At 66.7% G+C, this 57,671-nt stretch carries 48 protein-coding genes (1 of these 48 running past the window's edge); 23 read left to right on the top strand and 25 right to left on the bottom strand.

The genetic code is table 11. The features are described from left to right. The first annotated feature begins 426 nt into the window (after nucleotides 1-426). Nucleotides 427-1,917 (top strand): M23 family metallopeptidase, encoded by a 1,491-nt coding sequence (locus N825_RS08190; RefSeq protein WP_245613051.1) that lies wholly within the window; start codon nucleotides 427-429, stop codon nucleotides 1,915-1,917. A 115-nt stretch (nucleotides 1,918-2,032) separates the two neighbouring features. Here N825_RS08190 and clpB read toward each other — a convergent pair whose 3' ends face one another. Beyond that, entirely contained in the window at nucleotides 2,033-4,693 is a 2,661-nt protein-coding gene (gene clpB, locus N825_RS08195) for an ATP-dependent chaperone ClpB (protein ID WP_051511726.1), read from the bottom strand. Between the two features lie 234 nt (nucleotides 4,694-4,927). On the opposite strand from clpB, the gene N825_RS39700 reads away from it, so the two are divergent. Together N825_RS39700 and N825_RS08205 are read left to right on the top strand one after the other, a co-directional pair. Next, nucleotides 4,928-5,407, top strand: coding sequence for an NUDIX domain-containing protein (locus N825_RS39700; RefSeq protein WP_198038231.1), 480 nt, complete (start codon nucleotides 4,928-4,930; stop codon nucleotides 5,405-5,407). Between the two features lie 285 nt (nucleotides 5,408-5,692). Next, nucleotides 5,693-6,454 (top strand): MOSC domain-containing protein, encoded by a 762-nt coding sequence (locus N825_RS08205; RefSeq protein ID WP_037449641.1) that lies wholly within the window; start codon nucleotides 5,693-5,695, stop codon nucleotides 6,452-6,454. 39 nt (nucleotides 6,455-6,493) lie between these two features. Here N825_RS08205 and N825_RS08210 read toward each other — a convergent pair whose 3' ends face one another. The 9 genes from N825_RS08210 to N825_RS08250 form a co-directional block, all read right to left on the bottom strand. Further along, a complete protein-coding gene (locus tag N825_RS08210) occupies nucleotides 6,494-6,940 on the bottom strand; it encodes a DUF4167 domain-containing protein (RefSeq protein WP_037449644.1) in 447 nt (148 codons plus the stop codon). Between the two features lie 218 nt (nucleotides 6,941-7,158). Continuing rightward, nucleotides 7,159-8,037, bottom strand: a complete 879-nt coding sequence (gene prmC / locus N825_RS08215) for a peptide chain release factor N(5)-glutamine methyltransferase (RefSeq protein WP_245613052.1) — start codon at nucleotides 8,035-8,037, stop codon at nucleotides 7,159-7,161. A 23-nt stretch (nucleotides 8,038-8,060) separates the two neighbouring features. Then, nucleotides 8,061-9,122 carry a peptide chain release factor 1 gene (prfA, locus tag N825_RS08220; RefSeq protein ID WP_037449647.1) on the bottom strand — a complete coding sequence of 354 codons (1,062 nt, stop codon included), beginning with the start codon at nucleotides 9,120-9,122 and terminating at the stop codon, nucleotides 8,061-8,063. Continuing rightward, the gene (gene hemA / locus N825_RS08225) at nucleotides 9,119-10,516 is read right to left on the bottom strand and encodes a glutamyl-tRNA reductase (RefSeq protein WP_084164539.1); all 1,398 of its coding nucleotides are present in this window, start codon (nucleotides 10,514-10,516) and stop codon (nucleotides 9,119-9,121) included. The genes prfA and hemA overlap by 4 nt, the downstream gene beginning before the upstream one ends. 45 nt (nucleotides 10,517-10,561) lie before the next feature. Continuing rightward, the gene (gene ispG / locus N825_RS08230) at nucleotides 10,562-11,725 is read right to left on the bottom strand and encodes a flavodoxin-dependent (E)-4-hydroxy-3-methylbut-2-enyl-diphosphate synthase (RefSeq protein WP_037449649.1); all 1,164 of its coding nucleotides are present in this window, start codon (nucleotides 11,723-11,725) and stop codon (nucleotides 10,562-10,564) included. Between the two features lie 165 nt (nucleotides 11,726-11,890). Beyond that, the gene (locus tag N825_RS08235) at nucleotides 11,891-13,162 is read right to left on the bottom strand and encodes a helix-turn-helix domain-containing protein (RefSeq protein WP_051511727.1); all 1,272 of its coding nucleotides are present in this window, start codon (nucleotides 13,160-13,162) and stop codon (nucleotides 11,891-11,893) included. Nucleotides 13,163-13,309: 147 nt separating this feature from the next. Then, nucleotides 13,310-15,562: a phosphoenolpyruvate--protein phosphotransferase gene (gene ptsP, locus N825_RS08240; protein ID WP_037449652.1), complete on the bottom strand. Its 2,253-nt coding sequence runs from the start codon at nucleotides 15,560-15,562 to the stop codon at nucleotides 13,310-13,312. Between the two features lie 99 nt (nucleotides 15,563-15,661). Continuing rightward, nucleotides 15,662-16,813: an NAD(P)H-dependent flavin oxidoreductase gene (locus N825_RS08245; protein ID WP_084164541.1), complete on the bottom strand. Its 1,152-nt coding sequence runs from the start codon at nucleotides 16,811-16,813 to the stop codon at nucleotides 15,662-15,664. Nucleotides 16,814-16,833: 20 nt separating this feature from the next. Continuing rightward, nucleotides 16,834-18,069, bottom strand: a complete 1,236-nt coding sequence (locus N825_RS08250; protein ID WP_037449655.1) for an aspartate kinase — start codon at nucleotides 18,067-18,069, stop codon at nucleotides 16,834-16,836. A gap of 209 nt (nucleotides 18,070-18,278) precedes the next feature. Between N825_RS08250 and ubiG the strand changes: the two genes are divergently transcribed. Continuing rightward, nucleotides 18,279-19,091 carry a bifunctional 2-polyprenyl-6-hydroxyphenol methylase/3-demethylubiquinol 3-O-methyltransferase UbiG gene (gene ubiG, locus N825_RS08255; RefSeq protein ID WP_084164543.1) on the top strand — a complete coding sequence of 271 codons (813 nt, stop codon included), beginning with the start codon at nucleotides 18,279-18,281 and terminating at the stop codon, nucleotides 19,089-19,091. A 221-nt stretch (nucleotides 19,092-19,312) separates the two neighbouring features. Here ubiG and N825_RS36300 read toward each other — a convergent pair whose 3' ends face one another. Then, on the bottom strand, nucleotides 19,313-20,389 hold the full coding sequence (locus N825_RS36300) for a sensor histidine kinase (RefSeq protein ID WP_084164545.1): 1,077 nt from the start codon (nucleotides 20,387-20,389) through the stop codon (nucleotides 19,313-19,315). A gap of 102 nt (nucleotides 20,390-20,491) precedes the next feature. Continuing rightward, nucleotides 20,492-21,508: a chemotaxis protein CheB gene (locus tag N825_RS08265; RefSeq protein WP_037449658.1), complete on the bottom strand. Its 1,017-nt coding sequence runs from the start codon at nucleotides 21,506-21,508 to the stop codon at nucleotides 20,492-20,494. A gap of 132 nt (nucleotides 21,509-21,640) precedes the next feature. Between N825_RS08265 and N825_RS08270 the strand changes: the two genes are divergently transcribed. After that, a complete protein-coding gene (locus tag N825_RS08270) occupies nucleotides 21,641-22,672 on the top strand; it encodes a chemotaxis protein CheB (protein ID WP_037449661.1) in 1,032 nt (343 codons plus the stop codon). A gap of 29 nt (nucleotides 22,673-22,701) precedes the next feature. Here N825_RS08270 and N825_RS08275 read toward each other — a convergent pair whose 3' ends face one another. Then, nucleotides 22,702-24,951: a CheR family methyltransferase gene (locus tag N825_RS08275; RefSeq protein ID WP_037449664.1), complete on the bottom strand. Its 2,250-nt coding sequence runs from the start codon at nucleotides 24,949-24,951 to the stop codon at nucleotides 22,702-22,704. A 149-nt stretch (nucleotides 24,952-25,100) separates the two neighbouring features. Between N825_RS08275 and glpK the strand changes: the two genes are divergently transcribed. The 5 genes from glpK to N825_RS08300 all read left to right on the top strand — a co-directional run bounded on the left by glpK (nucleotide 25,101) and on the right by N825_RS08300 (nucleotide 30,967). After that, nucleotides 25,101-26,615 carry a glycerol kinase GlpK gene (gene glpK, locus N825_RS08280; protein ID WP_425423721.1) on the top strand — a complete coding sequence of 505 codons (1,515 nt, stop codon included), beginning with the start codon at nucleotides 25,101-25,103 and terminating at the stop codon, nucleotides 26,613-26,615. A 126-nt stretch (nucleotides 26,616-26,741) separates the two neighbouring features. Next, on the top strand, nucleotides 26,742-28,067 hold the full coding sequence (ugpB, locus tag N825_RS08285; protein ID WP_037449670.1) for a sn-glycerol-3-phosphate ABC transporter substrate-binding protein UgpB: 1,326 nt from the start codon (nucleotides 26,742-26,744) through the stop codon (nucleotides 28,065-28,067). Between the two features lie 90 nt (nucleotides 28,068-28,157). Further along, nucleotides 28,158-29,042, top strand: coding sequence for a sn-glycerol-3-phosphate ABC transporter permease UgpA (gene ugpA / locus N825_RS08290; RefSeq protein WP_037449673.1), 885 nt, complete (start codon nucleotides 28,158-28,160; stop codon nucleotides 29,040-29,042). After that, nucleotides 29,039-29,884, top strand: a complete 846-nt coding sequence (gene ugpE / locus N825_RS08295) for a sn-glycerol-3-phosphate ABC transporter permease UgpE (RefSeq protein ID WP_037449675.1) — start codon at nucleotides 29,039-29,041, stop codon at nucleotides 29,882-29,884. The genes ugpA and ugpE overlap by 4 nt, the downstream gene beginning before the upstream one ends. Before the next feature lie 6 nt (nucleotides 29,885-29,890). Further along, the gene (locus N825_RS08300) at nucleotides 29,891-30,967 is read left to right on the top strand and encodes a sn-glycerol-3-phosphate import ATP-binding protein UgpC (protein ID WP_037449677.1); all 1,077 of its coding nucleotides are present in this window, start codon (nucleotides 29,891-29,893) and stop codon (nucleotides 30,965-30,967) included. Between the two features lie 53 nt (nucleotides 30,968-31,020). Here the strand turns inward: N825_RS08300 and N825_RS08305 are convergent, their stop codons facing one another. The 6 genes from N825_RS08305 to N825_RS40755 form a co-directional block, all read right to left on the bottom strand. Further along, entirely contained in the window at nucleotides 31,021-32,286 is a 1,266-nt protein-coding gene (locus tag N825_RS08305; RefSeq protein WP_037449679.1) for a polyhydroxyalkanoate depolymerase, read from the bottom strand. 375 nt (nucleotides 32,287-32,661) lie between these two features. Then, a complete protein-coding gene (locus N825_RS08310; RefSeq protein ID WP_037449681.1) occupies nucleotides 32,662-33,441 on the bottom strand; it encodes a sulfite exporter TauE/SafE family protein in 780 nt (259 codons plus the stop codon). Nucleotides 33,442-33,481: 40 nt separating this feature from the next. Continuing rightward, nucleotides 33,482-34,159, bottom strand: a complete 678-nt coding sequence (locus N825_RS08315; protein WP_037449683.1) for a rhomboid family intramembrane serine protease — start codon at nucleotides 34,157-34,159, stop codon at nucleotides 33,482-33,484. Continuing rightward, on the bottom strand, nucleotides 34,156-34,413 hold the full coding sequence (locus tag N825_RS08320; RefSeq protein ID WP_037449686.1) for a hypothetical protein: 258 nt from the start codon (nucleotides 34,411-34,413) through the stop codon (nucleotides 34,156-34,158). The genes N825_RS08315 and N825_RS08320 overlap by 4 nt, the downstream gene beginning before the upstream one ends. A gap of 16 nt (nucleotides 34,414-34,429) precedes the next feature. Further along, a complete protein-coding gene (locus tag N825_RS08325; RefSeq protein WP_245613053.1) occupies nucleotides 34,430-35,140 on the bottom strand; it encodes a peroxiredoxin in 711 nt (236 codons plus the stop codon). Nucleotides 35,141-35,280: 140 nt separating this feature from the next. After that, complete coding sequence (locus N825_RS40755) at nucleotides 35,281-35,406, bottom strand: hypothetical protein (RefSeq protein WP_281174356.1); 126 nt, start codon at nucleotides 35,404-35,406, stop codon at nucleotides 35,281-35,283. Nucleotides 35,407-35,555: 149 nt separating this feature from the next. On the opposite strand from N825_RS40755, the gene N825_RS08335 reads away from it, so the two are divergent. Then, nucleotides 35,556-37,187, top strand: coding sequence for a sulfatase-like hydrolase/transferase (locus tag N825_RS08335; protein WP_051511729.1), 1,632 nt, complete (start codon nucleotides 35,556-35,558; stop codon nucleotides 37,185-37,187). Between the two features lie 56 nt (nucleotides 37,188-37,243). Continuing rightward, nucleotides 37,244-38,419, top strand: a complete 1,176-nt coding sequence (locus tag N825_RS08340) for a GNAT family N-acetyltransferase (protein WP_051511730.1) — start codon at nucleotides 37,244-37,246, stop codon at nucleotides 38,417-38,419. Nucleotides 38,420-38,443: 24 nt separating this feature from the next. Here N825_RS08340 and N825_RS08345 read toward each other — a convergent pair whose 3' ends face one another. Together N825_RS08345 and N825_RS08350 are read right to left on the bottom strand one after the other, a co-directional pair. Continuing rightward, nucleotides 38,444-39,505: an ArsO family NAD(P)H-dependent flavin-containing monooxygenase gene (locus N825_RS08345; RefSeq protein WP_037449692.1), complete on the bottom strand. Its 1,062-nt coding sequence runs from the start codon at nucleotides 39,503-39,505 to the stop codon at nucleotides 38,444-38,446. A 13-nt stretch (nucleotides 39,506-39,518) separates the two neighbouring features. After that, nucleotides 39,519-40,262, bottom strand: a complete 744-nt coding sequence (locus N825_RS08350) for an IclR family transcriptional regulator (protein WP_037449695.1) — start codon at nucleotides 40,260-40,262, stop codon at nucleotides 39,519-39,521. Between the two features lie 226 nt (nucleotides 40,263-40,488). Here N825_RS08350 and N825_RS08355 point away from each other — a divergent pair, with 226 nt between their 5' ends. From N825_RS08355 to N825_RS08390, 8 genes are all read left to right on the top strand, one after another. Beyond that, a complete protein-coding gene (locus N825_RS08355; protein ID WP_051511731.1) occupies nucleotides 40,489-41,454 on the top strand; it encodes a LysR family transcriptional regulator in 966 nt (321 codons plus the stop codon). 47 nt (nucleotides 41,455-41,501) lie between these two features. Then, the gene (locus N825_RS08360) at nucleotides 41,502-42,674 is read left to right on the top strand and encodes an NAD(P)/FAD-dependent oxidoreductase (protein ID WP_037449698.1); all 1,173 of its coding nucleotides are present in this window, start codon (nucleotides 41,502-41,504) and stop codon (nucleotides 42,672-42,674) included. Between the two features lie 107 nt (nucleotides 42,675-42,781). After that, nucleotides 42,782-44,341 (top strand): ABC transporter substrate-binding protein, encoded by a 1,560-nt coding sequence (locus tag N825_RS08365; protein WP_198038232.1) that lies wholly within the window; start codon nucleotides 42,782-42,784, stop codon nucleotides 44,339-44,341. 22 nt (nucleotides 44,342-44,363) lie between these two features. Further along, nucleotides 44,364-45,305 (top strand): ABC transporter permease, encoded by a 942-nt coding sequence (locus N825_RS08370; RefSeq protein ID WP_037449701.1) that lies wholly within the window; start codon nucleotides 44,364-44,366, stop codon nucleotides 45,303-45,305. Next, nucleotides 45,302-46,216: an ABC transporter permease gene (locus N825_RS08375; protein ID WP_245613054.1), complete on the top strand. Its 915-nt coding sequence runs from the start codon at nucleotides 45,302-45,304 to the stop codon at nucleotides 46,214-46,216. Before N825_RS08370 ends, N825_RS08375 begins: the two co-directional genes overlap by 4 nt. Next, on the top strand, nucleotides 46,213-48,000 hold the full coding sequence (locus N825_RS08380) for an ABC transporter ATP-binding protein (RefSeq protein ID WP_037449704.1): 1,788 nt from the start codon (nucleotides 46,213-46,215) through the stop codon (nucleotides 47,998-48,000). The genes N825_RS08375 and N825_RS08380 overlap by 4 nt, the downstream gene beginning before the upstream one ends. Nucleotides 48,001-48,047: 47 nt before the next feature. Next, entirely contained in the window at nucleotides 48,048-49,055 is a 1,008-nt protein-coding gene (locus N825_RS08385; protein WP_037449707.1) for a Gfo/Idh/MocA family protein, read from the top strand. After that, nucleotides 49,055-49,762, top strand: coding sequence for an SDR family NAD(P)-dependent oxidoreductase (locus tag N825_RS08390; RefSeq protein ID WP_037449711.1), 708 nt, complete (start codon nucleotides 49,055-49,057; stop codon nucleotides 49,760-49,762). Before N825_RS08385 ends, N825_RS08390 begins: the two co-directional genes overlap by 1 nt. A gap of 216 nt (nucleotides 49,763-49,978) precedes the next feature. Here N825_RS08390 and N825_RS08395 read toward each other — a convergent pair whose 3' ends face one another. After that, entirely contained in the window at nucleotides 49,979-50,722 is a 744-nt protein-coding gene (locus N825_RS08395) for an SDR family NAD(P)-dependent oxidoreductase (RefSeq protein ID WP_037449714.1), read from the bottom strand. Between the two features lie 85 nt (nucleotides 50,723-50,807). On the opposite strand from N825_RS08395, the gene N825_RS08400 reads away from it, so the two are divergent. The 3 genes from N825_RS08400 (at nucleotide 50,808) to N825_RS08410 (ending at nucleotide 54,429) form a co-directional block, all read left to right on the top strand. Continuing rightward, nucleotides 50,808-51,371: a TetR/AcrR family transcriptional regulator gene (locus N825_RS08400; protein ID WP_084164596.1), complete on the top strand. Its 564-nt coding sequence runs from the start codon at nucleotides 50,808-50,810 to the stop codon at nucleotides 51,369-51,371. A 193-nt stretch (nucleotides 51,372-51,564) separates the two neighbouring features. Continuing rightward, nucleotides 51,565-53,313, top strand: coding sequence for a cation:proton antiporter domain-containing protein (locus tag N825_RS08405; protein ID WP_037449720.1), 1,749 nt, complete (start codon nucleotides 51,565-51,567; stop codon nucleotides 53,311-53,313). A 195-nt stretch (nucleotides 53,314-53,508) separates the two neighbouring features. Continuing rightward, nucleotides 53,509-54,429, top strand: a complete 921-nt coding sequence (locus N825_RS08410; RefSeq protein ID WP_063833698.1) for an SDR family NAD(P)-dependent oxidoreductase — start codon at nucleotides 53,509-53,511, stop codon at nucleotides 54,427-54,429. 338 nt (nucleotides 54,430-54,767) lie between these two features. Here the strand turns inward: N825_RS08410 and N825_RS08415 are convergent, their stop codons facing one another. The 3 genes from N825_RS08415 to N825_RS08425 all read right to left on the bottom strand — a co-directional run. Further along, on the bottom strand, nucleotides 54,768-56,090 hold the full coding sequence (locus N825_RS08415) for an NAD(P)/FAD-dependent oxidoreductase (protein ID WP_037449723.1): 1,323 nt from the start codon (nucleotides 56,088-56,090) through the stop codon (nucleotides 54,768-54,770). Nucleotides 56,091-56,162: 72 nt separating this feature from the next. Then, nucleotides 56,163-57,134 (bottom strand): ABC transporter ATP-binding protein, encoded by a 972-nt coding sequence (locus tag N825_RS08420; RefSeq protein ID WP_037449726.1) that lies wholly within the window; start codon nucleotides 57,132-57,134, stop codon nucleotides 56,163-56,165. Beyond that, a protein-coding gene (locus tag N825_RS08425; RefSeq protein WP_037449729.1) for a dipeptide/oligopeptide/nickel ABC transporter permease/ATP-binding protein crosses the window boundary here: on the bottom strand, nucleotides 57,131-57,671 show its 3' end. It continues 1,289 nt past the right edge of the window; 541 of the gene's 1,830 nt are visible here — the last part of the coding sequence; the start codon falls outside the window, past its right edge; its stop codon occupies nucleotides 57,131-57,133. Before N825_RS08425 ends, N825_RS08420 begins: the two co-directional genes overlap by 4 nt.

The following is a 57,671-nucleotide window of genomic DNA, read 5'->3' on the forward strand; positions in this document are numbered from 1 at the left end:
GCGTGTCGGCGGCGTCAGCCACCAGCGCTTCGGTGAGGCGGTATATAGACCGGCGAATTTTGCCTCGCAACAGAAAAGTTCATCGCCCTGAAACTTTTCTGACGTGATGGTCAAGATTGGGTGCGATGCCCGACTCGTCCCATTGGAGGGTCGGGCAAGCCGCCACACCTACCCTGCGGCAAGCTTTCCCGGTCGCGAGAAAGGCGTACCAGATCAGCCGCTTGGATGCCGATCTTCAGAGACCACGGTAGCGTTTTTCACTTGACGAAAAAGAAATGGCGATCTTGCGCGATTCCGTATCCATACGGCGTTGACAGCCAATACCCCCCTCGCGCATGGTCCGGCCACCAGCTTCGTGGATCCTGACGATCTCCCCACTACCGAAACCGGGCGTCGGACGCCCGGTCGCAGCAAGGAGGACACCCGGTGCGTCTAAGGGTTGCCGCCATACCCGCCCTCGCCGTCTGTCTCGCAGGCGTTCCCACCTTCGCCCTGGCGGATTGGGAATATCCTTATAACGCTCCCATCGACACCTCCAGGCTGTCCAGCCCCACGCCGCAGCCACCGGTCGACCTCGACCAGGAGGCGGCCCGTTTGAACCTGACCGCGGCCACCTCGACCGCGGAAGAGGCGGAGACGCCGCTCGTGGCGGACGCCGACAGCGATGATGGCGGGCAATCGGTCGCCAAGGCGTTGAACGAGCCCCTGCCCGACGAGGGTCAAACGGAACTGCTGGCGGACATCGACCGCAAGGTGGTGGAGGTCGGACGCGGCGACACGCTGCTGGGTCTTCTGGTCAACGCCTCGGTTCCCCGGCTGGACGCACATGACGCCATCGAAGCGCTGAGAAGTGTTTTCGATCCCCGCCGTCTTCAGGTCGGACAGGAGATAGCCCTGCTGTTCCAGCAGGAATCCGGAACCGACCGCCGCTTCGTCGGCATGGAGCTGCAGCCGGATGTCGATCGCGCCGTATCGGTCGCCCGCCTGGAGGGCGATGCCTACGAGGCCGTGTCGGTCGACAAGGAGTTGCGGCGCCACCAGGCGGCCGCCTCGGCCGTGATCGACAGCAGCCTGTTCGAGGCGGGCGCCAGCGTCGGCGTTCCGATCCCAGTGATGGCGGCGATGATCCGGGCCTATTCCTACGACGTCGACTTCCAGCGCGATGTCCAGCCCGGCGACGAATTCCAGGTGATGTACGAGCGCTACCTCACCGACAAGGGTGCTTCGGCCCGCGACGGCGACATCCTCTACGCGGCGCTGACGCTTGGTGGCAGGCGGATGGACCTGTACCGCTACAAGACGCGTGACGGCATCGTCGATTATTTCAACCGTCGGGGTGAAAGCATCCGGAAGGCGCTGCTGCGCACGCCGATCGACGGCGCGCGGGTATCATCCAAGTTCGGCATGCGCCGGCACCCCGTCCTGGGCTTCAGCAAAATGCACGCGGGCATGGACTTCGCGGCCCCCAGCGGCACTCCGATCTACGCGGCCGGCAACGGCGTGATCGAGGAGATCGGCGGCAAGGGTTCCTACGGCAATTACATCCGGATCAAGCATAACCAGCAGATGGCTACCGCCTACGCCCACCTGTCCAAGTTCGGCTCCGGCCTACGGCGCGGCGGACGGGTCCAGCAGGGTGATATCATAGGTTATGTCGGCACCACCGGCCGCTCGACCGGCCCGCACCTTCACTATGAGGTCCTGCGCGGCGGTCGTCAGGTCAACCCGATGAGCGTCGACCTGCCGACCGGCGTCGCCTTGCAGGGGCGTGAACTGGTCGCCTTCCAGCGTCACGTCGAGGACACCGACCGCCAATTCGCGGAGAACCTGCAAAGTGCCGCGCAAGTGGCCCAGACCGCCGCCGCTTCCGGCGATGAACCCCACCCCGAGGCGTGCCGCGGCGAACGTAGCTGCTGAGTTAGCCCGATCGCGGTCTCCCCCGTCACTCCACCTTCCCCATTGAAAAAGGCCCTCCCCACCGCACGGTGGGGAGGGCCTTTCATTTCCAAGCAAAGCTTGTGATTGACCGTGGTTAGTGGACCGTGGTCCTGCTCCCCCAGCCCGACGCTCCCCCAGCGGCGGCGGCCGCCGCCGCACCGGGGATCTGGCTCGACGCCGGGATGCCGTCGATCGTCAACCCATGCTCGCCGGCACTGACCTGGACCTTCTGCCCATCGGCGATGCGGCCTTCCAGCAGCATCGTGGCGAGCGGGTTCTGCAGCGCCCGCTGGATCACCCTCTTCAACGGCCGGGCGCCATAGACCGGGTCGTAGCCGGCATCGGCCAACCACGCCAACGCCTTGTCGTCGATCTCCAGCGTGATGTCGCGATCCTGCAGCATCCGCCGCAGGCGGCCGAGTTGGATCTTGACGATACCGCCCATGTGGCCGCGGCTGAGGCGGTGGAACAGCAGGATCTCGTCCAGCCGGTTCAGGAACTCCGGCCGGAACGACGCTCGGACGATCTCCATCACCTCATCCCGCACGGCGGCGCTGTCCTGCCCCTCCGGCTGGTTCGCCAGGATCTCCGACCCGAGATTGGATGTCATGACGATCAGCGTGTTGCGGAAATCGACCGTCCTGCCCTGCCCGTCCGTCAGCCTGCCGTCGTCGAGCACTTGGAGCAGCACGTTGAAGACATCGGGGTGGGCCTTCTCGACCTCGTCGAACAGGATCACCTGATAAGGCCGCCGCCTGACCGCCTCGGTCAGGGCGCCGCCCTCCTCGTACCCGACATAGCCGGGAGGAGCGCCGATCATGCGGGCGACCGCGTGCTTCTCCATGTATTCCGACATGTCGAGCCGGATCATGGCGGTCTCGTCGTCGAACAGGAACTCGGCCAAGGCCTTGGTCAGCTCTGTCTTGCCGACGCCGGTCGGACCCAGGAACAGGAAGGAGCCGATCGGCCGGTTCGGGTCCTGCAATCCGGCGCGGGCGCGCCGCACGGCGTTTGATACCGCGACGATCGCCTCGTCCTGGCCGATCACCCGGCCGCCGATCTTCGCCTCCATCGCCAGCAGCTTCTCGCGCTCGCCGGTCAGCATCTTGTCGACCGGAATGCCGGTCCAGCGGCTGACGATGCCGGCGATGTCGCTCTCGCGCACCTCCTCGTTCAGCATCCGGTTGCCCGCGACCTCCTCGGCCGCCTTCAGCTTCCGTTCCAACTCCGGAATGATGCCGTAGGACAGCTCGGCGGTCTTGGCCCAATCGCCGTTGCGCTGGGCCTGCTCCTGCTCGACGCGGGCGTGGTCCAACTGCTCCTTCAGCTTCTGGGCACCCGTCAGCTGCTCCTTCTCGGCCATCCAGCGCGACGTCATGTCAGCCGACTTGCCTTCGAGTTCATCCAACTCGCCCGCCAGCTTCTCCAACCGGTCACGCGACGCCTGATCGCTCTCGCGCTTCAGGGCCTCGCGCTCGATCTTCAGCTGGATGATGCGTCGGTCCAGCTCATCGATCGCTTCCGGCTTCGAATCGACCTCCATCCGCAGCCGGGAAGCGGCCTCGTCGATCAGGTCGATCGCCTTGTCCGGCAGGAAGCGGTCGGTGATGTAGCGGTTGGACAGTGTGGCCGCCGAAACGATCGCGCTGTCGGTGATCCGCACACCATGGTGCAGCTCGTACTTCTCCTTCAGGCCGCGCAGGATCGAGACGGTGTCCTCGACCGTCGGCTCGGACACGAAGACCGGCTGGAACCGCCGCGCCAGCGCTGGGTCCTTCTCGACGTGCTTGCGGTATTCGTCCAGGGTCGTGGCGCCGACGCAATGCAGCTCGCCGCGCGCCAGCGCCGGCTTCAGCATGTTGGACGCGTCCATCGCGCCATCGGCTTTGCCGGCACCGACCAGGGTGTGCATCTCGTCGATGAAGACGATGATCTCGCCCGCCGCCGAGGTGATCTCCTGCAGGACGGCCTTCAGCCGCTCCTCGAACTCGCCGCGGTACTTGGCGCCCGCCACCATGGCGCCCAGGTCCAGCGCCATCAGGCGCTTGTCACGCAGGCCCTCCGGCACGTCGCCCTTGATGATGCGCTGCGCCAAACCCTCGACGATCGCGGTCTTGCCGACACCGGGCTCGCCGATCAGCACCGGATTGTTCTTGGTCCGCCGCGCCAGCACCTGGATGGTGCGCCGGATCTCCTCGTCGCGGCCGATCACCGGGTCGAGCTTGCCCTCGCGCGCCGCTTCCGTCAGGTCGCGGGCGTACTTCTTCAAGGCGTCGTAGCCCTGCTCGGCCGAGGCGCTGTCGGCGGTGCGTCCCTTGCGGACCTGATTGATCGCCTGGTTGAGCGACTGCGCGGTCACGCCCGCCGTCTTAAGGATGCGCGACGAGGGGCTGCCCTCGGCCAGGGTCAACGCCAGCAGCAGGCGCTCCGCCGTGACGAAGCTGTCGCCGGCCTTGGTCGCCAATTCCTCGGCGGTCTGGAACAGGCGCGCAAGCTCGGGCGCCATGTAGATCTGACCGGCCCCGGAGCCCTCGACCTTGGGCTGCTTGTTCAGCTCGGCCTCGACCGCCGACAGCGCCAGGGCGGGATCACCGCCGGAGGCGCGGATCAGGTTGGCCGCCAAGCCTTCCTTGTCCTCGAGCAGCGTGCAGAGCAGATGTTCGGTCGTCAGCCGCTGGTGCCCGCGCCTCAGCGCCAAGCCCTGCGCGGCCTGTACGAAACCGCGGGACCGTTCGGTGTATTTCTCGAAGTCCATGAGGACGCTCCTTATCTTTTCCGGTCGCCCGCCAGGCAGCACGACCGATTTCCGACCCACGTGATGTGCGATCCAGAAGGATGCCGAACCCTATATGGCGAGGGGTTATTCGGGGAACAAGCAGGCACCCGTAGGCATTTCGCGATGACCTCCCCATGTTGCCAGGGCGTCCCTCCGACGAGGCGGAGCCGCCCCATCTCCACCCCACCCTATCCCCACTTGGAGTTTTCCCGATTGAAGAAGCTGCTGGCCAAGTCGAGGCTGCTGCGCACCGCCCATCTGGCGCGGGTTGGCTGGTTGACAGTGGCCAGGCCGCTGACGATGGGAGTGCGCGCCATCATCCGCGATCAGGACGGCGCCGTCCTGCTGATCCGCCACAGCTATGTCGCCGGCTGGCACTTCCCCGGCGGAGGGGTCGACCGGGGTGAGACGGTTCATCAGGCGATGGCGCGCGAGGTCCGCGAGGAGGTCGGCGTCGAGGTGACCGGCACCGCCCGCATGCTGGGCCTCTATGGCCGGTTCCGCCACCGCTCCAGCGATCATGTCAGCGTCTTCGTGGTGGAGACGTGGCGTGGCACCCCCAAGGTCGATGGCTTGGAGATCGTGGAATGCCGCTTCTTCCCCTTGGAGGCCCTGCCCGACGACATCACTCCCGCCACCCGCCGCCGCCTGACGGAACTGACGGGTGGCGCCCCGGTCACCGAGCTTTGGTGAGGCCCGATCGGCGACGCTCGGCACGAAAAAATGCCCCCGCCGGAATGGGCGGGGGCGGCCGGACAGTCTGCGAGGTTTCGGATCACGGAACAGGAGAGAGTGTGTTTGTGACCGGCTGAGATCGGTTATAACCGAACATCGGCCCGTTGCAAATGCAAATCGTTCTCATTCGCAGGAAAAAATGGGGGAGCGACTCCGCCTTACGGATCGTCAGCCCTCGGAACATTGCGGCCTTGAACCAACGTGGGATTGACGCGCCGCAAAGCCCCCTGCATAACATCAGGCATGAATACCGCAGTTGCGAAGATATATCGTTATCCGGTCAAGGGCCTGAGCGCCCAATCCCTGGGCGGCGTCACGCTCGCCCCTGGGGAGGGACTGCCCGAGGACCGGCGGTTCGCCATCATCCATGGCGCGTCGGGTTTCGACACGTCGGCGCCGGAGTGGCGTCCCAGAAAGGACTTCCTGATGCTGGCCAAGAACGAGCGATTGGCCGCGCTGGAAACCGATTACGACGCCGGTACCGGCATCCTGACCGTCAAGCGCAACGGCAGGCAGGTCGCGAGGGGCCAGATCACCAGCGCCACCGGGCGGTTGCTGATCAACCAGTTCATCGCCGCCTATATGAAGGGGGAGATTCCGGGGACGCCAAGCCTCGTCGAAGCGCCGGGCGTCATGTTCACCGACACTCCGGAGAAATACGTCTCGATCGTCAATCTCGGCAGCGTGTTGGACATCGAGCGGGTCGTGCAAGCCCCCGTCGACCCCATCCGGTTCCGGGCGAACCTGTTGCTGGACGGTCTGGAGCCCTGGTCGGAGGCCAAATGGATCGGCCAGTCGATCGCCATCGGCGATGTCGTCCTGAAGGTGGTCGAGCCGATCGAGCGATGCGCCGCGACCGAGGTCAACCCTGTCACGGCCACGCGGGACATCAACATCCCGCTCCACCTTCAACGCGGATATTCCCATCGGAACTGCGGTGTCTATGCCAAGGTGATCCGGGGCGGCGCAGTCGCGGTCGGGGATCCGGTCCAGCTGATCGGCTGAGACCGCGGAAAAGCCGCGGCTTAACCGCGATCCGGAAAATCACGCGTTCATCTGGGCGCGTTCCTCCTCCGTGTCGGCATCCTCGTCGTCATCCTGATCGTCGCCGTACTGGTCTTGGCCATCGCCATTGACCCCGCCATTGATCCCATCATGGCCATTGGAGTGACCGTTGGGCGCGCCGTTGCCGTTCCGGCCATCGCGACCACGCTGGTTCTCGCCACTCTGCTCGTTGATCAGACCGATAATGCGGAAGTAATGCTCGGCGTGTTGAAAGTAACTTTCCGCCGCGATACGATCCCCAGCGGTCTGAGCATCCCGTGCCAAAGTGACGTACTTCTCGTACACTTGGAACGCGTTGCCTCGGATGCGGACATCCGGACCATTGCTGTCGAAGGTTTGGTGGCGCAAAGGGACGTTGTTCTGACGGCGGTTACCATTATTGCTGCCCCGGCCGCGAGAACGCCTGGTGTTTGGTCCTTGTCTCATTCGGCTATTACGAGCCCCACTTTGAGATTTTGCGCGCCCCGATCCACTTGGCGGCTAGTCAAAGGGCCACCAAGCATCCGCGGAGCGATGCTGCGCGGTGGAATGTCGGGGGTTCGTATCACGCAGGCCGCGCCAATCATGCAGCGGTCCTTCGTCCTGTAAGACCCTAGCGGGGAAACGACTGTATTCCAACCCTTTTCTTGTGTGCAAACGCGGAATCACGCGCCCAAATGGCCAAAAACAACGCGTTCGATACCGGCGAGATCCTTCCGGAAGCCGATTTGGCTTAATCCGGCCGCCTCAAGCAGTGCCGCCACATCGTGGGATTGCCCGAATCCGACCTCGAAGATGATTCGCCCACCCGGTTTTAACACGCCGCCCAGCCCCGCCGTGATGGCGCGATAGGCGTCCAACCCGTCGGCTCCTCCCGCCAGCGCCGCGCGCGGATCGAAGCCGGTGACCTCCGGCGACAGCGTGGTGATCTCGGCATCGGGGATGTAGGGCGGATTGGACATCACGATGTCGAAACGATCCTCAAGCCCAGTCATCCAATCGCCGACGGCGAAGCGGGCGCGCGGCCCCAGTCCCAGCCGGCGGGCGTTGGCGGTGGCCGTGGCGACCGCCTCGGTCGATTGGTCGACCCCAAGCCCCATGGCGGCCGGCAATTCGCTGAGCACCGCCAGCAGCAGGCAGCCGGTGCCGGTCCCCAGGTCCAGCACCGACAGGGGAGCCCGTTTGTCGGCGACGCCGGCCAGCGCCTCCTCGACCACCGTCTCGCTATCCGGCCTAGGATCGAGCGTGGCGGCGGACAGGGTGAAGTCGAGGCTCCAGAACTCGCGCCGGCCCAGGATGCGGGATACCGGCTCGCGCGCGACCCGCCGCGCGATGAAACCCAGCACCCGCGCCACCTGCGGCTGGTTGAGCCGGGCGGTGGCGTGGATCAGCATGTGCTGCCGCGTCATGCCCAGGGCGGCCCCCGTCAGCAGGCGCGCGTCCAGATCCGGCGTGTCGACGCCGGCGTCGCGCAGCAACCGCTCGCCGTGGCGGGTCACCTCGCGAAGCGTCGGCGTGCCTCCAAGTTCCGGAGGAATTTCCACGGTTCCTTCCGGGGGCGCGCCGGTCATCGCAGTTCGGAAAGGCGTTCCGCCTCGTCCGCCGCGATCAGTGGATCGATCACCTCGTCCAGCGCCTCGCCATTCATCACCTTGTCGATCTTGTAGAGCGTCAGGTTGATCCGGTGGTCGGTCACCCGCCCCTGCGGGAAATTATAGGTCCGGATGCGTTCCGATCGATCGCCGCTGCCAACCTGGCTCTTGCGGTTGGCGGCACGCTCTGCGTCGATGGCGCTCCGCTGGGCGTCGTACAGGCGGGAGCGGAGCACCCGCATCGCCTTGGCCTTGTTCTTGTGCTGCGACTTCTCGTCCTGCTGCGACACGACGATGCCGGTCGGAAGGTGGGTGATCCGCACCGCGCTGTCGGTCGTGTTGACCGACTGGCCGCCCGGCCCGCTCGATCGGAACACGTCGATGCGCAAATCCTTCTCGTCGATCTGGATATCGACCTCCTCCGCCTCGGGCAGCACGGCGACGGTCGCGGCGGAGGTGTGGATGCGGCCCCCCGCCTCGGTCGCAGGCACCCGCTGGACACGGTGGACGCCGCTCTCGTATTTAAGCCGGGCGAACACGCTGCGTCCGATGATCGAGGCGGTCGCCTCCTTGTAGCCGCCCAGCCCCGTCTCGGACACGTCCATCGTCTCGAACCGCCAGCCGCGCAGGGCGGCGTAGCGCTGGTACATCTGGAACAGTTCGGCCGCGAACAGAGCCGCCTCCTCGCCGCCGGTGCCGGCCCTGACCTCCAGGATCGCGTTCTTCTCGTCGGCCTCGTCCTTGGGCAGCAGCAGGATCTGGATGCCGCGCTCCAGATCGGGCAGACGCCGGTCCAGCGACTCCAGTTCGGCCTCGGCCAAGTCCCTCATCTCCGGGTCGTCCATCATGGCCGCCAAATCCTGGCGCTCGGCGCGCGCCTTCCGCAGCCCGGCGATCGCCTCCGCGATGGGGGTCAGTTCGGCGTATTCCTTCGACATCCGGGCGAAGGCCTGCGGCTCCACCTGACCGCCGGACAAAGCGTCGCGCAACTCGTCATGGCGCGCGGCGACGCGGTTGAACATATCCTCGAAACTCACCGTACCTCACCCTCACCCAGCCCCGGAACGGAGCCCGCGGTCAAATTTCCATCCAACTTACCGGCCGAGGCTCCACCGCCCTCGCACTGGGCCTCGTCCAGCCGGAACAGCCGCCGCAGCAGCCGCTCCGCCTCCACCTGTTCCATGTCGTGCGACGCCGCCATCGCCCGCAACGTCCGCGACGGTTCGTGCAGCAGCCGGTTGACCAGCAGGCGGGTCGCCTCCGCCGGGTCGGCGCCGGGATGCTCGGCCAGAAGCCGGCTCCTCACCGCCTCGAAATGGCCACGCAGCGCCGCCACGGCTGGAACGGCGGCCCGCTCCGCCCGGCCCCGCGCGAAGGTGGCCACCGCCTGATCGACGATCGCCCAGGCCGCCGCCGCCGCCGCCTCCCGCGTGGCGCGGCCTTCCAGCGCCACCCGCTCCAGATCGGCCAGATCGTAGACGAAGGCGCCTTCCAGCCCGCCGACCGCCGGATCGACGTCGCCGGGTATCGCCGTGTCGATCACGAAGACAGGACGCCGCCTGCGCTTCCGCAGCACCGCCGTCATCCGCTCGGTGGAGAGGATATAGCGCCCCAACCCCGCCGCCGTCACCACGATATCGGCGGAGGCCAGCGCCGTGTCGAGGTCGGCGATCGGAACATGATGGCACCCTAGCCGGCGGGCCGCCGCCTCCGCCCGCCGGTCGACCAGCGCCGCGACGGTCAGCCGCGGCAACCCGGCCTCGCGTAGCGCGTCGACCATCAGCTCGCCCATGTCGCCCAGCCCGATCAGCAGGGCGGCGGAGCGGTCCAGATCGCCGTGGATGTCGCGCGCGGTCTGGACCGCCGCCGCCGCGATCGACACCGGCCGCTCCGCGATGGCGGTCTCGGTCCGGACCCGCTTGGCGGCGGCGTAGGCCGCCTGGAGCACAGCCTCCAGTTCCGGCCCGCTGGCATGGGCCGCGACCGAGGCGCGGTGGGCCGTCTTGACCTGCCCCAGGACGTGCGGCTCGCCGACCACCTGGCTGTCGAGCGAGCAGGCGACCGCGAACAGGTGGCGCACCGCGTCACCGCCGGTCAGGGTGTAGAGTTCGGGAGCCAGCGCCTCATGCGTCATGCCGGCGCGCTCGGCCAGGGCGGCGGCGGCGGCCTCGGCGGCGGCGGCGGGATCGGGAGACGCCGTCAGCACCTCGACCCGGTCGCAGGTCGACAGCCACAGCATCTCCGACAATCCCGCGTCCTTGAGGCGGGCGAGGACGCCCGGAACCTCGGACTCCTCGGTGCAGATCAGGTCGCGCAAGGCGCCGGAACTGGAGCGGTGGTTCGCACCGACCAGAACCAGTTCGGCGGAGGCGTGGCCCCCTGGGTGATCCCCCGACGGGGGCCCACAGGTCGCGGGCGTGCTTGGGGGCATGGTTCGGGCGCTAGGAGAGCGCGGGGCGGCGTCGGAAGGCCGCGATCACTCCGCCGCTTCCACCGCGGCGCCGGTCTCGGCCTTGGCAGCCTCGATCCGGGCCTCCTCGGCCTTGGCGGCCTCGATCAGGGCGGCCTTGCGCTCGACCAGACCGACGAGGTGGCCGACGATGTCCTCGTCCTTCAGGCGGTGGTCGGGTTGGCCCGCGATGTAGACCTGATGGGTGTTGCCGCCGCCGCCGGTGAAGCCGATGTCGGTCTCGCGCGCCTCGCCCGGACCGTTGACGACGCAGCCGATCACCGAGACGGTCATCGGGGTCGTGATATGGGCCAGCCGCTCCTCCAGGACCTCGACGGTCTTGATCACGTTGAACTGCTGGCGGGCGCAGCTGGGGCACGAGATCACGGTGACGCCGCGCCGGCGCAGGTTCAGCGACTTCAGCATCTCGTACGCGACCCTGACCTCCTCGACCGGATCGGCCGACAGGGAGACCCGGATGGTGTCGCCGATCCCCGACCACAGCAGCATGCCGAGGCCGATCGACGACTTGACCGTGCCGGACCGCAGGCCGCCGGCCTCGGTGACGCCGATATGGAGCGGATAGTCGCAGGCTTCCGCCAAACCCTGGTAGGCCGCGACCGCGAGGAAGACGTCCGACGCCTTGACGCTGATCTTGAAGTCGAAGAAGTCGTGGTCTTCCAGGATGCGGGCGTGATCCAGGGCGCTTTCGACCATCGCCTCCGGGCAGGGCTCGCCGTATTTCTCCAGCAGGTCCTTTTCCAGGGACCCGGCGTTGACGCCGATCCGGATCGAGCAGCCGTGGTCCTTGGCCGCTTGGACCACCTCGCGGACGCGGTCGGCCGAACCGATGTTGCCGGGATTGATGCGCAGGCAAGCGGCGCCGTTCTGGGCCGCCTCGATCGCGCGCTTGTAGTGGAAATGGATGTCGGCGACGACCGGGATGGTGATCTCGCGGGTGATCGCCTTCAGCGCCAGCGCCGATTCCTGGTCGGGGCACGAGACCCGCACGATGTCGGCGCCGGCCTCCTCGATCCGCCGGATCTGCTCCACCGTCGCCTTGACGTCGGTCGTCGGCGTGTTGGTCATCGTCTGCACCGAGATCGGCGCGTCCCCGCCCACCGGGACCTTGCCGACATGGATCAGGCGGCTCTTGCGGCGCTCGATGTGGCGGTAGGGGCGGACGGTCATGAACTGGCTTTCGGAGTGGTGTGTGGGTGCGGCGGCGCGCTGACGCGCTCGATCGACGAGGTGCCGCCTGACGCTAAAGTGCGGACGCGGGCCGGACAGGTCAAGTGCCGAGGAGGAGGATCCCCGGCTGAGCCCGCGCCCGGCCATCGGAATCGGTGTCCGGAATCAGCGCGGAGCGCCGCCCAATCTTTGCGGATCGAGCTGGACGTCGCGCATCACTTGACCCTGCGCGCCCAACGGCCTGTCATGCCCGCCATCGATCGACACCATCAACCCGCCGGCGTTGCCGGTGACCATCCGCAGGCCCGGCTGGTCGGGCGCCCGATAGACGTCGCCCGGCCGCAGCACCCGGGTGGTCAGCAGATCGCCCGAGCCGTCGCGCACCTGGATCCAGCTGTCCTGGGTGGCGCGGATCTGGATGCGGGACTGCCCCGTCGTGGCGCCGAAGACCCGGCTGTCGCCCTGCCCAGCTTCAGGCACCGCGGGGGGAGCGGGCGGTGCCGGCAGGCCAGCGACTTGCCCAGGCACCGGCGGCGGCGCGGCACCGGGTTGGACCGGCTGCTGGAAGGCTTGGGCCGCGCGCGGATCGTTGAGCGGCGTCGATTCGACGATCGGGCTCTCCTCCTCCTCGCTCTCCTCGGCGGCGGTCGCGGCTGGCGCCGGGGCTGGATTGACGACGGGCGCGCGGGCCGCGGCAGACGGCGGCGGCGTGGGGCTTGGCGCCGGATTGGCTGGCACGACCGGCACCGGGGTGACCGCCTGCGGCACCTGGGTGACCGCCTGCGGCGCCGGGGCTGGCGCCTGCGGTGCGGTCGCGACGGAAGGCGGCGCCGGTTCCGCAGGCGTCACCGGCACGACCAAGCCGGGCGACGGCGCCGCTGGCGTGATGTTCAGCGCGGCGGCGATCCGGTCCGGCAGTTCCGGGACGAAATCGACCAAGTCGCGTCCGGTGGAGTTGGCATAGTACCAGCCGCCATAGGCGGCGCCCGCCAGCAGCACGGCGACCAGGAGCAGCGCCCCGCCGGGAATGCGGCTCTCGGGTACCGGCTTCGGCAGGTAAAGCTCCGGTTTGCTGTTCGGCGCCCCGGAGGTTTCCTCCTTGAAGCGGCGCAGCACCACCTGCGGATCGAGTCCCAGATGCTCGGCGTAGGTGCGGAGGAAACCGGAAACATAGGTGGCGCCAGGAAGATCGTTGAACCGCCCCTCCTCGATCGCCTCGAGATAGGCGTAGCGGATGCGCAGGGCGACCGCGATGTTCTGGAGATCATAGCCGAGTGCCAGGCGCCGGCCGCGCAGCAGGTCGCTGACACCGGGATCGTTGGAGCCGGAACCGGTGAGCCGAGGATCGCCTGGGCCCGTGAACGAGCGTCCGGAAGCTCCCGCCCCGCTCCGGCCCTCATCGACGATGTGGAGTTTCCTAGGTCTGGTGTCGCCCATACCGTCAACGTCTTCCCACACAGAGGAGATGACGGGAAGCTCCCTCGATCAGAGCTTTCCCATGATCAAACGGCGAGCCACGTCAGACTAAATCGCCCGCCACTGTCGCCGAAGTTGTAACAAACTTTGTGAACGGAATGCAACGAATTAGATCACGACGCCATGATCTATCGCATAGGACCTTAGCTTTTCGCGCAGGCTGTGATCACGTCCCGGATACAACGTTTCAATATACGCGCGTAATTGAGACACATTGAGACTGCGCAGCATCGTCTTGACCGGACCCACCGCCGGTGGCGACATGGACAAGCTGCGGAACCCGACGCCGAGCAGGGTCATGGCGTCCAACGGGCGGCCGGCCATTTCGCCGCAGACACTGATCGGGACCCCGGCCGCCTCGCACAGTTCCACCAGATGCCGGAACATCGTCAGCATCGGCGGCGACAGCGCGTCGTAGCGGGTGTTGATCCGGGGGTTGCCGCGGTCGGCGGCGAACATGTACTGCATCAGGTCGTTGGACCCGACGGAGATGAAGTCCAGCCGCGGCAGCAGCGCCGGCAGATGCCAGATCAAGGCCGGGACCTCCAGCATCGCTCCAACCAGCACCCGCTTGGGCGCCACCCCGCCCCGGCGGACCAGCCGCGCGATTTCCAGGTCCAGCACGGCGCGGGCGTCGTCGAACTCGGCGCACTCGCTGATCATGGGGAACATGACGCGCAGATCGTGTCCCGCCGAAGCGGACAGCAGCGCCCGCAACTGCTTTCGCAGCATGGCGGGACGGTCCAATCCGATCCTGATCGCGCGCCAGCCCAGCGCCGGGTTCTCCTGTTCCTGATCGGCGAAATACGGCAGGCTCTTGTCACCGCCGACATCCAAGGTCCGGAAGATGATGGGTCGGTCGCCGGTCAGTTCCAGCACTCGGCCATACAGTTCTGTCTGCGCCTCGACATCGGGATATTCCGACCGGATCATGAACGGGATCTCGGTCCGGTAGAGCCCGACACCATGGGCGCCGGTGTCGTCCAAGTGCTGCAGGTCGATCAGCAGTCCGCAGTTCAGGTTGACCGACACGTCGACCCCGTCCAGCGTGATGGCCGGCTGGTTGATGGTCTCGGCGTAGAGGCGCTTCCGCTGCTCCCGCACGGTCATGCTGTTGTGGAAGGCGTCCTGGATATCCTCGGCCGGGCGGACCAGCACCTGGGCGTTGTCGCCATCCACGATCAACTGATCCAGCGGCTCTATCCGGGTCAGCACGTCGATGCACTGGCCGACCACGGGAATATCCAAGGCGCGGGCCACGATCGCCACATGGCTCGACGCCGACCCCTCCTCCAGCACCAACCCGCGCAGCCGGCGCCGGTCGTAGTCCAGCAGTTCGGCCGGTCCCAGCGAACGGGCCACCAGGATGACGTCGTCGGGCAGCGAGGACGAGGCCTGCGACTCCTTGCCGGCCAAGTGCTGCAGGATCCGGTTGGTCAGGTCGTCGAGATCCAGCAGCCGTTCCCGGAAATACGGATCGTGCATCTGGCTCATGCGGGCGCGGGTGTCGTTCTGGACGCGCTGGACCGCCGCCTCGGCGGTCAGGCCGTTGCGGATCGCCTCGCGAATGCGCGACAGCCAGCCGCGGTCCTCGGCGAACATCCGGTAGGTCTCCAGGATGTCGTGATGCTCGCCACCCTCGACGCCGGACACGCGCAACAAGTCATCCAGCGCCGTGTGCATGCCCTCCAGCGCCTTGCGGAACCGCTCGATCTCGACGTCGGGGTCCTCGGCGACCATCTGCCGGATGGTCAGCTGGGGACGGTGCAGCACCGCCAGCCCCATGGCGAGTCCACGATTGAGGCTGACGCCGTCCAGCCGCGTCGGCAGCAGGGCGGCATCGGCGACCGCCGAGATCTCCTGCTGGCTGACCAGTTCGCCGCCGGCGGTCAGTTCCGCCACCACCATGCCGATGGTCTGGAGGGTTTCGACCTCCTCCTCGAAATAGACCCGCTTGTCCTTGTGCTGGATCACCAGCACGCCGCGCACCCGGCCACCCCGCAGGATCGGCACGCCCATCAGCGACAGGAAGGCCTCCTCGCCCGTCTCGGGGCGGTAGGCGAAGTTGGGATGCGACGGGGCGTTGGCCAGCGCCACCGGGCGGGCATGGGCCGCGATGTCGCCGACCAACCCCTCGCCCACCCGCAGGCGCGTCTTGTGGACCGCCGACTGGTTCAACCCGACGGTCGCGAACAGTTCCAGGATGTCGCCGGCGCGCATGACATAGCAGGAGCAGACATCCGCCCCCATCTCCGCGCCGATCAGCGTCACGATCTTGTCCAGCCGGTGCTGCGCCGACCCCGAACCGGCCATCACATCGCGCAGGCGCGCCAACAGACGCCGGGACGTTATGCCAGGCATGGTCCCTCCCTGTTCGGCCCCGTGGTACTTCTGATCCATCGCCTGACCCGACCCTGGTGCGTCCCGCGCCGGGGTGACGGGCCCCGGAGCGTCAGCCATCTACTCCGCCGCCCCCATCATGCCGGATTGGCCCCTGCCCAAATCACTCCGACCCAAGTCGCCCGGGCCGGAGTCGCGCCACTCCGGTTTTTCCGGGCCACCCAACCGGACCATCAGCGAGCGGATCGCCTGATCGACCAACTCGCCCAGGATCTCGGCGGCGGGTTGCTCGCGCGTCACCATGCCGACGCTCTGCCCGGCCATCAGGGAACCGTTCTCCACATCGCCCTCGATCACGGCCCGCCTCAGCGCGCCGGCCCAGAAATGCTCGATCTCCAGCTGGGCGTCCTTTTGGCTGACCTCGCCCCGGTTGAAGCGGTCGATCACCTCGCGCTGGAAGACCTGGAAGCGCCGGGTGCCCTCGTTGTTGAGCGCCCGGACGGGGATCACGGGAAAGCGCGGGTCGATCTGCACCGACGGCACCGCGTCGCGCGCCGCCGCGTTGATGAAGGCCTGCTTGTAGCGTGGATGCGCCACCGATTCGGTGGCGCAGACGAATCGGGTTCCCAGTTGGACGCCAGCCGCCCCCATCTCCAGATACGAGAGGATCGCCTCGCCCCGGCCGATGCCGCCAGCGACGAAGACGGGGACGTCGTTGACGACCGGCAGGATCTCCTGCGCCAGGACCGATGTCGCGACCGGTCCGATATGACCGCCGGCCTCCATGCCCTCGATCAGGATCGCGTCGGCGCCATTCTTGACCAGCTTACGCGCGATCGAGGCGGCGGGCGCGAAGCCCACGACCTTGGCGCCGCGATCCTTGGCCCGCCGGATCGACGCGGAGGACGGCAAGCCGCCCGCCAGCACGATGTGGCTGACCCGGTGCTCGGCGCAAACGTCGATCAGGTCGTCCAGCCGCGGATGCAGGGTGATCAGGTTGACGCCGAACGGGCGGCTGGTCAAAGCCCGGGTCCCCAGGATCTCCGCCTGGAGCTGGTCCGGCGTCATCGATCCCGACGCGATGACGCCGAAGGCGCCGCCGTTCGAGATCGCCGCGACCAGGTTGCGTTCCGAAACCCATGTCATGGCACCGCCCATGATCGCCAGCTCGGTGCCGAGAAAGGCGCGTCCGCGGCTCCACAGCCGGTCCAGACGCGCGCGGGCGGCGCGCGTCCTGTCGTCTTCCGGCGTCGGAGCGGTGGCTTGTGTCATGACATGGCCTTCATCGGGGCTCAGGCCGCGTCCAGACCATAGGCGGTGTGGAGCGCGCGCAGGGCCAACTCGGTGTACTCTTCCGCGATCAGGACGCTGACCTTGATCTCCGAGGTGGAGATCACCTGGATGTTGATGCCCTTCTCGGCCAGCGAGCGGAACATCCGCTGGGCCACGCCGGCGTGGCTGCGCATGCCGACGCCGATCACCGACACCTTGACGACGTTGCTGTCCGCCAACAGGCGTCCGTATTGCAGGTCGGCCCTGGCGGTCTCCAGGACGTTGCGGGCCCGTTCCAGATCACCCTTGGGCACCGTGAAGGTGATGTCGGTGCTGGCGCCGTCCTCGGACACGTTCTGCACGATCATATCGACGTTGACCGACGCGTCGGCCAGCGGACCGAACACGCCGGCCGCGACTCCCGGCCGGTCGGCGACGCCGATCAGGGTGATCTTCGCTTCGTCACGGCTATAGGCGATGCCGCTGACCAGTTCCTGTTCCACGATTTCGTCCTCGTCAACAACCAGAGTACCGGGCAGGTCGCTACCCGCCGCCTTTTCGAAGCTGGAAAGCACCTGCACCCGCACGCCGTGCTTCATGGCCATCTCGACCGACCGGGTCTGCAGGACCTTGGCGCCCAGCGACGCCATTTCCAACATTTCCTCGTAGGTTATCTTGGACAGTTTGCGCGCTTTCGACACGATGCGCGGATCGGTCGTGTAGACGCCGTCCACATCGGTGTAGATGTCGCAGCGATCCGCCTTCAACGCGGCGGCCAGCGCCACCGCCGAGGTGTCCGAGCCGCCGCGGCCCAGCGTGGTGATCCGGCCGTTCGGCGAGACGCCCTGGAAGCCCGCCACCACGGCGACCTCGCCGGTCGACAGTCGGCGTTCCAGCTCCTCCGTCTCGATCGAGCCGATCCGCGCCTTGGCGTGGACGTCGTCGGTGCGGATCGCGATCTGCCAACCCTGCCAGCTCCGCGCCGGAATGCCAAGCTCCTGCAACGCCAGCGCCGTGAGGCCGCTGGTCACCTGCTCGCCCGACGCGACCACCGCGTCGTATTCCCGCGCGTCGTGCAGCGGGCTGATGCTGGTGCAATACTCCACCAGCTTGTTGGTCACGCCGGACATGGCCGAGACGACCACCGCGACCTGATGGCCGGCGTCCACCTCCGCCTTCACCTTGCGCGCCACATTCTTGATGCGGTCGATGTCGCCGACCGATGTGCCGCCGAATTTCAAAACGATCCGCGCCATTGCCTTGAAGCCCCACCACCTGACCAGTATGCCTTCCGCCGGGCGGCCCTGCCCCAGTTCAAGACGGATCTGATCGGGGACCGGAGAACAGGCGGTTCCATTGCCGCGGCAAGGCGGGGTATCCATACTATCTCGGGGGGAGCGAAGCAAGCTTGCCCCGACTGACTTCCAGTCGCATTCGGCGGCAGACGGCACCCAGGAACATACCCATGTCCACCACCAGCACCGCTTCCACAATCTCCCGTTCAACAGCCCCTTCGGCCGCCAGCCCCTCCGGTGGAACGGTCGACGCGGGGGAGATCGCCCGCTTCAGCGCCATCGCGGCCGAGTGGTGGGACCCGCGCGGCAAGTTCAAGCCGTTGCATAAATACAACCCCATCCGCATCGCCTACATCCGGGACGCCGTCTGCGCCAGGTTCGGCCGCGACCCCAACGGGCCGCTGCCGCTCAAGGGTCTGCGCTTCGTGGATATCGGCTGCGGCGGCGGATTGCTGGCGGAACCCCTCGCCCGCCTGGGCGCCGAGATGGTCGGGATCGACGCCGCCGGCCGCAACGTGGCGGTGGCGGCCCTCCACGCCGAGCAGTCCGGTGTGGACGTCGATTACCGCCACACCACGGCGGAGGATCTGGCGGCCAGCGGCGAGCGCTTCGACGTGGTGCTGGCGCTGGAGGTGGTCGAGCACGTGGCGCATGTGCCGTTGTTCCTCCAGTCCCTGACCACCCTGATGAACCCGGGGTCCGAACCGGGCGCCATGCTGTTCCTTGCGACCATCAACCGCACGCCCAAGGCTTTCGCCTTGGCGATCGTCGGCGCCGAATACGTGCTCCGATGGCTGCCCCGCGGCACCCACGACTGGCGGAAATTCCTCAAGCCGTCCGAACTGGCCGCCGGCTTCCGCCCCCACGGCGTCACGGTCCGCGACATCACCGGCGTGGTCTACAACCCGCTCCGAGACGAGTTCTCCCTCAACCGCCGCGACCTGGACACCAACTACATGCTCTGGGCCGCCGGAACAGAGTGACTGGAGGCGGGCCCAACCCGAAAGAGCGAGGGCGTCGGAGGGTTCTCTCGTAGGTCGGATAAAGCGAAGCGGCATCCGACAAGCAGACGCGTCTATGTCGGATGCCGCTTCGCTTTATCCGACCTACAGCGGGACTTTGGGGGGGATTGGCCGATTGCTGATAACTCGTGGAACGGATCCCCGAATCCATTCCGCCAAACTCGTCGGGAACTCGCGGCCCCTCACATCCCCTCCCCGGCCGCCGGCAGCGTCAGGGCGAAGCAGGCGCCGTCGTTTCGGGAGATGTCCAGCTTGCCGCCGACTTGGTTGACCATCGCCATCACCACCTGAAGCCCGAGCCCGTCGGCTTGGGACGGGTCGAAGTCGGGGGCGAGGCCACGGCCATCGTCGGCGACGACGAGTTCCAAGCCGCCGTCCCTGCGGTGGAAGCGCACCCACACCGTTCCCGCCGTCCCATCGAACGCGTGGCGAAAGGCGTTGGTCACCAGTTCCGTGGTGATCAAAGCCAAAGGAATGGCTAGATCGGGGAGCAGTTCGACTGTTTCCGCCTCCACAAGCAGCTTCCTTCCCCTGACATTCGCGCCCAGCGTGGCGCCGAGGAAGGAGCAGATCTCGTCCAGGTATCGGTCGAAGGCGACCGCCTCGACATCGCTCCGCGCGTAGAGCATGGTGTGAACCTGCGCGATGGCCTGGATTCGCACCATGGCGGTCTGGAGCGCCCGGCGCGTCTTGGGGTCGCCGACCTTGGCGCTTTGGATCCGCAACAGGCTCATGACCATCTGAAGGCTGTTCTTGACCCTGTGGTCGACTTCCCGGATCAGCAGGTCCTTGCGGCCCAGCGCCGCGTCCCGCTGGGCGAGCGCCGCAGCGAGGCTGGCGGTCCGCTCGGCGATCTGACGCTCAAGCGTTTCGTTGAACTCTCGCAACATGGTGTTCGCCGTTTCCAACTCCTCGGCGGTGACCTGAAGCTCCTCCAGCGAGACCCGCAATTCCTCGTTCAGGACATTCAACTGCCCCTCAAGATCGACCGGCCGATCCATCGTGTCTGGCCTTGCCGCGACCTGCGCTTCCAGCAAGCGGGCCTGAGACTGGGCCAGCAGATGGCGCAACCGCCCATTCTCCGCCGCGAGGCCGGTTTGCCGTGCCTGGAGAGTCCCGATCTCGTCCGCGAATAGTTGGAGCCGCTGCTCCGTATCCTCGAAGGACGCCTGAAGCTGTTCGCGTTCCTGCTCGCTGATTGTCAGCCGACGTCGAAGTTCCTCCTCCACGCCGACAAGCCGTCGCTGACACGTGCTCATCACAGAACAACCCTTTTAACTATTTCCGTGAGTCAAAGTCCTTGAACGCCAACCCCACTCTTGGCCGACAGTCTCAACCGGGAATCGGACCAAGTCCACCCCTCACCCTTCGATCTCAATGGTTTCTGCCGCCCGCGTGGGGCTGGTCCAGTTCTGCTCCAGGAAGCGCCGCAGCACCGTCGCCCTCTCCCGCGCCTCGTCACCAGCGGCTTCCCAGCGGTTCAGGGAGTACGTCTGGCCGTTTCCCCGCGCCATCTCGGCCATGCGCCGGCAAAGCTCGGCACGCTCGTTCAAGGTGCGCATCGCCACTGAAAACGCCTCCTCGATTTTGTCGAGCTGCCCGGCGTCCATATCCGCGACCGCGAAACGGTGGCCGATATGGCACGTGTAGTAAGGAGACGTGTCCAAGGTCGTTTGGCGCAGGGCACCGCCGCAACTTGGACAGGTCAAGGCATCCGGTCGGTTCAGCTGATAATGGCCAGTCACGTCTCGGTGCTCCTGTCGCGGCGATGGATCCCAATGGCTCCCGGCATCCGGCGGGAAGATCTCGGACGGACCCGTCCCCGATAGTTGGACGAGCAGGTCGGACATGGCCTTGGTCGGGAGGCGGTGGTCCGCTCCGGCGTGGAGCAACGCGTTCTGGGGCATGCCGGGATACTTCGCGTCCGACGGTTCCTGTACGACGGCCACGCCACCCTGTTTCCGTATGGCGGCCAAACCGGCGGTCCCATCACCGAGCGTACCGGAAAGGATGATCCCCACGACGCGTGAACCGTGGTTTTCGGCGGCGGTACGGAATAGGGGGTCCACCGACGGACGCGTGCCATTCTCACGTGGTCCGCGCGTCAACCGCATGCAAGCCTTTTCGAGCACGAGGTGATGGTCGGGTGGCGCCACATGAACATGCCCGGTGCGGATCGGCGCGCCGTCGGCCGCCTCGACGACCGGCATGCGGCTGAAGCCGTCCAGGATACGCGCCGCCTCGCTGCGGCGGGCGCCAATGTGCAGGACGAGGAACACGGCGGCGGCGAGATCGGGGGATAGTCCCGTCAGCAGGGTTTTGATCGCGCCAAGCCCACCGGCCGAGGCTCCGACGACGACGATGTTTCGATGGGTCATGACAGACGGTGCCGGTTGTTCATACCCGGCGGAAACAGGCTCAACCGCTATTTGTGACGACAGGGCCGTTGAATTCTGTGAAGATCACCATCGTGAACGTTTCACCCCGCGTGATGGTCGAGGTAAATCTTCATGAACGACGTCGAAAAGCGCGACATCGTCGTGATCGCCGCGTCGGCGGGTGGTGTCAGCGCCCTACAAACCTTGTGCGGCGGGATGTCACCTGATTTCGCTGGCGCCATCTTCGTGGTCCAGCACGTCAGCCCCGGCGCCAAGAGCATGTTGCCGGCCATCCTGGGCCGGGCGGCGGCGCTGCCCGTGGTCCATCCGGCGGAGGGCGACCCGATCCTGCGCGGCCACATCTACGTGGCCCCACCCGACCGTCACCTTCTGGTCAAGCGCGGCCACATGCTGGTCCGGAAAGGGCCCAAGGAGAACAGGACGCGGCCCGCCGCCGATCCGCTGTTCCGCTCGGCCGCCGTCTCGTATGGCCCCCGCGTCGTCGGCCTCGTGCTGACCGGCACCCTGGACGATGGCACCGCTGGGCTGCTCGCGGTGAAGCGGTGTGGCGGAATGGCCGTCGTGCAGGATCCGGACGACGCCGAGTGGTCGGACATGCCACGCCACGCCATGGCGAAGGTGGCGGTGGACCACTGTCTTCCGTTGACGAGCCTCGCGGACCTGCTCACCCGCTTGGCGCTGGAACCCGCCGGTCCCGGCATCCCCGTGCCGTCGGACATCGAATTGGAGGCTCGGATCGCCGAGCAGGAGATGATCGCGATGATCGAAGAGAACCGCCAGAATTCCATGGTCGCCAGTCCCGCCCTGGTCACCTGCCCGGATTGCGGCGGAGCCATGATGGAGGTGGAGGACGGTCCGCTGCTGCGCTTCCGCTGCCACATCGGTCACGCCTTCAGTCCCGCGACCCTCGCCGAGGCCCAGGGCCAGGCGTTCGAACAAGCGCTCGCCATGGCGCTCCGCACCCATAACGAGAGGATCAGATTGTTCGAACGCATGGCCGACAACGCCGCCACCCAAGGCCATCCGAACATCGCCGCCAAATGGACCGCCGCCGCGATCGAGGCGAAAACCCATGTCGACCTGCTGCGCGCCATCCTGACAACCCAATCACCCGCCATGGGCGACATCCCCGCCGCGGATTGAGCCGACCCACCTCACCCCAAGCCATCCCGCTAGGGCCCGCTTGCCTCGGCGACGAGTTGCTGGCGCTCGGTCGTGTCGTGAACCATGACGATCAGGATGGTCGGTTCCTGATCCTTCAGGTGCTGCACGCAGATCTCCGCCGGATAGGGGCCGCGATCCCTGCTTTCCAAGCGTGTTTCAAACACGATCTCATCCTTCTCGCCGCCGATCAGCGGCGAAAGCAGATCGCGGAAGCGCCGCTCCGAAACATCTGGCATCAGATCCGGCAACGTCGTCCGCCTCAACTGGTCCAGCGTGTAGCCAAGCTTCAGCTCCGCCCCCCTGTTGACCATTTCGAACATCAGGCTGTCAGGCGAGAGGATGTAAATCTCGTTGAGGGATTGGCCAACGATGCGACCCAGATAGGAGTTGAAGTCCTCCGCGCGGCGCAGTTCGCTCAAGTCGTCGAACAACAACAGCAATCCGCGCGGATCCTGGTTGCCATAAAGCAGCGGCAGCACCTGGACCCGGCAGGTGATCGACCTGCCGCGGCGGTCGACCGCCTTGAACTCGATCGTCGAGGACGGCGCCTCCAACTTCATGACGCGCCGCATCTCGCCGTTGAGCCGGAACAACGGCAACTCGATGTCGAGATCCGATAGATGCCGGCCGATGGTTTCCTCGCTCCGCAAGCCCCAGACGTTCTCATTCCAACGGTTCCAGGACTGGATCCTCATTTCGTGGTCCAGCACGACGATGCCGTTATCCATGCTGCGGAGGATCGATTCGGCATGGAGCCTGAATTCGGCGGACTCCTCCGACTGACGGCGCATGTCCTCGTTGGTCGTCTCCAACTCCTCGTTGATCGAGCGCAGCTCCTCGTTGGTCGTCTCCAACTCCTCGTTGGTCGACTCAAGCTCCTCGTTGGTCGTCTCCAACTCCTCATTGGTCGACTGAAGCTCCTCGTTGGTCGTCTCCAGCTCCTCGTTGGTCGACTGAAGCTCCTCCACCGTGGTTTCCAACGCTTCCTGGGTCGACTCCAATTCCCGTTGCAGCAAGTGGGCCCGTGTCGTGTCGTTGAATCCCAGCAGCACCGCGAGGAGTTGGCCACCCTCGCCATGGATCGGCAAGACGTCGATCGATAGCCAGACCGGCTCGGCCGGCGGACGATGATAGTTCTGGTTGTCCAAGCGCAGCGGCCGATTGGTCGCCTTGACCTGATCGATTCGGCTGCGCAATTCGGTCGGCCGGTACGACACGGCGAGATCCTGGAACGGCTTGTCGATGTCGGCCGGTCCAATCTCCAGCAGACGCCGCGCCATGGTGTTCGCGAGCATCAGATGACCATCGGGGCTGATCGCGACATAGGCCGTGGCGCTGCCCTCGACGATCGCCTCGAGCAGCCGGTTCTGTCCGAGCGTTCGGACCGGATGGTTCTCCGTCGCCACGCTCAGGCTCCCTCCACGGCTGCGTTGCCACTCCTGGCCGATCTTGCGGAAGATCCGGCTCTTGAGGTTGACCGCGTCGAACAGCTTGGACCTGGCGAGCTGGGTCTCGGCCTTGCCCAGGAACAGGTAGCCGCCGGTGTTCAGCGCGTAGTGCAGTCGCGGCAGGACGATGCCCTGCGTCCGCCCATCCAGGTAGATCAGCAGGTTGCGGCAGATCAGCAGGTCGGCGCGGGAGATCGGCGCGTCATGGACGATGTTGTGCCGTCCAAAGATGATGCACTTGCGAAGTTCGCGATGGAAGACGTAATGGCTGTTGATCCGATCGAAATATTTCTCCAGCAGGGGCGGCGGCACGCTCTCGACATCGCGGGCCGTATATGTCGCCAGCCGCGCGACGCGTAGCGCGTCCTCGTCAAGATCGTTGGCGTAGATCTTGACCGAACGGCAGAAATTCTCGATCCCCAGCACCTCCGCGAACACCATCGCGACGGAATACGGCTCCTGGCCGGACGCGCAGCCGACGCTCCAGACCCGGATCGGGCCACTGTCCTTCTTCTGCTCGACGATCCGGGGCACCACCTCCTCCCGCAGAACGGTCCATGCCTCCGGATCGCGGAAGAAGGAGGTGACGTTGATCAGCACCGTGTTGAGCAGGTTGGCGACCTCCTTGGGATCGCTGTCGACCAGGGCCCGGTAGGTGGTGTAATCCGCGCAGCCGGCCTCCTCCATGCGTTGCCGGATGCGGCGCTGCAGGCTTGTCCGCTTGTATCCGCGGAAATCGAGTTGCCGGATCTCCTGGAGATGGCGGATCAAATCCTCGAGTTCGGGATCGGCGGCCTTGTCGTCAACCATGATTGCCCCAGAGGTATCCAAGAACGGCGATCATAGCCCATGGCTCCCGGACGACCAAACCCACATTGTATCAAGCCATTGACTTGACCAAGCGGGCTCCGTCACAGTCGATCCAGCGAAGACGAAGCCAACGAAAACGAAGAATAAAGATGACAGGGGGGATCATGGCGCGTCAGGCATCGCATGTGCTCGCCATCGACCAGGGCACGACATCGACCCGCGCGATCGTGTTCGACAGCGGCGGCGTGCCGGTCGCCACCGCCCAGCGGGAATTGCGGCAGTTCTATCCCCATGATGGCTGGGTCGAGCACGACCTGGAGGACATCTGGCGCGACACCACCGTGGTCTGCCGGGCGGCGCTGGAACAGGCGGGCCTGGGCGCCGCCGACATCTCGGCGATCGGCATCACCAACCAGCGCGAGACCACGGCGCTGTGGGACCGGGCCACCGGCGAAGGGCTGCACAACGCCATCGTCTGGCAGGACCGGCGCACGGCGGAAACCTGCCGTAAGCTCCACGCCGATGGCGCCGAGCCGCTGGTGGCCGACCGGACCGGCCTGATCATCGACCCCTATTTCTCCGCCACCAAGCTGGGCTGGCTGCTCGACCACGTGCCCCACGCCCGCGAACGGGCCGAGCGGGGCGAGCTTTGCTTCGGCACCATCGACAGCTTCCTTCTGTTCCGGCTGACCGGCGGCGCGGTCCACGCGACGGACTCCAGCAACGCGTCACGCACGCTGCTGTTCGACATCAACACCCAGGATTGGGACGAGGAGTTGCTCCGGCTGTTTGGCATCCCGCGCGCCCTGCTGCCCCGCGTGCTCGACAACAGCGCCGATTTCGGCGTGGCGCAGGCGGAGTTCCTGGGGGCACCCGTGCCGATCACCGGCATGGCGGGCGACCAGCAGGCGGCCACCGTCGGACAGGCCTGCTTCGAGCCGGGCATGATCAAGAGCACCTACGGGACCGGCTGCTTCGCCCTGCTCAACGTCGGCGACAAGCCCGTCCGCTCGACCAACCGGCTGCTGACGACCACGGCCTATCGGCTGGACGGCAAGCCGACCTACGCGGTGGAGGGATCCATCTTCGTGGCGGGCGCCGCGGTGCAATGGCTGCGCGACGGGTTGCGGGTGATCGCGGACGCGGCGGCGTCGGAACGGCACGCCAACGACCTGCCCGACACCCAGGGCGTCTACATGGTCCCGGCCTTCACCGGCCTTGGCGCCCCCCATTGGGACCCGGACGCGCGCGGTGCCCTGATCGGGCTGACGCGCGACACCGGCGTCAGCCATATCGTCCGGGCCGCCCTGGAGGCGGTCTGCTACCAGACCCGCGACCTGATGGAATGCATGGCCGCCGACGGTGGGACCCCACCGAGCGCGCTCCGCGTCGATGGCGGCATGGTCCGCAACGACTGGCTGATGCAGTTCCTGGCCGACATCCTGGGCATCCCGGTCGAGCGGCCGGTCGTGACCGAGACGACCGCGCTGGGTGCCGCCTACCTCGCCGGGCTGCGCACGGGGGTGTACGCCTCCCTCGACAGCGTGTCGCGCGCGTGGCGCCGGGAGAGGCTATTCGAACCCGCCATGGACGAGGCCGACCGCGCCCGCTTGTATGAGGGCTGGCGCCGCGCCGTGCGGCGGGTGAGAAGCGATCTGGCGTAAGGCCTTGATGAAGATTAGAGTGCGTACTAACCGGCGGACGGTAATACAACGTTAACCAAACCGTCACGGCGGAGACATAGCCGGGGGCTAAGCATGGGCCCACCGTACAGTAGGGAGACGAGACAAATGCAGCGCATCCACGCGACGATCGCCGTTTCGGCGTTCGCCCTCCTAGCCATGACGCTGACCACCGCCACGCCCGCGCGGGCGCAGACCGAGATCCAGTGGTGGCATGCCATGTCGGGCGCCAACAACGAGACGGTCGAAAACCTCGCGAAGGAATTCAACGCCACCCAGACCGAGTTCAAGGTCGTCCCGGTTTACAAGGGCACCTATCCCGAGACCCTGAACGCCGGCATCGCCGCCTTCCGCGCCAGACAGCCACCCCACATCATCCAGGTGTTCGACGTCGGCACCGGCGTGATGATGGGTGCCCGCAGCGCCATCAAGCCGGTCGCCGACGTGCTGAAGGAAGCCGGGCAGAACTTCGACAAGTCCAACTATCTCTCCGGCATCGTCTCGTATTACAGCGCCGCCGACGGCACCATGCTGTCGTTCCCGTTCAACAGCTCGTCCCCGATCCTGTACTACAACAAGGCCAGCTTCCGGAAAGCCGGCCTCGACCCCGAGGCGCCGCCCAAGACGTGGCCGGAAACCTTCGAGGCCGCCAAGAAGATCAAGGCGTCGGGCCAATCCTGCGGCATGACCACCACGTGGCCGACCTGGATCCACCTGGAGAACTTCTCCGCCTGGAACAACCTGCCCTACGCGACCGGCGAGAACGGGCTGACCACCCTGACGCCCGAGCTGAAGATCAACAGCCCGCTCAACATCCGCCACTTCCAGACCTTGGCGGAACTGCAGAAGGACGGCACCTTCCAGTACGGCGGCCGTACCTCCGAGGCCAAGTCCAAGTTCCTCAGCGGCGAATGCGCCATGATGCCGGAATCGTCCGGCGGCATCGGTGACATGGTCAAGGCCGGCATGGATTTCGGCACCGGCAACCTGCCCTATTACCCGGAGGCGACCGGCGCGCCGCAGAACACCATCCCCGGCGGAGCGTCGCTGTGGGTCTTCGCCGGCAAGCCCGCCGCCGACTACAAGGGCGTCGCCCAGTTCTTCACCTTCCTGTCGACGACCGAGGTGCAGTCGCGCCTGCATCAGGTTTCCGGCTACCTGCCGGCGACCATGGCCGCCTATGAGGCGACCAAGAAGTCCGGCTTCTACGAGAAGAACCCCGGCCGCGAGATCCCGATCCAGCAGATGATGGGCAAGGCACCGACCGAGAACTCCAAGGGCGTCCGCCTCGTCAACATGCCCCAGGTGCGCGACATCCAGAACGAGGAGATCGAGGCCCTGCTGAATGGCAAGCAGGACGCCAAGACCGCCCTGGACAACGCCGTCCGCCGCTCCAACGCGGCGATCCTGGAAGCCGCCAAAGCCTACCAGTAACAAAAGCCAAGCCACCGGCACACACCGGCCCCTCCCCACCCGCGGGAGGGGCCGCGTTCCCCTTTTGACGGACCCCCCCACCGGACCCCCATGTCAAGACGCGTCGTCTTTCCCAACCGGGTGCTGCCGTACCTGCTGCTGGCTCCGCAGGTCGCCATCACCCTGGTCTTCTTCTTCTGGCCCGCCTTCCAGGCGGTGCGCCAGTCGCTCTACCGCGACGACCCGTTCGGCTTCAGCAGCCGCTTCGTGGGGCTGGCCAATTTCGAGCTGGTGCTGTCCGACCCCAACTACATCAACTCGCTGAAGGTCACCGTCATCTTCAGCCTGTCGGTCGCCGTCCTGGCCCTGGTCGCGGCCCTGCTGCTGGCGGTGATGGCCGACCGCGTGGTGCGGGGGAAGCGCATCTACCAGACGCTGCTGATCTGGCCCTACGCCGTGGCGCCGGCCATCGCCGGCATGCTCTGGCTGTTCCTGTTCAGCCCGGCGATGGGCACGCTGGCGGTGATGCTGCGCGATACCGGCTATGACTGGAACCCGCTGCTGAACGGCGATCAGGCCATGGCGATGGTCGTTGGCGCCGCCGCCTGGAAGCAGATCAGCTACAACTTCCTGTTCTTCCTGGCCGGCTTGCAGGCGATCCCGAAGTCGCTGATCGAGGCCGCCGCGATCGACGGCGCTGGCCCCGCCAAGCGATTCTGGACCATCGTGTTCCCGCTGCTGTCGCCGACCTCGTTCTTCCTGCTGGTGGTCAACACCGTCTACGCCTTCTTCGACACCTTCGGCATCATCCACGCCGTCACCGGCGGCGGGCCGGCGCGGGCGACCGAGACGCTGGTCTACAAGGTCTACAACGACGGCTTCGTCAACCTGAACCTGGGCGCCTCCTCGGCCCAGTCGGTGATCCTGATGGCGATCGTCATCACCCTGACCGTCATCCAGTTCAAATATGTCGAGCGCAGGGTCCACTACGCATGATCGAAAAGCGTCCCATCGGCGCCCTGCTCGCCCATTTCATCCTGATCATCGGCATCCTGATCGTCGCCTTCCCGATCTACTACACCTTCGTCGCCTCCACCCTGACCAGCCCCGAGATCATGGCGCCGCCCATGCCGCTGCTGCCGGGCGGGCACTTCCTGGAGAACTACGGCGGGGCGTTTGGCGGGATCGGCACGATCGGCGGCGTCGGCGTCGGCCGGCTGCTGCTCAACACCACCATCGTCGCGCTTACCATCGCGATCGGCAAGATCATCATCTCGATCCTGTCGGCCTACGCGATCGTGTTCTTCAGCTTTCCCGGCCGGATGCTGTTCTTCTGGATGATCTTCATCACCCTGATGCTGCCGGTCGAGGTCCGCATCCTGCCGACATACCAGGTGATCGTCGACCTGGGGCTGATCGACACCTATACCGGGCTGACGCTGCCGCTGATCGCGTCGGCGACCGCCACGTTCCTGTTCCGGCAGTTCTTCATGACCATACCGGACGAGCTGATCGAGGCGGCGCGGATCGACGGCGCCGGACCGGTCCGGTTCTTCAAGGATATCCTGCTGCCGCTGTCCTACACCAACATCGCGGCGCTGTTCGTCATCCTGTTCATCTATGGCTGGACCCAATACCTGTGGCCCCTGCTGATCACCAACGACAACAACATGAACACGATCATCATCGGCCTCCGGAAGATGATCTCGTTCGTGGACGCGGACACGCAATGGAACCTGGTCATGGCGATCACGATCCTCGCGATGGTTCCGCCGATCGCCGTCGTGGTGCTGATGCAGCGCTGGTTCGTCAAGGGTCTGGTCGATTCGGAGAAGTGAGTTTCCATGGCTGAAGTCGGTATCCGCGGCGTGCGGAAGACCTACGCGGGCGGTTTCGAGGCGATCAAGGGGATCGACTGCGCCGTCGGCGACGGCGAGTTCCTGGTCATGCTGGGGCCGTCCGGGTGCGGCAAGTCCACCCTGCTGCGCATGGTCGCCGGGCTGGAGACGATCAGCGCCGGCGAGGTCTCGATCGGCGGGCGGGTCGTCAACGATCTGGAGCCCAAGGACCGCGATATCGCGATGGTGTTCCAGAACTACGCGCTCTACCCGCACATGACCGTCTACGACAACATGGCCTATGGGTTGAAGATCCGGGGCATGTCCAAGGCCGACATCGAGAGCCGCGTCCACAAGGCGTCGGATATCCTGGAACTCCGCCCCTTCCTGGACCGCAGGCCGCGCCAGCTGTCGGGCGGCCAGCGTCAGCGCGTCGCGATGGGCCGCGCCATCGTGCGGGAGCCCAAGGTCTTCCTGTTCGACGAGCCGCTGTCGAACCTGGACGCCAAGCTGCGCACCCAGATGCGGGTGGAGATCAACAGGCTCCAGGACCGCCTGGGCATCACCAGCCTCTATGTCACCCACGACCAAGTGGAGGCGATGACCCTGGCCGACCGCATGATGGTGATGAACGGTGGCGTCGCCGAGCAGATCGGGACGCCGATGGAGGTCTACCATCGCCCGGCCAGCACCTTCGTCGCGGGCTTCATCGGGTCGCCCGCGATGAACTTCCTGCCCGCCCGCCTGACGGCGTCGGGCGTCGAGCTGAACGGCGGCCACGCCGTTCCCCTGCCCGCCGGCAGCGGCGGCGCGTCGGCCGCCCGCGAGATCACGCTGGGCATTCGACCGGAGCACCTGACGCTGGAGAGCGGCCAGGGCATCGGGGATATCGCCGTCAAGGTGGAGTTGATCGAGGCGCTGGGGGCGGACACCGTTGTCCACGCCCGCCTGACGTCAAGCGGCGATCCGCTGCTAGCCCGTCTTCCCGGCAGTGCCCGCGTCAGCAACGGCGACACGCTGCACTTCGCCATCACGCCGGGGGAGGTTCACCTGTTCGACCGCCAGACCGGCCGGAGGCTGTGAGCCTCCGGCCGATGCGTCGGTAGTTCGTTGGCTAGCTCCGCCGAGGCGGAGACTCACTCCGCCGCGGCGGTCCGCTGGACCGGCTGGGGGAAGCGCCCCGAGGTGTCGTGGGTCAGCATGAAGTCGCGGACCTTCGGCAGGATCTGCTCGCGCCACCGGCGTCCGTTGAAGATGCCATAGTGTCCGACGCCGTTCTGAAGATGGTCGGCGCGCTTCTCGGCCGGCAGGCTGGACACGATCTGGTGCGCGGCGCGGGTCTGGCCGGGTGCCGAGATGTCGTCCAGCTCACCTTCCACCGTCATCATGGCGGTGTGGGTGATCGCGGACGGAACGACCCGCTGGCCCTTCCACTCCATGGTGCCGCGCGGCAGCGCGTGCTTCTGGAACACGTTCTCCACCGTCTGGAGGTAGAATTCCGCCGGCAGGTCCATGACGGAGAGGTATTCGTCGTAGAACTTGCGGTGCTGGACCGCGCTGTCGCCGTCGCCCTTGACCAGATGCGAGAACAGCTTGACGTGCTCGCCGACGTGGCGGTCCAGGTTCATCGACATGAAGCCGGTCAGCTGGATGAACCCCGGATAGACCTGACGCAGGCCGCCCGGATGATAGACCGGCACGGTCTGGATCACGTTCCGCTCGAACCAGCTGAGCGGCTTGTCCTCGGCCAGCTTGGTCACGACGGTCGGAGCGGCCGTGGTGTCGATCGGGCCGCCCATCAGGATCATGCTGGCGGGCTGGTTGGGATCGTCGTTCTGCGCCATCAGCGAGACCGCGCACAGGACCGGGACCGTCGGCTGACAGACCGCCATCACGTGGGTGTGCGGACCCAGATGGGTCATGAACTCGATCAGGTAGCTGATGTAGTCGTCCACGTCGAACTTGCCGCGCGACAGCGGGATCTTGCGCGCGTCCAGCCAGTCCGTGATGTAGACGTCGTGCTCGGGCAGCAGCGCCTGGACCGTACCGCGCAACAGCGTGGCGTGGTGGCCGGACATGGGCGCCACGACCAGGACGGTCGGATGGACCTTGTCTGTGTCGCGCTCGAAATGGATCAAGTCGCAGAACGGCTTCCGGATAACCGGAACCTCGCGGACAGCCACCTCGGCTCCATCCACCTTGGTCGTGGGAAGGCCGAATTCCGGCTTGCCGAAACGGCGCGTCGTTCGCTCGAACAGCTCGGCACCGGCCGCGATGGATCGGCCCATGCGGGTGTACGAGGCGGGCATGAACGGGTTCTGGAATGCGGTCTGCGTGGCTTCCGCCATCAGTCGCACAGGATACCAGGCCGCGTGCTGGAGATCATAGAGCTGGTAGAGCAAGATTCCCCTCACATTCACCGTTTTTGGACGACGCCGCGGCGCTTTTTCAGCTGCGCTGCGAAACTGCGGCTTAGTGCCGCTTACACTTGCGAACAGCTTGATGTAGCAATTGTTTCACGTTGGTAAATAGTGGACTAAGGAACTATCCGTGTCGGCACCGCACACCCAACAGGCGGCGGGGAAGGAAAGTTGCGCGTCAGGATAACGCGGCGCAACAAAAAAGTTTGGCATTTGATCGGTCTTAATGCCGCATGGTCACATCGTTGCCACATACCTTATCACCAAAGGGTATGTGGTACTGTCAAGCGGTTCACGGAATCGCCGATCCTTGTCGCGCGCGGGGGATAATCCAGTCGGGATCGACGGGTTTGGAAATCAGGCGACCATGCGCCAAGCCATGTAGCCAAGCACGCCCGCGTTGGCGGCCATGATCACGGGAGCCACGCGGGCCACCACGTCCCGGAAGCCGCGTCCCGCGACATGCCCGGCCAAGCCAACGGCCAGCAGGCTGGGCATGGTTCCCGCCGCGAACGCCGCCATGCCGAAGGCGCCGGAGGCCGCGGACCCGCTGGCCGCCGCGACCGCGACCGCGCCATAGAGAAGCCCGCACGGGATGAACCCCAGCGCCACCCCCAGGCCATAGCCACGCCAGCCGACCGGCCGTCCGAACAGCGGACGGGCCAGCCGGCTGACACCGTCGGCCCACCAATGGCTGAACCCACCCCGCTCCCCGCCGACGGACGTTGGCGCGCGTCCCATGAGCCCGTTGACCGCCTGCCCCAGGAAGAACAGCGCCGCGAAGATCAGCAGGGCCACCCCGACCCAGCGCAATCCAGGCAGCGAGCCAACGCCGCCGGTCAGCATGGCTGCCATCCCGCCGATGGCGGCATAGGTGGTGGCGCGTCCGACATGGTATGGCAGCACCGCGGCGCCGCTCAGGCGGTGGAGCTCGGTCATGCGGCTGGCGGGAACGCCTTCCAACCGCGTCGCGACTTGGGCCAGCACGAACGGACCGCACATGCCGGCGCAATGCGACCAGCCCCCCACCAGCCCCGCCATGAACAGCGAGACGAACAACCCGCCATCGCGGGCGAAATCCACCCCGCATTGGCGCAGGCCGGCGTCGATCAGGGTGACTACGGTATGCTGGTCCATGGCCGCATGATGCGGTGCCGCCCTCACGGGCGACAATGACCTAAGTCAAAGGCGTCTTCATCGGGAGGAGCCGGCGGAAGATCGCCACCAGGACCGCTCCGGTCAGGAACCCCCCGAGATGGGCCCACCAAGCCACGGTGTTGTCGGGTCCTCCCGTCACCGCCTCCATGATCTGGATGCCGAGCCAGCCGCCGAGCGCCACGTACACCGGCACCGGCAGGCGGAAGCGTACGCCGCCCGGCAACGGTATGCTGAGCGGCGAGCGCGGATGCAGCACCACGGCGGCGGCCAGGACGCCCGAGATGGCGCCGCTCGCCCCCACCACCGGCTCCAGCGATCCGGGATCGGACAGGATCTGGCCGGCGGCTCCCCCCAGCCCGCACAGCAGGTAGAACAGGGTGAAGCGGAGATGCCCGATCGCCGTCTCGACGCTGTCGCCGAACAGCCACAGGAACAGCATGTTGCCGATCAGATGCCACGAGTCGGCGTGCAGGAACATGGCGGAGAACAGGCTGAAGACACCGCCGAAGGTGGGAATGCCGGCCGGTAGCGGCCGGTCCCCCATGACCACGCCCGGGATCATCGCGAACCCCAGCACGAAGTTCCAGGCCGCCGGTTCGGACAAGGCTCCCTGCGCCGCGAACAGGACGACACACAAGGTGACGATCGCGACCGTCGCGTAGGGAGCGGGCGCCGCGGGCGGTGGAACGCTGGTCACGCCAACTCCCCATCATCCTCATCCAGATCGAGCGCCTCGCGGCCCAGCGCGGTCAGCCGCCATCCCGCGCCATCGTCCTCTATCAGCTTGGCGCGGCCGGTCTCACGCACGGTCGCGCGGACGCGGTGCAGCGGCACTCCGGTCTCGCCAGCCAAGTCCTCCGGCACGGCGAAGGCCGCCCCCCTGCGCGCCATGGCTCCCAGCACACGGCGCGCGACCTCGGTCAGGGTGCCGTCCGGATTGATGCAGGCCATCGGCGCGGACGCCCGGTCAACCCTTCCGCTCCGCGGCCGATACAGCATTCGGTACGGTGGTCTCGCAATACCACCAGTCGACGCAGTCATAGCCCAGCGACTTCCGCGCCTCCGCGTCCTCGACCGTGCGTGGCGGCGGCACGATCACCTTGTCGCCGGGGTTCCAATTGGCGGGGGTCGCGACCTTGTGCCGGTCCGTCGTCTGGAGCGCGTCGACCAGCCGGACCACCTCGTCGGTGTTGCGCCCCGTCGTCAGCGGGTAATAGATCATGGCGCGCAGGATGCCCTTGTCGTCGATGACGAACAGGCAGCGGCTGGTCTCGGTCGAGCTTTCGTCCGGATTGATCATGCCATAGAGGGACGCCACCTCCCGGTTGCCATCGGCGATCACCGGAAACGGGATTTCGACGCCGAACTTGTCGCGGATCGCGTTGACCCAGGCCAGATGGCTGTAAATGCTGTCGATCGACAGCCCCAGCAGTTCGGTGTTCCGCTGTTTCAGCACCGGCGCCAGCTTGGCGAACGCCACGAACTCGGTCGTGCAGACGGGCGTGAAGTCGGCCGGATGCGAGAACAGCACGACCCAGGTCCCGCGATAATCCTCCAGCGCCAGCCGTCCATGGGTGGTCTCGGCCTCGAAGGCCGGCGCCAAGGCGTTCAGCCGGGGCAGGATGCTCTGGATGCGCGCCGGCTGGATGGGATGGTCGCTGGGTGAGTTGTATTCCACGATGTTCCTCCGCGAGGCTCTGGTCGGACGGGAGAATGGGGGCGCCCGTTCCTATCGGAGCCCACTCTTACCGGAGATGGGCGCAGGAAGGTATGACGATATGGAACAGCCCGGACGGGATTGGTTCCCCGGACCTCCAGTCAGGTCGGGAACTTGGGAGCCGGCCACAGATAATAGACGGCGGCGGCGATGATCGCGATCTTGACGATCAGCGCCACGGTCACCTTGAGCACCACCGCGCGCAAAGGAAGCGAGGGATTCGACATGGCGGCATCATCGCGGCGGGTTGGGTCACCCGCTTTGATCCTCGTCAATCCGACGTCGAAAACCACAGGCCAATCGGTGACCGCGCCGTGGATTTGACTAAATCGGGCATTCATCTACCCTTCCTCGCGACCGTCCGACGAAAGCAGAGATGCCCAGCGCCTCAAGAACGATCCTCCTCGCCATCGGGTTCCTGCTCTCCTGGGCCTATCTCGGCCTCGCGCTGAACCTGCCCAACTGGGCCGGCGGCCTGTTCGGACCGAACCATCTGCGCCCGTCGCTGGAGGTGGCGTTCCTGTTCGGCCTCATGGCGCTGGCCGCCGCGGCGGGCTGGCGGGTCGGAACGGCGGCGCGGCTGGCGCTTTCCTTGTCCGTCCTGTTCCTGATCATCCTTCGGCTGGCGGATTTCGCCTGCAACACGCTGATCGGGCGTCCGGTCAACCTGTCGCTCGACCTGATGCTGCTGCCGGCGATCCTGGAGGTGCTCAACGGATCGGCCACCCTGGCGCAAACCGCCGCGGCCTGCGTCGCGGTGCCGGTGGCGCTGGTGGCCCTCCTCCTCCTCAACCTGCTGGCTTTCCGGACGGCCGCCCGCTTCCTGGACCGGCGTCCAAACCGCCGGCTGTTCGGCGCGGCGCTGGCGGGCCTGGGGGCCCTGACCCTGATCGGCGTCCGCCCCTTCGCGCCGGTGGACGAAGGGGCGGCGTCCCTTCTTGCCGGGCAAGCCTCGGTGATGGCGCGCGCGTCCACCCTGCGGGCGACCCATGCCGAGCGGTTCGGGAACGACCCGTTCGCCAGCCTGTCCGACGAAGACGTGCTGGCCCATCTCGGCCGCCGCGACGTACACCTCATGTTCTTCGAATCCTATGGCGAGACGGTGCTGGCCAATCCCCGCTACCGCTCGGTGGTCGAACCGACGCTCCAGGACTTCGACAGGGCGCTGGCGGCGGAGGGGTTCGGCGTCCGCTCCGGCCTGATCGAGTCCCCCATCCGAGGCGGTCAATCCTGGCTCGCCCATGGCACCTTCCTCAGTGGCGAGCGGCTGGGCGACCAGGGTCTCTACGACCTGATGCTGACCAGCGGCAGGCAGTCGCTCGCCCGCTATTTCAGCCGCGCCGGCTATCGCACCCTGGCGGTGATGCCGGCGCTGACGCGGCCTTGGCCGGAGGGCGAGTATTGGGGGTTCGACCGGATCTGGCGAAGCGAGGACATGGAATACGCCGGCCCCGCGTTCGGCTGGGCCGCCATCCCCGACCAGTACACCCTGGACTTCATCCACCGCCGCGAACTGCGCCAGCGCGACCAGCCGCTGTTCATCGAATACGCGCTGATCAGCAGCCATGGGCCGTGGGAACCGCTGCCCCCGCTGCTCGACGATTGGGACAGCCTCGGCGACGGCAGCGTGTATCGCGGCCTCAAGAACCCATCCGCCGCTCCGCCCTCCGGTCCGGCCTGGAACGACATCACGCGCAAATACGCCGATTCGGTCGACTACACGCTGAAAACCTTGCGCGACTATATCACCCACCACATCCACGATGACTCCCTGATCATCATCCTGGGCGATCACCAGCCAGCCCCGCTGATCACCGGCGAAGGCGCGTCGCGCTCGGTGCCGATCCACATCATCAGCCGCGATCCGGAACTGCTGGCCCCGTTCGAGGAATGGGGCTTCACCTCCGGCATGGTTCCGGTGACGGAACAACCGACCACGCCCCCTTTACCGATGGAGAGTTTCCGCGACCGCTTCCTGGCGGCGTTCAGCGCCCATCCCGCCGGCTGACGACATCGCCCCGCCCCCTTGCCGACCGGAATGATGGCGGGGTAAACCATGCCATCATGGCCAGCTCACTCGAATACGCCCCGCTCCAATCATCCGATCTCGACCGGATGCCGCACCTGTTCCGCCACGCCTTCGCCTCCACGGCCGACGGTGTCCGGCACTACATGTCAATCATCGGTCAAGCCAACTTCCGGGTGATGCGACGCTCCGACGTCGCGGTGGGCACGGTCGCCCTGCTGGACATGGGGCAGTATTTCGGCGGACGCGCCGTTCCCTGCCGGGGCATCGCGGCGGTCACGATAGATCCCGCCGAACGAGGCCAAGGAACGGCCACCCGCATGATGACCGCCATGCTGGAGGAGGCCCGCGCCGACGGCCTGCCGATCTCGACCCTCTACGCCGCCACCCAGCCGCTCTACGCCAAGGTTGGCTACGCCAACGCCGGCACCAGGATGGTCTACCGCGTGCCGCTCGCCATGCTGCGCGGTCAGCGTCCCGACCCGATCCCCCAACTGGCCTCGGCAACGGACGCGCCCCTGATCGCCGCGCTGCAATCGGAACAGGCACGCAGGACCAATGGCCTGCTGGAACGCGGCCCCCTGATGTGGCAGCGGGCGCGGGGAACCTCCGACCGGCCGTTCGACACCTATCTGATACCCGGCGACAAAGGTCCCGAAGGCTATCTGACCCTGGGACCCAAATCGCCCGACCGCTCCCTGCACGTCGAGGACTGGGCCGCCCTGACCCTGCGGGCGGCCCGCGCGATCCTGGCCTTCCTGGCCGGCTGGCACTCGCAGGTCAACACGGTCTCCTGGACCGGCAGCCCGGAAGACCTCCTGCTCCACCATCTCCCCGAGGTCGGCGTCACCATCGCCTCATGGGAGCAATGGATGCTCCGCGTCACCGACGTCGCCGGCGCCCTCCTGGCGCGTGGCTGGCCGCTTGGCGTCAGCACCGCCCTGACGCTGAACGTCACCGACACCCTGCTCCCCGACAACGCCGGCCTGTACCGATTGGAAGTCGAGGATGGCCGCGCCTCCGTCGAACGCCTCGGCTCCTCCGGCGACGCCGATCTGGAACTCGGCGTCGACGCGCTCGCGACCCTCTACACCAGCCACGTCACGCCCCGCGTGCTGGCCGACCTGGGCCGCATCAAAGCCACTCCCCAAGCCCTCGCCGCGGCGACCACCCTCTTCGCGGGTCCAAGGCCTTGGCTGGCCGACATGTTCTGACGGTGGCCGGGATATGAGGCGCGTTCAGCGGAGTGCCGCCTCGATTTCCCGTACGGTGTCACGGGCGCCGCGCATGACGCCGATCAGCGTCGCCGACGCGAAACCCGTCCACTCGCCATAGCCGACAAGCCACAGGCGGGGTTCCGCCACGGAGCGGGTCCCCTCGACCCGCACCCGGCCTCCGGGCTCGACCAGCCCCAGCCGGCTCAGGGGAGCGAACGCCGGTTGGAACCCCGTGCACCAGATCACCGCGTCGATCCTCGTCCCGGTACCGTCGCGCCAAACCACGCCGGTTCCGGTGAAGCGTTCGAACGGCCGCACGGAGCCGAGCACGCCGCGTTCGCGGGCGTCGATGACGGACGGCACCATGACGATATCGCCCAATCCGCCCTTGGGTGTTCCGGGTTTCCGTCCCTCGAGGTTCGCGTGCAACCGATCGGTGGCGCGCTCGAACAGCACGTGCCCATCGACGTCGTCAGGCAGGAAAGTCGGGGCCTCCAGCGTCACCCAGAGGGTGTTGGCGACCTTCGAGACCTCCGCCAGGATCTGCGCGCCCGAATTGCCGCCTCCGACGACCAGTACAGTCTGGCCCGCGAAGCCGTCCGGCCCTCGGTAATCGGCGGAATGGATCTGGGCGCCCTCGAAATCCGCGGCGCCTGGGTAATCGGGAACGAAAGGCTGGCTCCATGTTCCGGTGGCGCTGACGACCGCCCGCGCCCGCCAATCGCCGCCCTCCGTCCGCACCACGAGTTCATCGCCATCACGGTCAACCGTCTCGACCCGGACCGGGCGGACGATGGGAAAATCATAGCGGGCCTCGTACCGGACCAGATAGTCGATCACGTGGTCGCGGCCTGGAAACTCGCCTTCCGACGGTGGCATTGGCCAACCGGGAAGCGAATTCCATTTCGCGGGCGAGAACAAGGTCAACGTATCCCACCCATGCCGCCAAGCGCCGCCCGAGCCAGCCTCCTGGTCCAGGATGACGTATGAGAGTCCCGTCCGGCGCAGGAAGTAGCCGACGGCGAGGCCGGATTGTCCGCCACCGATCACCACGACATCGTGTTTCCGCCCCTGTTCCGACATCACGCCGCTCTCCTCACCCCGCCGCGATCACCGCCCTGATCTCCCGCAGCACCAAATCGATGTTTGGCTGGCTTAGGAATGACAGCGGCATCGCGGTGGAGATCGCCGTCGTCGTGCCTCCACCGCGTTCGCGGATCGGGATCGCGATGCCGCCGCAGCCGGGGATGATCTCGCCCAGGTCGATGCCAAAGCCCTGCTCGGCCGCCCGCTCGACCATCCGCCGCACGATATCCTGACCAATGGCGCGCTGGGCGAAACGGTCGGCGTTGGCGGTCAGGATGAAGTCGCGGGTGCCGCCGTCCTGCATGGCGAGGATGCTGGCGCTGCCCGGCCCCAAACCCATCGGCAGCCGGCCGCCGACCCCATTGGTCAGCGCCTGGATCGGGGCGGTTCCCATGTGCATGTCCAGGACGACCGCGTCCATGCCGGCGCGCTCCATCAGGTAGACCCCGTGGCCCAGCCGTTCGGCCAGCGCCATCAGGGCCGGACGCCACTTCCGCACCTTCTCCGCCGCCGTGTTCTGGCGGCAGGCCAACGCGTAGATCGACGGCCCCAGCCGATAGCCGCCGCGGTTGCGCGCCTGCTCGACGAAGCCGTGCTTGGCCAGCGCCACCAGCGTGCGGTGGACGGCCGGTTTCGCCTCGCCCATGCGGGCCGCGATGTCCTTCAGCGCCAACCCGTCTGAACCAGCCTCTCCCAGGACCAGCAGCACGGCGGCGGCGCGTTCGGCGTTGGATGATGAGCTTAGTCCCGTCATGGCCCCGTCACCCCAGCGTCATGTTCCGATTATTCGAACAGCAATCTTTATATACTCTGATAATAAGAATTGTGTTGACCATCAAGAAAAAACACGTTGAGCTTGGCCCAGCATCGGAACGGGCAGAGACAGTCAATGCTCATCAGGTCTCCCGCCGGATATCTCCCGATACTCAAATACGAGGTAGACCCGACGCAGGTTTGCCCCCTAACGAACGTGAGGGGTCATGAATCAGAGAGACATCGAGTACTTCGTCAAAGTCGTTGAAGCCGGGAGTTTCTCTCAGGCGGCCATTCTCCTGGGCAAGACGCAACCTGTTTTGAGCCGCCATGTCCGCGATCTGGAAACCGATCTGCGCGTTCCATTACTCTACCGCAACGGGCGTGGCGTCGTCCTGACCGAGGCGGGCGAACGGCTCTACGCCCGGGCGACCTCCATCCTGGAGCAGTTGGCCGAAGCCCGGACCGAGATGCTGAACCTGTGCAAGGGCGGCATCGACAGCGCCAACATCGGCATGCCACCGACCGTCGCCCGCATCCTGACCGTGCCGCTCGCCCGAACCCTCTACGCCGCCTATCCAGACATCAAGCTGCGCTTCACCGAGGCGTTCAACGGCCATCTGCTGGAATGGCTGACCAATGGCCGCATCGACCTGGCGGTGCTCTACGCCAACGAGGCCACGCAACGCCTCAACGCCGAACCGCTGCTGACCGAGCGGATGCACCTGGTGGCGTCGGCCGAGCGCGGGCCGCTGCCGCCGCGCACGCCGTCGCGCGAACTGCCCGACCTTCCCCTGGTGCTGCCAAGCCGCAACCATGGCCTGCGCCAGCAGGTCGAGACCTGGGCGACGCGCCAGGGCATGACCCTGAACGTGCACGCCGAATGCGATTCCATCTCGTCCATGCTGCGGCTGGTCGAGGGCGACATGGGCTGCGCCATCCTGCCCGAAGCCGCCATCCAGGGCGAGATCGAGGCCGGCAAGCTGGTCAGCTCGCTGATCGTCGAGCCCTTCCTGGAACGCTCCCTGGTGCTGGCGACGCCAACCAACCGTTGCGTCAGTTCCGGCATGGGCGAGTTGGTCCGCCTGATCAAGCGCCAGATGCGCGCGCTGGAGACGCCGGCGGAGCCCGCCTTCGCGCCTCCCGGCCCGCCATCCAGGATCACCCCCGCCGAAATCCTGATGACCGCCTGACGCTTGGGAACCCCCTATTCACATGTTTACAGGGCCTGTGATCGATCATGACTGATGTTATCGTCGTCGGAGCCGGGATCAGCGGCGCCGCGAGCGCCTACGAGCTGTCCCGGCGCGGCTTCAAGGTCACCTTGCTGGACCGCTACTCGCCGGCCGCGATGGCGTCGGGATGGACGCTGGCGGGTGTCCGCCAATCCGGCCGCCACCCCGCCGAACTGCCGCTCGCCACAGCCGCCGTCGAGCGCTGGATCGGACTGGCCGGGGAGTTGGACGGCGAGACCAGCTACCGCCGCAACGGCAACCTGCGCCTCGCCCGCACCGTCGACGAGGTGCCGGTCATCCAGAAACTGGTGGCCGAGCAATCCGCCGCCGGGCTGGAATTGACGCTGCTGACCGACACCGCCGACATCGCGTCCGTGGCGCCCGCCGTGTCCGACCGGGTCATGGCCGCGTCGTGGTGCCCGACCGACGGCTCCGCCGATCCCAAGGCGACGGTGCTCTCCTACGTCCAGGCCGCCCAAAGATTAGGCACGGTGACGCGGTTCGGCGAACGGGCGCTGCGGATCGAGACGGCCTCCGGCCGCGTCACCGGCGTCGCCACCGACAAGGGCTTCATCCCCGCCGACCATGTCGTCGTCAGCGCCGGCATCTTCGGCAACGACCTGCTCGACCCATTGGGGCTGGCGGTTCCCCTCCAGGTGCCGATGGTGACCGTGCTGCGCTCGGCGGCCCAGGCGCCGACACTCGGCCCGGTGATCGGCGTGGCCAACGCCGATTGCGCCGGTAGGCAGGAGGTCAACGGCCGTTTCCGCGTCACCAGCGGGCTGGAAACATGGCACGGCGACATGGAGAGCGGCCCCAGGGATAATGGTGAGATTCGTCCAGCGGTGCGCCCCAGCATGAATAGCGTCGCCGAGGTCGTACGCCTGTTCGGAACCGTCGTGCCGGCCTTCAAGGACGCCCGCATCGACGAGGTCTGGGCCGGACTGATCGACCTGACCCCGGACGGCCTCCCCGTGATCGAGGCCTCGGCGGACTTCGAGGGATTGACCATCGCGATGGGCTTCTCCGGGCATGGCTTTTGCTTGGGGCCCGTCACCGGAACCATCGTCGCGGATTTGGTCGAAACCAAGCGGACGGCGATGCCGATCACTCCCTTCACCCTGTCGCGCTTCAGGAGACAAGGGGCGGCGTTCGAGCCCCTGGCCCTGCATGGTTGATGAGGCATAGGGCCAACCACTCCACCAAAGAGACCCAACAATCCCCGGACAAGCGGACGAAACCCAAACAAGCCGCGCCGGTACGACTTCTACAGGGAAGGCTATCCGTGAAGAAACTTAGGCACACCCATCTCCGCACCGCCCTGCTGGCGGGCCTCGTCCTCGCCGCCGGCGTCTCCGGCGCCCACGCCCAGGGCACGTCGCTGCGCATCGCGGCCGCCGGAAACGACCTCGGCACCATGGACCCGTTCCGCGCGACCTCGACGCCGGACATCGGCGTCGTGTCGATGATGTTCAACGGCTTGGTCCGCATCACGCCGGGCAAGGCGACGCCCGAGGCGATCGAGCCCGATCTGGCGACCAGCTGGACCAGCACCGACGACAAGCTGTCCTGGACCTTCTCGCTGCGGGACGACGTCCAGTGCCACGACGGCGCCAAGCTGACGGCCGACGATGTCGTGTTCTCGCTGAAGCGCGCGGCGTCCAAGGCGTCGTCCAGCTTCTTCGCGGAATACGCCGCCTTCCAGACGATCGAGGCCGCCGACCCCAAGACCGTCAAGATCGTGCTGTCCAAGCCGGTGCCCGGTTTCCTGGGCCTGCTGGCGCCGTATCATGGCGGCAACATCATCTGCAAGGCGGCGGCGGAGAAGGCCGGCGACGATTTCGCGCGGCATCCGGTCGGCACCGGCCCGTTCCAGTTCGTCGAGTACCAGCCGCAGCAGTTCGTCAAGCTGAAGGCCAACGAGGCCTATTTCCGGGGCGCGCCGCACATCAAGGAGGTCACCTACCGCTACATCCTGTCGGACAGCAGCCGCGACCTGGCCTATCAGTCGGGCGAGATCGACCTGTCCTATGGCAGGCAGGATCCCAACTGGATCAACCGGATGAAGCAGCTGCCCAACACCAAGGTGGTCGTCCTCGGGCCGGGCGAGCTGTTCAACGTCCACCTGAACATGACCCAGAAGCCGCTGGACGACATCCGCGTCCGCCAAGCCATCGCGGACGCCATCCAGCGTCCCGCCCTGGTCAAGTTCAAGGGTGCCGAGATCGCCCGCGAGGCGACCTCGATCGTTCCGGCGGGCTATCTCGGCCACGCCGATGTCGGCCTCGCTCCCTATGATCCGGCCAAGGCCAAGAAGCTGCTGGCCGAGGCGGGATACCCCGACGGCATCACGATCAATTCGATCCAGACCACCCTGCCGTCGATGATGAACACGATGCAGGCGGTCCAGGCGCTGCTGAAGCAGGCGGGCATCACGCTCAACCTGGCGCCGGTCGACCACCCGACCTTCCATGCCCAGATCCGGCAGGACCTGTCGCAGGTCGTGCTCTATGGCGCGGCGCGCTTCCCGGTCGCCGACACCTACCTGACGCAGTTCTTCGAATCCGACGCCATCGTCGGCAAGCCTAGCGCCGTCACCAACTTCTCCCACTGCGACATCGCCGACGCCGAGATCAAGGCCGCCCGCGTCGAGCCCGATCCCGAGAAGCAGAAGGCGCTGTGGGCCGAGGCCCAGAAGAAGATCGTCGAGCAGGTCTGCGCGGTGCCGATGTTCGAACTGCTCCAGCTTTGGGCCTGGAAGGACACGCTGGACTTCGGCTATCCGGTCGAGGCCTCGCTCAGCCTGATCCCGCCGGTGACCGAGAAGACCCGCTTCACCAACTGATCCCCGCAACCCGGAGCTGGCCATGACAGCCTTCGTCCTGAAAAGGATCGGCTTCGCCGTCATCACGCTGTTCGCGGTGCTCACGCTGGTCTTCTTCATCGTCCGGGTGCTCCCCGGCGACCCGGCCTCGGTCGTGCTGGGCGATCAGGCGAGCGCCGCCACCATCGAGGCGCTGCGCCACAAGCTGGGGCTCGACCAGCCGCTGATCGTCCAGTACCTCGACTTCCTGGGCGGCGTGGTCCGGGGCGACTGGGGCGTCTCCATGGCGACGGGCCGTCCCGTCGTCCAGGAGGTGCTGAACGTCCTGCCCTACACGATCGAGCTGACACTGGCGGCCCTGGTGCTCGGGCTCGCTTTCGGGGTGCCCCTGGGCATCTGGGCCGCGGTCAACCGCAACCGCATCCCCGACTACCTCACCCGCATCGTGTCGCTGCTGGGCTTGTCGGCCCCGGCCTTCGTCTCGGCTGTCATCCTGCTGCTGCTGTTCGCCATCCAGCTGCGCTGGTTCCCGGTGATCAGTTCGGGCCAGGACACCAGCCTCGCCGGCAAGCTGCGCGACCTCACCCTGCCCGCCGTCAACCTCGGCCTGATCATGGCCGCCTACATCACCCGCGTGACCCGCTCGGCGATGCTGGAGGTGATGAGCCAGGACTATGTCAGGACGGCCAGGGCCAAGGGGGTGCCGCGCAACGTCGTGATCTGGCGCCACGCCTTCCGCAACTCGCTGATCCCGGTGGTCACGGTCGTCGGCCTCTATCTCGGCATCCTGATCGGCAACTCGGTGCTGACCGAGATCGTCTTCAACCGGCCGGGGCTGGGCAAGCTGATCGTCGGGGCGCTGGGCCAGCGCGACTACACGATGCTCCAGGGCATGATGGTGATCTACACCTTCATCGTCGTGGTCATCAATCTTCTCACCGACCTGGTCTATGGACTGGTCGACCCCAGGGTACAGTATCGATGACCGACGGCTCGGAGAAACGCATGGCCCCCGGCGGCTTCGCCCAATCGGAGTTCGGCGCCGTCGCCACCATGGCGTGGCGCGCGGTCGCCCGCGCGTTCCGGATGAACGCCACGACCTGGGTGGGCGGATTGGCCCTCCTGATCATCATCGCCGCCGCCGTGCTGGCGCCGTGGCTGGCGCCGCACGATCCGCTGGAACAGAACATCCTGGAGACGCTCCAGTCGCCTTCGGCGTTGCACTGGCTGGGCACCGACTCCTATGGCCGCGACACCTTCTCGCGCATCATGTACGGGGCGCGGCTGTCGCTGCTGATCGGGCTGTGCTCGATCCTGGTGGCGGTCGTGGTCGGGACCCTGATCGGCCTCGTCTCGGGCTATTTCGGCGCCAAGCTGGACATCGTCATCATGCAGGTGATGGACGTCATCCTGGCCTTCCCGTCGCTGATCCTGGGCCTGATCCTGGTGGCCATGCTGGGCGCCAGCGTCACCAACCTGATCCTCGCCATCGCCTTCACGGCGGTGCCGGCCTTCGCCCGCATCGCCCGGGCGCCGACCATAGCGCTCCGCGAGCGGGAATTCGTCCAGGCCGGACGGGCGCTGGGCTATTCCGACAGCAGGATCATGTTCCGCCACCTGCTGCCCAACATCATCCCCGACGTGCTGGTGATGGCGTCGCTCTGGATGGCGACCGCCGTCAGGGTCGAGGCGTCGCTGGCCTTCATCGGGCTCAGCGTGGCGCCGCCGACGCCGACCTGGGGCGGCATGGTCCGCGAGGGTTTCGAGAACATCCTGGACAGCTACTCGCTGGCCCTGTTCCCCAGCCTCGCCGTCCTGATCCTGGTGCTGGCGCTCAACCTGATCGGCGACGGCCTGCGCGACGCGATCGATCCCAACCTGAGGACCGAGTCATGACCGGTGCGCCTCCCTCCCAAGCGACCCCCGTCCTCTCCGTCGAGGACCTGCGGATCGACTTCGCCGGGCGTAGCGTGGTCCAGGACCTGGGCTTCACCGTCAACGCAGGTGAGACCGTCGCGGTGGTCGGCGAATCCGGTTCCGGCAAGAGCGTCACCGCATTGTCGATCCTCCGCCTGCTGCCCTCAACCGCCCGCATGACCGGCGCCATCCGGCTCGACGGCCGGGACATCCTGTCCCTGTCGGAAAGCCAGATGCGCGAGGTCCGGGGCGGACAAGTCAGCATGATCTTCCAGGAGCCGATGACCAGCCTCAACCCGGTGCTGCCGGTCGGTTTCCAGGTCAAGGAGGCGCTGCGCTACCACAGCCGGGGCAACGACCGCGAATGCGAGGCCGAAGCGCTCCGCCTGTTCGACCGCGTCCGCATCCCCGACGCCAAGCGGCGCTTCAACCAGCACCCGCACACCTTCTCCGGCGGCATGCGCCAGCGGGTGATGATCGCCATGGCGCTGGCCTGCCGGCCCAAGCTGCTGATCGCGGACGAGCCGACCACCGCCCTGGACGTCACCGTGCAGGCCCAGATCCTGGATCTGCTGCGCGAGTTGCAGCGCGAGACCGGCACGGCCATCCTGTTCATCACCCACGACATGGGCGTGGTCGCCCAGATCAGCGACCGCGTGCTGGTGATGCGGAACGGCAGGCTGGTCGAGGACGGCACGGCGGAGGCGGTTTTCGCCGCCCCCGAGCACCCCTACACCCAGATGCTGCTGGCGGCGGTGCCGCGGCTTGGCGACATGGCGGGCTCGACCGGCCCGCGCCGCTTCGCCGACGATGCCGGCGACCGGATCGAGACGGTCAAGCCCCAGCGGAAGCCGATCCTGGAGGTCCGCGACCTTGTCACCCGCTTCCCGGTCAAGGGCGGCTTCCTCAGCCGGCACGTCGGCAATGTCCACGCGGTCGAGCGGGTCTCGTTCACCGTCCGCGAGGGCGAGACGCTGGCCCTGGTGGGCGAGTCCGGCTGCGGCAAGTCCACCACCGGGCGAAGCATCCTGCGGTTGGTCGAACCCGCAGCCGGTTCCGTCCGGTTCGACGGGCAGGACATCCTGACCCTGGACAAGAAGGCGCTCCAGGCCGCGCGCCGCAAGATCCAGATGATCTTCCAGGACCCGTTCGGCTCGCTTGACCCGCGCCAGACCGTCGGCTCGGCCATCGCGGAGCCGATGCTGCTGCACGGCGTCGCCACCAAGCGCGAGGTGCGGGAGAAGGTCGCCTATCTGCTCCATCGCGTCGGGCTGGAGCCCGGCCACGCCACCCGCTTTCCCCACGAGTTCAGCGGCGGCCAGCGCCAGCGGCTTTGCATCGCCAGGGCCTTGGCGCTCCAGCCCAAGCTGGTCATCGCGGACGAGGCGGTTTCGGCCCTCGACGTCTCGATCAAGGCTCAGGTGATCGACCTGCTGCTCGACCTCCAGGACGAGTTCAACCTCGCCTACCTGTTCATCAGCCACGACATGGCGGTGGTCGAGCGGGTCAGCCACCGGGTCGCCGTGATGTATCTGGGCGAGATCGTCGAGATCGGCCCGCGCGCCGAGGTGATCGGCAACCCGCGCCATGACTATACCCGGCGCCTGCTCGCCGCGGTTCCGGTCCCCGACCCGCGCCGCCGCTCCCACGACCCCATCCCGCCCGGTGACGAACCGCGCAGCCCGATCCACCCCCTGGACCACGTGGCGCCGCCGCGGAACTTTGTCGAGGTCGCGCCGGACCACTTCGTGCTCGCCTCCTGACCCCCAAGAACAAACAAGATAATCCAAGCAAGAAGAACGAGGAATCCATGAGCCAGACCATTTCCTGGGGCGTTCTCAGCACCGCCAAGATCGCGCGCGAGAAGGTGATCCCCGCCCTCCAGCGCGGCGAGTTCAGCCGGGTCGACGCCATCGGGTCCCGCGACGCGGCCAAGGCGGCCGAGGTCGCGGCCTCCCTCGGCATTCCCAAATCCTATGGAAGCTACGAGGAGTTGCTGGCCGATCCGGACATCCAGGTCGTCTACAACGCGCTGCCCAACCACTTGCACGTGCCCTGGACCCTCAAGGCGCTGGAGGCCGGCAAGCACGTGCTGTGCGAGAAGCCGGTCGGGCTGACCGCCGACGAGGCCGGCCGGATCGCCGAGGCGGAGGCCCGCTCCGGCCGTATCGCCGCCGAGGCCTTCATGGTGCGCCATCACCCGCAATGGCGCCGCGCCCGCGAGATCGCCGCGAGCGGCGCCATCGGCGAGGTCCGCGCGATCCAGACCTTCTTCTCCTATTTCAACGCCGATCCCGAGAACGTCCGCAACAAGGCCGACATCGGCGGCGGCGCGCTCTATGACATCGGCTGCTACGCCATCGCCACGGCCCGCCACATCTTCGACGCCGAGCCCGAGCGGGTGGTGGGATTGATCGACCGCGACCCGGCGATGCACACCGACCGGCTGACCTCCGCCTTGGCGGAGTTCCCCGGCCACCGGCATCTCGGGTTCACCTGCGCCACCCAGCTCAATCCCCACCAGCGCGTCACGATCAGCGGCACCAAGGGCAGGATCGAGATCCAGATCCCCTTCAACGCCCCACCCTCCGAGACGACGCGCCTGTTGGTCGACGACGGCCGGGACCTCATGGGCGGCGGCGCCGTGGTCGAGGAATTCCCCCCCTGCGATCAGTACACGCTGCAAGGCGACGCCTTCTCCCGCGTGGTCCTGGGCCAGGAGCGACTGGAGCACCCGATCGCCGACGCCATCCTGAACATGCGCGTGATCGACGCCCTGTTCCGCTCGGCCAAGGCCGGCGGCTGGGAGAAGCCGTGATGCCATCGCCCACCACCCCAAACCGCGTCGCGATGATCTCCGGCGCCAACCGCGGCATCGGCCTCGCCATCGCCCGAACGCTGGCGGACCAGGGCTGGGAACTCAGCCTGGGTGTCCGCGATCCGGCCAAGCTGACGGACGCGCCTGAAGGCGCCCTGGTCCACCGCTTCGACGCCACCGACCCGAAGTCCGAGAAAGCCTGGGCGGAGGCGACGGCCGAGCGGTTCGGCCGGATCGACGCCGTCATCGCCAACGCCGGCATCATGATCCCAAAGACCGTGATCGAGGCCGACGATGGCGACATCGACGCCCTGATGCAAGTCAACGTCAAGTCGCCGCTCCGGCTGGTCCAGGCGGCGTGGCCGTGGCTGACCGCGTCCGGCCAGGGACGCGTCGTCACCATCGTCTCGCTGTCCGGCAAGCGGGTGAAGAGCGCCCGCTCCGGCACCTACGCGCTCAGCAAGTTCGCGGCCATGGCGCTGACCCACTCGATCCGGCACGCCGGCTGGGACCAGGGCATCCGCGCCACCGCGATCTGCCCCGGCTACGTCGCGACCGACATGTCCGCCAACCTGACCAACCGGGCGCCGGAGGACATCACCCAACCCGCCGACATCGCCCGCACCGTCGCCTTCGTCCTCGACCTCCCCAACACCTCCAGCATCACCGAGGTGCCGATCAACTCGACGCTGGAGGACATGCTGTAAGGATCGCGGGGGCGATCAACTCCTTGGAGGTTCTTGGGTTTGTGGGTCGGGTGGAGCGTGGTACGGTTTCGGTCGGCCGCCATGGTTGACTTGGCCGTTCCGCGCGACGAACGGCCGGGCATGGGGCCGCGGACGAGGATGAGGCCACGCCATGACCGGTCCCGCCTTCATCATCGGTATCCAATCCATGGAACTGGACGAGCCATGCCCCAGGGCCTAGACCGCGGCGAAACCGCCATCGACAAAAAGCTCATGTCCAGCGACAAAGCTACTCTCGCTCGATGCCAGGAAGAGGACTGCCCACGCCACCTCGTTCGGTTCCCCCAACCGCCCAAGCGGAACGCTTTTACTGAGCTCCTCCTCGACTTCCGGTTGCGATTCGAGGTAACTCCGTATCATGCGTGTTTCCGTTCCACCAGGTGAGACCACGTTCACGCGGATGCCTCGCTCCTTGAGGTCATTCGTCCAGCTTCGGGCGAATGAACGCACCGCCGCCTTGCTGGCGTTGTAAAGAGACTGGCCTGGCAGGCCTTTACCGCCAGCGACGGAGCCATTGAGGACGACGGCACTTCCCGCCGCCATCAGCGGTAGTGCTTTCTGCACGGTGAAAACCATGCCTTTCACATTGACGTTGAAGGTCGCGTCGAAACGCGCGTCGTCGATCGCATCGAGTGGAGCGGCCTCGTAAATGCCCGCATTGGCGAACACGACATCGACCTTTTGGTGGTCGCGTTGGATCCGTTCGTAAAGCCGGGCGACGTCGGCGGAGTTGGTGACGTCACCTTGCACGCCGACCGCCCCATGGCCGATCTCTTTCACGGCCTCGGCGAGTGGTTCTTGCCGACGCCCTGTGATGTACACGCGCGCGCCTTCGAGGGCGAAGAGTTTCGCCGTCGCGAGGCCGATGCCGTCGCTGCCTCCCGTTATCGCCACGACTTTGTTTTCGAAACGTCTCGTCATGTCACAATACCCTTCTCGACAAGTGGAGGATTGCTCCACATAGGATATGGAGGTAGCCTCCACTTGGCAAGCGATGAGGAAAAAATTGAGCGATGAACCTACCCTCCGGGCTGACGCGCGGAAAAACCGCGAACTCATCCTTTCCGCCGCCGAGGAGCTTTTCCTGGAAAGAGGAGCGGATGTTCCGTTGGAGGAGGTTGCCAAGCGCGCGGGCGTCGGTATCGGTACGCTTTATCGTCGCTTTCCCACACGCGAGGCGCTCTTGGCCGCCACCAGCAATGAGCGTTTCTTATCGCTGGCGGAGGCCAGCCGCGCACGCGACCCAGATCTCGCTCCTGGCGACGCGGTGCGAGCTTATCTTGAGGAGCTTGCCAGGGACGCGAGCACTTATCAGAGCCTCGCCGCTTCGATTGGGACTGTGATCCAATGCGGGACGCCCGGATGTGATGCGATCACGGCGGAAGGACATCGACTGCTTCGGCGTGGACAAGAAGCAGGCACCATCCGCCGCGATGTCACCTACGCGGATTTCATTTACGTGATAACCGCCATTTCCATAGCGATCGAAAATGACAGTTCATCGAAAACGCGCATTGGGCATCTGGTGGACTTGTTCCTGAATGGCATAAGCGTGAAAGGTTCGGATTAGCCACCGATATGCTTCGCTATATTCAGTAGCCGTTCAAGCGAACCAAGCCGATTTGATCGATCGGTCCGTCCCACGACCATCCGAAGGCAATGGCGCGACCATCATTCCCGAAAAAACAGACTGAACGTTTCGTCCTTCGGCCTCAGCCGGTTAGTATCCCGCCACCCCCAAGTCCCCGAGCAGGGAAGCCCGCGTGCCTCACGACGTCACACTGATCGCCACGGTTTCGATCGCCTTCGTCCTCGCCTTCGTTTTTGGATATCTGGCCGACCGGCTGCGGCTTCCGCCTCTGGTGGGTTATCTGGTCGCCGGCATCTTCGTCGGTCCCTTCACGCCCGGTTTCGTCGCCGATGGCGGGCTCGCCAGCCAGCTGGCCGAGATGGGGGTCATCCTCCTGATGTTCGGCGTCGGACTGCACTTCTCGGCGTCCGACCTGTTGGCCGTCAAAGGTGTCGCCATCCCTGGCGCGATCGGGCAGATCGTCCTGGCGACCTTGCTGGGCGTGGGCCTCAGCTCGCTGTGGGGCTGGGGTATCGGCGCCGGCGTGGTGCTCGGGCTGAGCCTGTCGGTCGCCAGCACGGTCGTGCTGCTCAAGGCGCTGGAGGAGAGGAACCTGCTCAACACGCCCGATGGGCGCGTCGCCATTGGCTGGCTGATCGTCGAGGATCTCGTCATGGTCCTGGCGCTGGTGCTGCTGCCCGCCTTCTCGGAGGCGTTGGGCGGCCACGCGCCGGGAGCGGCGGATGGTCACGGCCCCGGCGCCGACGGCCCCATCGCGCTGACGCTGGCGATCACGCTGGGCAAGGTCGGGGCCTTCGCGGCGCTGGCGATCATCCTGGGTCCCAAGGTCGTGCCCTGGCTGCTCGCCAAGGTCGCCCGCACGGGCTCCCGCGAGTTGTTCACCCTGTCGGTGCTGGCGGTGTCGCTCGGCATCGCCTATGGCTCGGCGGTGGTGTTCGGCGTGTCCTTCGCGCTGGGTGCCTTCTTCGCCGGCGTGGTGTTGAGCGAATCACGCTTCAGCCACAAGGCGGCGGAGGACAGCATGCCGTTGCAGGACGCCTTCTCCGTCCTGTTCTTCGTCTCGGTCGGCATGCTGTTCGATCCCTCGATCCTGGTCCGCGAACCCCTGGCCGTGATCGCCGTCGTCGCCTTGATCGTGCTGGGCAAGTCGCTGATAGCCTTCGGCATCGTGCTCCTGCTGCGCTATCCCGCCGGAATGGGCCTGTCGGTCTCGGCGAGCCTCGCCCAGATCGGTGAATTCTCCTTCATCCTGGCGGGGTTGGGCCTATCGCTGGGCCTATTGCCGACCGAGGGCCGCGACCTGATCCTGGCCGGCGCGATCCTGTCGATCATCCTGAACCCGCTGGTCTTCCTGGGCGTGGACGCCATCCGGAAAAACCTCCAGGCACGCCGGCCCGCCGGCGCCGTCCCCTTTGGATCGGAGAACTTCGCGTCCCTTCAGGAAAGCCTCGCCGAGGCCAAACGCCGTGGCGAAGAGCGCGAGCAGGCCCATAGCCTCCAGATCCAGGCCCTGGCCAACACCTTCCCCGTCCTGGGGATGCTCGACAGCCACGACCAGGAACGGCTGCTCCTGCTGTTCCAGCCGAAAACGGCGGCGCCGGGCGACCGGCTGATCCGCCGCGGCGACCGCGCCAACGGAGTGTTCTTCATCTCCTCGGGCGCCGTCGAGGTCCACACGGACGGCCGGACCATCCGGCTGGAGGCGGGCACCCTGTTCGGCGAGATGGCGCTGCTGAGCGGCAGGCGCCGCAACGCCGACGTCACCGCCGTCGATTATTGCAAGCTCCTGATCCTGGAACGGCGCGACTTCAACCAGTTCACCGCCCACCACCCGAAACTCCGCACCGCCTTCATCGAGATGGCCGCCCGTCGCCGCGAGATGAACCAACAAGCATCGGAGGAAGCGGCGGCGGCCGTGTGAGGCGCCTTCGGTCCTCCACTCGCCCTAATCCGCGCACGGGGAACGGCCTTGGCACCCGTTTCGCCGGACGATTCCTCCTCGAACCTTTCTTGATCGCCCCCCTCCGATCGCATCGGCCGCGACGGAACCCCACGCCCCCCACCCTGTTGGCGACAACGTTCACGACAACCTGAGCGGTTACCGAGGAATTGGGAAATGACGATACGGCAGCTTGCCGTCATCACTGGCGGATCGAGTGGCATCGGGCTTGAACTGGCCCGGCAATTCGGCCGGAATGGCCATGACCTCGTCATCGGTGGACGGGATCCCAGCAAGTTGGAGGGCGCCGCCGGCCTGCTCCGGCGCGAGACGGGCCGGGATGTCACCGCCGTTCCGGCAGACCTGACCAAGCCGGAAGGTGTCGAGCGGTTCCACGACGCCGTCGTCAGGCTGGGACGCCCCGTCGATGTCTTCTGCGCCAACGCCGGTGTCGGCGTGGGGGGTGGCGACTTCAGCCAGACGGATCTCGACGCCGAACTGGCTTTGATCGACCTCAACGTTCGAAGCCAGGTTCACCTGACCAAGCTGATCGTCCGCGACATGGTCAAGCGTGGCGAAGGCCGGATCCTGTTCACCGCGTCGATCTCCGGTTTGATGCCGGGTCCGTTCGAGACTGTCTATTCCGCGTCCAAGATGTTCATCCGCTCCTTCGCCGAGGCTTTGCGGAACGAGTTGGCGCCCAAGGGCATCGTCGTCACCGCCCTGTTGCCGGGACCAACCGAGACGAACTTCTTCCACCGCGCCGGCATGGAAGGCACTCCCGTCGGCGACGGTCCCAAGGACGACCCCGCCGAGGTCGCCCGCCAGGGCTACGAGGCCCTGATGGCCGACAAGCATCACGTGATCGCCGCCAGCCTGAAGACAAAGCTGCAAGGCGCCGCCACCAACCTGATGTCCGACCCGATGCTGGCCCAGGTCCACCGCGGCATGAGCGAACCCAAACCCGCCCGCGACGGCCAAGCGGTCTCGTCGGTCGGCGCCGTCGCCCTGATGGGTGCCGGACTGGCGCTGGTGGCCCTGCTGGCATCGTCGGCGGCGAATAGGTCCGGTAGGCGCGGAGACTATTACCGCACCTGACGGGTCAAGCCACCACCACCTCCACGCACAACCGTAGGTCGGCTAGAGCGAAGCGGCAGCTGACATCGACGCGCCTGTCTATCGGCTGCCGCTTCGCTCTAGCCGACCCACAAGAGAACATCCAATCTCTTTTAACAAGCTGATTCCCCAGGAACCACTTGTTTCGTTCCTAGATCGCGGATAGGTTTAAGGTATATTTTCCTTTTCCTGGAACCTCCACGCGATGCTCTCCCAATCCAACACAGGCCCCCAGGCCCCCAGGTCATCATCCACCTCCTGGAGTGCCCCCCGGGTGGAATGATGACCTTTGATGACCAAATCAGGGTTTTTCCACCCCCTCAGGCGGCTTTGCCAGCCTTGCCGCCGCGCAGGAAGCGCTCATACCGGAAGGGCGTCGGGTCGGCGATCGGCACGTCGCCGGTCACCAGATCGGCCGCCAGCCGTCCGGTTCCCGGCCCAAGCCCGAAGCCGTGACCCGACATGCCGCTGGCGATCACCAGACCGGGCACGCCCGGAACGTGGGAGATGACGGGCACGGCGTCGGGCATCACGTCCACCAAGCCGCCCCAGCTTTCCGCGATCTCCATGTTCTTGAAGGCGGGGAAATTGCGGGACAGGTTGACGCGGGCCTCCTCCAGGATCGAGTCCGCCGGCGCCGGGTCGAGCACGCGGACGGTCTCGAACGGCGTCGCCTGATCCAGCGACCAGCGCTTGGGGATCTTCCATTCCTCGATGAAGCGTCCGTTCACCCGCAGCCGCAACTCGTGCCACTGCTTCCGCAGGGCCGGCAGGAAGTCGAAGAACAGGCGGAAGCTGTCCGGCACGATCGGCGCGATGTTGGCGCCGCGCTGGGCCACCGTGTAGCCGCCGTCCAGCCGCTTGCGGAACGCGAAGTCCGACGCGCCGACCGCCTGTTCCGGCAAGCCGGCCAGCGGCTTGGTCCGCATCACCGAGCCCAGCGTCTTCAGCTGGGGGAAGGGCAGATCCATGTTGCCGAGGAACAGTCGCGACCAGGCGCCGCCCGCCACCACCACGGTATCGCAGGCGATCGTGCCGCGCTCGGTCACGGCGCCGGACACCTTGCCGGCCGCCGTCTCGATGCCGCGCACGGCGCAGCCGGTCAGGATGACCGCCCCCTTGCGCCGGGCGGCCGCCGCGATGGCGGGTGCCGCCTTCTGCGGTTCGGCGCGGCCGTCGCTGGGGGTGTACAGCGCCCCCTTCCACTTGCGGGTCGAGCCGGGCAGCAGCTTGTCCACGCCATCCGGCGTCAGCAATTGGCTGTCCAGCTGATAGGGTCGGGCGTGTTCGAGCCATGCCGCATGCTGGTCGATGTCGTCCTGGGTCTCGCACAGATAGACGACGCCGCCGGTGCGGAAGCCGGTTTCCGCCTCGACGCGGCTGTTCATCTGCTCCCAGAACCGCAGGCTCTCGATCGCCAGCGGGATCTCGGCCACGTCGCGGCCCATCTTGCGGCACCAGCCCCAGTTGCGGCTGGATTGCTCGCCCGCGATGTGGCCCTTCTCGCAGAGCGCCACCGACACGCCCTTCTCTGCCAGGAACAGCGCCGTGCAGACGCCGACGATGCCACCGCCGATGATGACGACATCGGCGCGTTTGGGGAGGATTTGATCCGTCTCTATGTGATCGATGCGGGGTGCCATGGTTCGGCGAATTCCTTGGTCGTGCCTGGATGCTGGATGTTGGAAGGACTGGATGCCCGCCTGAAACCGCCCTCAGCCGATGTCGTGCCGGATGCAGGCGACGCGGTGGCCGGGGGCCTCGCGTGGCTCCAGCGGCGGCGGCTGGGCGGCGCAGGCCTCGATGGCGTGGGGGCAGCGGGTGCGGAAGACGCAACCCGAGGGCGGGTTGGCGGGGCTCGGCGGTTCGCCGCGCAGGACGACGCGCTCGCGCCGGGACTCCGCGTGCAGGCTTGGCGCCGCCGACAGCAGGGCGCGGGTATAGGGATGGTGAGGTGCCCGGAGAACCTCCGATACGGGGCCCTCCTCCATCACGCGGCCAAGGTAGAGCACCACGACCCGGTCGCACAGGTGGCGGACCACCGGCAGGTCATGGCTGATGAACAGCATCGCCAGACCCAGCCGGGAGCGCAGGTCGGCCAGCAGCGCCATCACCTGCGCCTGGACCGACACGTCCAGCGCCGAGACCGGCTCGTCCGCCACCAGGAAGTCGGGATTGGTCGCCAGCGCCCGCGCGATGGCGACGCGCTGGCGCTGCCCGCCGCTGAACTGGTGCGGCGTCCGGGCGGCATGGTGCGGTTCCAGCCCGACCTGCGCCAGAAGTTCGGCGACGCGCGCTCCGCGCTCGCCCCTCGGCACGATGCCGTGGATCGACAGGCCGTCCTCCACCTGCGATCCCACCGTCCGGCGCGGGTCCAGGCTGGAATAAGGGTCCTGGAAGACCATCTGCATCCGCCGCCGCAGCGCCCCGCGGCGCTTCTCGTCCAAAACAGCCAGATCGTCGCCGTCGAACAGGATCCTGCCGCCGCTCAACGGCATCAGCCCGAGCATCAGCCGGCCGATCGTGCTCTTGCCCGATCCGCTCTCACCGACCAGACCGACCGCCTCGCCGCGCGACAGCGAGATCGACACGTCGCTGACCGCCTGGATCGACCGGCCGCGCCGGAAGAAGCCGCCTCCGTGGAACGACCGGCTCATGCCCTCGCCCCGGATCAAGCACTCACTCATAACGAAGCCCACCGCAAACAACGGGACGACCGGCCGGGGCCGATCCTGAACAGGGATGGCCGGGTCTCGTCACAGATCTCGATCCGCTTGTCGCAGCGGGGCGCGAACACGCAGCCCGCCGGCAGGTCGCCCGGCACGGGCACCGTTCCGGAAATGCCCTCCGGCGCCGGTCCATCATCCTGGGGGGCGCTCCGCAGCAGGGCTGCCGTGTACGGGTGGCGCGGTTTGGCGAAGATCTCGGCGGTCGGTCCCTCCTCCAGGATCTCGCCGGCATACATCACCGCGACGCGGTCGGCGATCTCGGCCACCACCGGCAGGCTGTGGGTGATGAAGAGCAGCGCCAGCCCGCCGTCGCGCTTCAGGGCGGCCAGCAGGTCCAGCACCTGCGCCTGGATGGTCACATCAAGCGCGGTGGTCGGCTCGTCCGCGATCAGCAGCCGGGGACCGTTGGCGATCGCCATGGCGATCATCACCCGCTGCCTCATGCCGCCGGAAAGCTCGTGGGGATACGCCCGCGCCCGCCGTTCCGGATCGGGG

The sequence above is a fragment of the Skermanella stibiiresistens SB22 genome (genome assembly GCF_000576635.1).
Lineage (GTDB): Bacteria > Pseudomonadota > Alphaproteobacteria > Azospirillales > Azospirillaceae > Skermanella > Skermanella stibiiresistens.

What these genes read in the sequence shown, in the direction of transcription:
- N825_RS08270 (WP_037449661.1), top strand. Translation starts at nt 21,641, where the DNA reads ATGAACGACGTCGAAAAGCGCGACATCGTCGTGATCGCCGCGTCGGCG.
- N825_RS08245 (WP_084164541.1), bottom strand. Translation starts at nt 16,813, where the DNA reads ATGACACAAGCCACCGCTCCGACGCCGGAAGACGACAGGACGCGCGCC.
- N825_RS08410 (WP_063833698.1), top strand. Translation starts at nt 53,509, where the DNA reads ATGACGATACGGCAGCTTGCCGTCATCACTGGCGGATCGAGTGGCATC.
- N825_RS08380 (WP_037449704.1), top strand. Translation starts at nt 46,213, where the DNA reads ATGACCGGTGCGCCTCCCTCCCAAGCGACCCCCGTCCTCTCCGTCGAG.
- N825_RS08375 (WP_245613054.1), top strand. Translation starts at nt 45,302, where the DNA reads ATGACCGACGGCTCGGAGAAACGCATGGCCCCCGGCGGCTTCGCCCAA.
- glpK (WP_425423721.1), top strand. Translation starts at nt 25,101, where the DNA reads ATGACAGGGGGGATCATGGCGCGTCAGGCATCGCATGTGCTCGCCATC.
- ugpB (WP_037449670.1), top strand. Translation starts at nt 26,742, where the DNA reads ATGCAGCGCATCCACGCGACGATCGCCGTTTCGGCGTTCGCCCTCCTA.
- ptsP (WP_037449652.1), bottom strand. Translation starts at nt 15,562, where the DNA reads ATGCCTGGCATAACGTCCCGGCGTCTGTTGGCGCGCCTGCGCGATGTG.
- N825_RS08205 (WP_037449641.1), top strand. Translation starts at nt 5,693, where the DNA reads ATGAATACCGCAGTTGCGAAGATATATCGTTATCCGGTCAAGGGCCTG.
- N825_RS08390 (WP_037449711.1), top strand. Translation starts at nt 49,055, where the DNA reads ATGCCATCGCCCACCACCCCAAACCGCGTCGCGATGATCTCCGGCGCC.
- N825_RS08360 (WP_037449698.1), top strand. Translation starts at nt 41,502, where the DNA reads ATGACTGATGTTATCGTCGTCGGAGCCGGGATCAGCGGCGCCGCGAGC.
- N825_RS08340 (WP_051511730.1), top strand. Translation starts at nt 37,244, where the DNA reads ATGGCCAGCTCACTCGAATACGCCCCGCTCCAATCATCCGATCTCGAC.
- N825_RS08370 (WP_037449701.1), top strand. Translation starts at nt 44,364, where the DNA reads ATGACAGCCTTCGTCCTGAAAAGGATCGGCTTCGCCGTCATCACGCTG.
- N825_RS08385 (WP_037449707.1), top strand. Translation starts at nt 48,048, where the DNA reads ATGAGCCAGACCATTTCCTGGGGCGTTCTCAGCACCGCCAAGATCGCG.
- N825_RS08420 (WP_037449726.1), bottom strand. Translation starts at nt 57,134, where the DNA reads ATGAGTGAGTGCTTGATCCGGGGCGAGGGCATGAGCCGGTCGTTCCAC.
- ubiG (WP_084164543.1), top strand. Translation starts at nt 18,279, where the DNA reads ATGTCCACCACCAGCACCGCTTCCACAATCTCCCGTTCAACAGCCCCT.
- N825_RS08415 (WP_037449723.1), bottom strand. Translation starts at nt 56,090, where the DNA reads ATGGCACCCCGCATCGATCACATAGAGACGGATCAAATCCTCCCCAAA.
- ugpA (WP_037449673.1), top strand. Translation starts at nt 28,158, where the DNA reads ATGTCAAGACGCGTCGTCTTTCCCAACCGGGTGCTGCCGTACCTGCTG.
- N825_RS08275 (WP_037449664.1), bottom strand. Translation starts at nt 24,951, where the DNA reads ATGGTTGACGACAAGGCCGCCGATCCCGAACTCGAGGATTTGATCCGC.
- N825_RS08320 (WP_037449686.1), bottom strand. Translation starts at nt 34,413, where the DNA reads ATGGCCTGCATCAATCCGGACGGCACCCTGACCGAGGTCGCGCGCCGT.
- N825_RS08395 (WP_037449714.1), bottom strand. Translation starts at nt 50,722, where the DNA reads ATGACGAGACGTTTCGAAAACAAAGTCGTGGCGATAACGGGAGGCAGC.
- N825_RS08235 (WP_051511727.1), bottom strand. Translation starts at nt 13,162, where the DNA reads ATGGGCGACACCAGACCTAGGAAACTCCACATCGTCGATGAGGGCCGG.
- N825_RS08265 (WP_037449658.1), bottom strand. Translation starts at nt 21,508, where the DNA reads ATGACCCATCGAAACATCGTCGTCGTCGGAGCCTCGGCCGGTGGGCTT.
- N825_RS08350 (WP_037449695.1), bottom strand. Translation starts at nt 40,262, where the DNA reads ATGACGGGACTAAGCTCATCATCCAACGCCGAACGCGCCGCCGCCGTG.
- N825_RS08210 (WP_037449644.1), bottom strand. Translation starts at nt 6,940, where the DNA reads ATGAGACAAGGACCAAACACCAGGCGTTCTCGCGGCCGGGGCAGCAAT.
- N825_RS08310 (WP_037449681.1), bottom strand. Translation starts at nt 33,441, where the DNA reads ATGGACCAGCATACCGTAGTCACCCTGATCGACGCCGGCCTGCGCCAA.
- ispG (WP_037449649.1), bottom strand. Translation starts at nt 11,725, where the DNA reads ATGACCGTCCGCCCCTACCGCCACATCGAGCGCCGCAAGAGCCGCCTG.
- N825_RS08300 (WP_037449677.1), top strand. Translation starts at nt 29,891, where the DNA reads ATGGCTGAAGTCGGTATCCGCGGCGTGCGGAAGACCTACGCGGGCGGT.
- ugpE (WP_037449675.1), top strand. Translation starts at nt 29,039, where the DNA reads ATGATCGAAAAGCGTCCCATCGGCGCCCTGCTCGCCCATTTCATCCTG.
- N825_RS40755 (WP_281174356.1), bottom strand. Translation starts at nt 35,406, where the DNA reads ATGTCGAATCCCTCGCTTCCTTTGCGCGCGGTGGTGCTCAAGGTGACC.
- N825_RS08355 (WP_051511731.1), top strand. Translation starts at nt 40,489, where the DNA reads ATGAATCAGAGAGACATCGAGTACTTCGTCAAAGTCGTTGAAGCCGGG.
- hemA (WP_084164539.1), bottom strand. Translation starts at nt 10,516, where the DNA reads ATGCCCCCAAGCACGCCCGCGACCTGTGGGCCCCCGTCGGGGGATCAC.
- N825_RS08345 (WP_037449692.1), bottom strand. Translation starts at nt 39,505, where the DNA reads ATGTCGGAACAGGGGCGGAAACACGATGTCGTGGTGATCGGTGGCGGA.
- N825_RS36300 (WP_084164545.1), bottom strand. Translation starts at nt 20,389, where the DNA reads ATGAGCACGTGTCAGCGACGGCTTGTCGGCGTGGAGGAGGAACTTCGA.
- clpB (WP_051511726.1), bottom strand. Translation starts at nt 4,693, where the DNA reads ATGGACTTCGAGAAATACACCGAACGGTCCCGCGGTTTCGTACAGGCC.
- N825_RS08250 (WP_037449655.1), bottom strand. Translation starts at nt 18,069, where the DNA reads ATGGCGCGGATCGTTTTGAAATTCGGCGGCACATCGGTCGGCGACATC.
- N825_RS08335 (WP_051511729.1), top strand. Translation starts at nt 35,556, where the DNA reads ATGCCCAGCGCCTCAAGAACGATCCTCCTCGCCATCGGGTTCCTGCTC.